Annotated in this window: 54 protein-coding genes and 7 tRNA genes (1 of these 61 running past the window's edge); 49 read left to right on the top strand and 12 right to left on the bottom strand. The window is 51.3% G+C overall.

The features are described 5' to 3' along the window. Positions 1 to 2: 2 nt before the first annotated feature. The 7 genes from OGY01_RS13775 (at position 3) to OGY01_RS13745 (ending at position 710) form a co-directional block, all read left to right on the top strand. Positions 3 to 79, top strand: a tRNA-Met gene (locus OGY01_RS13775). A gap of 8 nt (positions 80 to 87) precedes the next feature. Further along, a tRNA-Leu gene (locus tag OGY01_RS13770) sits at positions 88 to 172 on the top strand. Between the two features lie 23 nt (positions 173 to 195). Continuing rightward, positions 196 to 270: transfer RNA gene (locus OGY01_RS13765), tRNA-Gln, on the top strand. A gap of 37 nt (positions 271 to 307) precedes the next feature. Further along, positions 308 to 382 (top strand) — tRNA-Gln (locus OGY01_RS13760). 21 nt (positions 383 to 403) lie between these two features. Then, a tRNA-Met gene (locus tag OGY01_RS13755) sits at positions 404 to 480 on the top strand. Between the two features lie 44 nt (positions 481 to 524). Further along, positions 525 to 599: transfer RNA gene (locus OGY01_RS13750), tRNA-Gln, on the top strand. Positions 600 to 635: 36 nt separating this feature from the next. Then, positions 636 to 710, top strand: a tRNA-Gln gene (locus tag OGY01_RS13745). 107 nt (positions 711 to 817) lie between these two features. On the opposite strand, the gene ubiF is transcribed toward OGY01_RS13745, so the two are convergent. Continuing rightward, the gene (gene ubiF / locus OGY01_RS13740; RefSeq protein WP_286493246.1) at positions 818 to 1,993 is read right to left on the bottom strand and encodes a 3-demethoxyubiquinol 3-hydroxylase; all 1,176 of its coding nucleotides are present in this window, start codon (positions 1,991 to 1,993) and stop codon (positions 818 to 820) included. Between the two features lie 145 nt (positions 1,994 to 2,138). Here ubiF and miaB point away from each other — a divergent pair, with 145 nt between their 5' ends. From miaB to OGY01_RS13660, 16 genes are all read left to right on the top strand, one after another. Beyond that, the gene (gene miaB, locus OGY01_RS13735) at positions 2,139 to 3,569 is read left to right on the top strand and encodes a tRNA (N6-isopentenyl adenosine(37)-C2)-methylthiotransferase MiaB (RefSeq protein ID WP_045449497.1); all 1,431 of its coding nucleotides are present in this window, start codon (positions 2,139 to 2,141) and stop codon (positions 3,567 to 3,569) included. A 267-nt stretch (positions 3,570 to 3,836) separates the two neighbouring features. Beyond that, a complete protein-coding gene (locus OGY01_RS13730; RefSeq protein WP_019076268.1) occupies positions 3,837 to 4,883 on the top strand; it encodes a PhoH family protein in 1,047 nt (348 codons plus the stop codon). Continuing rightward, a complete protein-coding gene (gene ybeY, locus OGY01_RS13725) occupies positions 4,880 to 5,347 on the top strand; it encodes an rRNA maturation RNase YbeY (RefSeq protein ID WP_200010563.1) in 468 nt (155 codons plus the stop codon). Before OGY01_RS13730 ends, ybeY begins: the two co-directional genes overlap by 4 nt. Positions 5,348 to 5,445: 98 nt before the next feature. Next, on the top strand, positions 5,446 to 6,324 hold the full coding sequence (gene corC / locus OGY01_RS13720; RefSeq protein ID WP_045441054.1) for a CNNM family magnesium/cobalt transport protein CorC: 879 nt from the start codon (positions 5,446 to 5,448) through the stop codon (positions 6,322 to 6,324). Between the two features lie 24 nt (positions 6,325 to 6,348). Beyond that, a complete protein-coding gene (gene lnt, locus OGY01_RS13715) occupies positions 6,349 to 7,887 on the top strand; it encodes an apolipoprotein N-acyltransferase (protein WP_048221857.1) in 1,539 nt (512 codons plus the stop codon). A 404-nt stretch (positions 7,888 to 8,291) separates the two neighbouring features. After that, positions 8,292 to 9,200, top strand: coding sequence for a glutamate/aspartate ABC transporter substrate-binding protein GltI (gene gltI / locus OGY01_RS13710; RefSeq protein ID WP_045441052.1), 909 nt, complete (start codon positions 8,292 to 8,294; stop codon positions 9,198 to 9,200). A 162-nt stretch (positions 9,201 to 9,362) separates the two neighbouring features. After that, a complete protein-coding gene (gene gltJ / locus OGY01_RS13705; RefSeq protein WP_045441051.1) occupies positions 9,363 to 10,103 on the top strand; it encodes a glutamate/aspartate ABC transporter permease GltJ in 741 nt (246 codons plus the stop codon). Next, positions 10,103 to 10,777, top strand: a complete 675-nt coding sequence (gltK, locus tag OGY01_RS13700) for a glutamate/aspartate ABC transporter permease GltK (RefSeq protein ID WP_045441050.1) — start codon at positions 10,103 to 10,105, stop codon at positions 10,775 to 10,777. The genes gltJ and gltK overlap by 1 nt, the downstream gene beginning before the upstream one ends. Continuing rightward, a complete protein-coding gene (gene gltL, locus OGY01_RS13695; RefSeq protein WP_045441049.1) occupies positions 10,777 to 11,502 on the top strand; it encodes a glutamate/aspartate ABC transporter ATP-binding protein GltL in 726 nt (241 codons plus the stop codon). Before gltK ends, gltL begins: the two co-directional genes overlap by 1 nt. Positions 11,503 to 11,620: 118 nt before the next feature. Next, on the top strand, positions 11,621 to 12,556 hold the full coding sequence (gene rihA / locus OGY01_RS13690) for a pyrimidine-specific ribonucleoside hydrolase RihA (protein WP_045441048.1): 936 nt from the start codon (positions 11,621 to 11,623) through the stop codon (positions 12,554 to 12,556). Positions 12,557 to 13,081: 525 nt separating this feature from the next. After that, positions 13,082 to 13,648, top strand: coding sequence for a fimbrial protein (locus OGY01_RS13685; RefSeq protein ID WP_284097115.1), 567 nt, complete (start codon positions 13,082 to 13,084; stop codon positions 13,646 to 13,648). A 254-nt stretch (positions 13,649 to 13,902) separates the two neighbouring features. Next, positions 13,903 to 14,307 carry a fimbrial protein gene (locus tag OGY01_RS13680; protein WP_231593082.1) on the top strand — a complete coding sequence of 135 codons (405 nt, stop codon included), beginning with the start codon at positions 13,903 to 13,905 and terminating at the stop codon, positions 14,305 to 14,307. A 44-nt stretch (positions 14,308 to 14,351) separates the two neighbouring features. Continuing rightward, positions 14,352 to 15,032 carry a fimbrial biogenesis chaperone gene (locus tag OGY01_RS13675; protein WP_286493244.1) on the top strand — a complete coding sequence of 227 codons (681 nt, stop codon included), beginning with the start codon at positions 14,352 to 14,354 and terminating at the stop codon, positions 15,030 to 15,032. Positions 15,033 to 15,069: 37 nt separating this feature from the next. After that, positions 15,070 to 17,643, top strand: coding sequence for a fimbria/pilus outer membrane usher protein (locus OGY01_RS13670; protein ID WP_286493242.1), 2,574 nt, complete (start codon positions 15,070 to 15,072; stop codon positions 17,641 to 17,643). Further along, entirely contained in the window at positions 17,643 to 18,722 is a 1,080-nt protein-coding gene (locus OGY01_RS13665) for a hypothetical protein (protein ID WP_286493240.1), read from the top strand. Before OGY01_RS13670 ends, OGY01_RS13665 begins: the two co-directional genes overlap by 1 nt. 17 nt (positions 18,723 to 18,739) lie before the next feature. Further along, positions 18,740 to 19,345, top strand: coding sequence for a fimbrial protein (locus OGY01_RS13660; RefSeq protein WP_286493239.1), 606 nt, complete (start codon positions 18,740 to 18,742; stop codon positions 19,343 to 19,345). Between the two features lie 68 nt (positions 19,346 to 19,413). On the opposite strand, the gene OGY01_RS13655 is transcribed toward OGY01_RS13660, so the two are convergent. Beyond that, positions 19,414 to 19,896: a zinc ribbon-containing protein gene (locus OGY01_RS13655; RefSeq protein ID WP_284097110.1), complete on the bottom strand. Its 483-nt coding sequence runs from the start codon at positions 19,894 to 19,896 to the stop codon at positions 19,414 to 19,416. Positions 19,897 to 20,131: 235 nt separating this feature from the next. On the opposite strand from OGY01_RS13655, the gene leuS reads away from it, so the two are divergent. From leuS to nadD, 4 genes are read left to right on the top strand one after another with little or no spacing between them, the layout of a single operon-like run. Further along, positions 20,132 to 22,714 (top strand): leucine--tRNA ligase, encoded by a 2,583-nt coding sequence (leuS, locus tag OGY01_RS13650; RefSeq protein WP_144243054.1) that lies wholly within the window; start codon positions 20,132 to 20,134, stop codon positions 22,712 to 22,714. A 14-nt stretch (positions 22,715 to 22,728) separates the two neighbouring features. Continuing rightward, complete coding sequence (gene lptE / locus OGY01_RS13645) at positions 22,729 to 23,322, top strand: LPS assembly lipoprotein LptE (RefSeq protein ID WP_048221864.1); 594 nt, start codon at positions 22,729 to 22,731, stop codon at positions 23,320 to 23,322. Beyond that, entirely contained in the window at positions 23,322 to 24,353 is a 1,032-nt protein-coding gene (gene holA / locus OGY01_RS13640; RefSeq protein WP_045441039.1) for a DNA polymerase III subunit delta, read from the top strand. Before lptE ends, holA begins: the two co-directional genes overlap by 1 nt. A gap of 1 nt (position 24,354) precedes the next feature. Beyond that, the gene (nadD, locus tag OGY01_RS13635) at positions 24,355 to 24,996 is read left to right on the top strand and encodes a nicotinate-nucleotide adenylyltransferase (RefSeq protein ID WP_136345291.1); all 642 of its coding nucleotides are present in this window, start codon (positions 24,355 to 24,357) and stop codon (positions 24,994 to 24,996) included. On the opposite strand, the gene cobD is transcribed toward nadD, so the two are convergent. Continuing rightward, positions 24,971 to 26,065: a threonine-phosphate decarboxylase CobD gene (cobD, locus tag OGY01_RS13630; protein ID WP_284097109.1), complete on the bottom strand. Its 1,095-nt coding sequence runs from the start codon at positions 26,063 to 26,065 to the stop codon at positions 24,971 to 24,973. The two genes, nadD and cobD, sit on opposite strands and share 26 nt — an antisense overlap. Positions 26,066 to 26,161: 96 nt before the next feature. Here cobD and OGY01_RS13625 point away from each other — a divergent pair, with 96 nt between their 5' ends. The 10 genes from OGY01_RS13625 to lipA all read left to right on the top strand — a co-directional run bounded on the left by OGY01_RS13625 (position 26,162) and on the right by lipA (position 35,785). Beyond that, entirely contained in the window at positions 26,162 to 26,773 is a 612-nt protein-coding gene (locus OGY01_RS13625; RefSeq protein ID WP_200010550.1) for an adenosylcobalamin/alpha-ribazole phosphatase, read from the top strand. A 254-nt stretch (positions 26,774 to 27,027) separates the two neighbouring features. Further along, positions 27,028 to 27,345, top strand: coding sequence for a ribosome silencing factor (rsfS, locus tag OGY01_RS13620; protein WP_045441037.1), 318 nt, complete (start codon positions 27,028 to 27,030; stop codon positions 27,343 to 27,345). Between the two features lie 3 nt (positions 27,346 to 27,348). After that, positions 27,349 to 27,816: a 23S rRNA (pseudouridine(1915)-N(3))-methyltransferase RlmH gene (gene rlmH / locus OGY01_RS13615; protein ID WP_003022725.1), complete on the top strand. Its 468-nt coding sequence runs from the start codon at positions 27,349 to 27,351 to the stop codon at positions 27,814 to 27,816. Positions 27,817 to 27,846: 30 nt separating this feature from the next. Next, positions 27,847 to 29,748: a peptidoglycan DD-transpeptidase MrdA gene (gene mrdA, locus OGY01_RS13610; protein ID WP_045441036.1), complete on the top strand. Its 1,902-nt coding sequence runs from the start codon at positions 27,847 to 27,849 to the stop codon at positions 29,746 to 29,748. 2 nt (positions 29,749 to 29,750) lie between these two features. Further along, a complete protein-coding gene (gene mrdB / locus OGY01_RS13605) occupies positions 29,751 to 30,863 on the top strand; it encodes a peptidoglycan glycosyltransferase MrdB (protein WP_045441035.1) in 1,113 nt (370 codons plus the stop codon). A 10-nt stretch (positions 30,864 to 30,873) separates the two neighbouring features. Continuing rightward, positions 30,874 to 31,968, top strand: a complete 1,095-nt coding sequence (gene rlpA / locus OGY01_RS13600; protein WP_200010548.1) for an endolytic peptidoglycan transglycosylase RlpA — start codon at positions 30,874 to 30,876, stop codon at positions 31,966 to 31,968. A 142-nt stretch (positions 31,969 to 32,110) separates the two neighbouring features. Then, positions 32,111 to 33,322, top strand: coding sequence for a D-alanyl-D-alanine carboxypeptidase DacA (gene dacA, locus OGY01_RS13595; RefSeq protein ID WP_045441033.1), 1,212 nt, complete (start codon positions 32,111 to 32,113; stop codon positions 33,320 to 33,322). 106 nt (positions 33,323 to 33,428) lie between these two features. Next, a complete protein-coding gene (gene ybeD / locus OGY01_RS13590; RefSeq protein ID WP_003022706.1) occupies positions 33,429 to 33,692 on the top strand; it encodes a DUF493 family protein YbeD in 264 nt (87 codons plus the stop codon). Between the two features lie 224 nt (positions 33,693 to 33,916). Then, entirely contained in the window at positions 33,917 to 34,558 is a 642-nt protein-coding gene (lipB, locus tag OGY01_RS13585; protein ID WP_045441032.1) for a lipoyl(octanoyl) transferase LipB, read from the top strand. A gap of 261 nt (positions 34,559 to 34,819) precedes the next feature. Next, entirely contained in the window at positions 34,820 to 35,785 is a 966-nt protein-coding gene (gene lipA, locus OGY01_RS13580; RefSeq protein ID WP_045441031.1) for a lipoyl synthase, read from the top strand. Between the two features lie 85 nt (positions 35,786 to 35,870). Here lipA and tatE read toward each other — a convergent pair whose 3' ends face one another. Together tatE and OGY01_RS13570 are read right to left on the bottom strand one after the other, a co-directional pair. Next, positions 35,871 to 36,074 (bottom strand): twin-arginine translocase subunit TatE, encoded by a 204-nt coding sequence (gene tatE / locus OGY01_RS13575; RefSeq protein WP_045441030.1) that lies wholly within the window; start codon positions 36,072 to 36,074, stop codon positions 35,871 to 35,873. 127 nt (positions 36,075 to 36,201) lie between these two features. Further along, positions 36,202 to 36,990, bottom strand: a complete 789-nt coding sequence (locus tag OGY01_RS13570; protein ID WP_286493237.1) for a deaminated glutathione amidase — start codon at positions 36,988 to 36,990, stop codon at positions 36,202 to 36,204. Between the two features lie 205 nt (positions 36,991 to 37,195). Between OGY01_RS13570 and crcB the strand changes: the two genes are divergently transcribed. Then, entirely contained in the window at positions 37,196 to 37,579 is a 384-nt protein-coding gene (crcB, locus tag OGY01_RS13565) for a fluoride efflux transporter CrcB (protein WP_045441028.1), read from the top strand. Positions 37,580 to 37,631: 52 nt separating this feature from the next. Here crcB and cspE read toward each other — a convergent pair whose 3' ends face one another. Together cspE and pagP are read right to left on the bottom strand one after the other, a co-directional pair. Then, a complete protein-coding gene (cspE, locus tag OGY01_RS13560; RefSeq protein WP_000034826.1) occupies positions 37,632 to 37,841 on the bottom strand; it encodes a transcription antiterminator/RNA stability regulator CspE in 210 nt (69 codons plus the stop codon). Between the two features lie 188 nt (positions 37,842 to 38,029). Further along, the gene (gene pagP / locus OGY01_RS13555; protein ID WP_045441027.1) at positions 38,030 to 38,593 is read right to left on the bottom strand and encodes a lipid IV(A) palmitoyltransferase PagP; all 564 of its coding nucleotides are present in this window, start codon (positions 38,591 to 38,593) and stop codon (positions 38,030 to 38,032) included. A 459-nt stretch (positions 38,594 to 39,052) separates the two neighbouring features. Here pagP and dcuC point away from each other — a divergent pair, with 459 nt between their 5' ends. Continuing rightward, positions 39,053 to 40,435, top strand: coding sequence for an anaerobic C4-dicarboxylate transporter DcuC (gene dcuC, locus OGY01_RS13550; RefSeq protein ID WP_045441026.1), 1,383 nt, complete (start codon positions 39,053 to 39,055; stop codon positions 40,433 to 40,435). 148 nt (positions 40,436 to 40,583) lie between these two features. Here the strand turns inward: dcuC and dpiA are convergent, their stop codons facing one another. Together dpiA and dpiB are read right to left on the bottom strand one after the other, a co-directional pair. After that, a complete protein-coding gene (dpiA, locus tag OGY01_RS13545) occupies positions 40,584 to 41,264 on the bottom strand; it encodes a two-component response regulator DpiA (protein ID WP_045441025.1) in 681 nt (226 codons plus the stop codon). Further along, entirely contained in the window at positions 41,233 to 42,894 is a 1,662-nt protein-coding gene (dpiB, locus tag OGY01_RS13540) for a sensor histidine kinase DpiB (protein ID WP_045441024.1), read from the bottom strand. Before dpiB ends, dpiA begins: the two co-directional genes overlap by 32 nt. A 385-nt stretch (positions 42,895 to 43,279) precedes the next feature. Here dpiB and citC point away from each other — a divergent pair, with 385 nt between their 5' ends. From citC to uspG, 10 genes are all read left to right on the top strand, one after another. Beyond that, the gene (gene citC / locus OGY01_RS13535; RefSeq protein WP_045441023.1) at positions 43,280 to 44,356 is read left to right on the top strand and encodes a [citrate (pro-3S)-lyase] ligase; all 1,077 of its coding nucleotides are present in this window, start codon (positions 43,280 to 43,282) and stop codon (positions 44,354 to 44,356) included. Next, entirely contained in the window at positions 44,353 to 44,649 is a 297-nt protein-coding gene (gene citD / locus OGY01_RS13530; protein WP_045441022.1) for a citrate lyase acyl carrier protein, read from the top strand. The genes citC and citD overlap by 4 nt, the downstream gene beginning before the upstream one ends. Next, the gene (locus OGY01_RS13525; RefSeq protein WP_045441021.1) at positions 44,646 to 45,554 is read left to right on the top strand and encodes an aldolase/citrate lyase family protein; all 909 of its coding nucleotides are present in this window, start codon (positions 44,646 to 44,648) and stop codon (positions 45,552 to 45,554) included. The genes citD and OGY01_RS13525 overlap by 4 nt, the downstream gene beginning before the upstream one ends. A 9-nt stretch (positions 45,555 to 45,563) precedes the next feature. Continuing rightward, positions 45,564 to 47,096 (top strand): citrate lyase subunit alpha, encoded by a 1,533-nt coding sequence (gene citF, locus OGY01_RS13520; protein WP_048221871.1) that lies wholly within the window; start codon positions 45,564 to 45,566, stop codon positions 47,094 to 47,096. Between the two features lie 3 nt (positions 47,097 to 47,099). After that, a complete protein-coding gene (gene citX, locus OGY01_RS13515) occupies positions 47,100 to 47,651 on the top strand; it encodes a citrate lyase holo-[acyl-carrier protein] synthase (RefSeq protein WP_048221872.1) in 552 nt (183 codons plus the stop codon). After that, positions 47,623 to 48,528 (top strand): triphosphoribosyl-dephospho-CoA synthase CitG, encoded by a 906-nt coding sequence (gene citG / locus OGY01_RS13510; RefSeq protein ID WP_286493234.1) that lies wholly within the window; start codon positions 47,623 to 47,625, stop codon positions 48,526 to 48,528. The genes citX and citG overlap by 29 nt, the downstream gene beginning before the upstream one ends. 23 nt (positions 48,529 to 48,551) lie before the next feature. Beyond that, the gene (citT, locus tag OGY01_RS13505; protein WP_045441017.1) at positions 48,552 to 50,015 is read left to right on the top strand and encodes a citrate/succinate antiporter CitT; all 1,464 of its coding nucleotides are present in this window, start codon (positions 48,552 to 48,554) and stop codon (positions 50,013 to 50,015) included. Between the two features lie 110 nt (positions 50,016 to 50,125). Then, positions 50,126 to 50,932 carry a ribonuclease I gene (gene rna, locus OGY01_RS13500; protein ID WP_286493233.1) on the top strand — a complete coding sequence of 269 codons (807 nt, stop codon included), beginning with the start codon at positions 50,126 to 50,128 and terminating at the stop codon, positions 50,930 to 50,932. Between the two features lie 146 nt (positions 50,933 to 51,078). Beyond that, the gene (rnk, locus tag OGY01_RS13495; RefSeq protein WP_286493231.1) at positions 51,079 to 51,489 is read left to right on the top strand and encodes a nucleoside diphosphate kinase regulator; all 411 of its coding nucleotides are present in this window, start codon (positions 51,079 to 51,081) and stop codon (positions 51,487 to 51,489) included. A gap of 202 nt (positions 51,490 to 51,691) precedes the next feature. Beyond that, on the top strand, positions 51,692 to 52,120 hold the full coding sequence (gene uspG / locus OGY01_RS13490) for a universal stress protein UspG (RefSeq protein WP_005120854.1): 429 nt from the start codon (positions 51,692 to 51,694) through the stop codon (positions 52,118 to 52,120). Positions 52,121 to 52,189: 69 nt separating this feature from the next. On the opposite strand, the gene OGY01_RS13485 is transcribed toward uspG, so the two are convergent. The 3 genes in view from OGY01_RS13485 to OGY01_RS13475 are tightly spaced (each overlapping or abutting the next) and all read right to left on the bottom strand, a layout consistent with a single transcriptional unit that may run on beyond the window. After that, entirely contained in the window at positions 52,190 to 52,957 is a 768-nt protein-coding gene (locus tag OGY01_RS13485) for a dimethyl sulfoxide reductase anchor subunit family protein (RefSeq protein WP_200010524.1), read from the bottom strand. Then, complete coding sequence (locus OGY01_RS13480; protein WP_045441010.1) at positions 52,957 to 53,514, bottom strand: 4Fe-4S dicluster domain-containing protein; 558 nt, start codon at positions 53,512 to 53,514, stop codon at positions 52,957 to 52,959. Before OGY01_RS13480 ends, OGY01_RS13485 begins: the two co-directional genes overlap by 1 nt. Next, positions 53,511 to 55,372, bottom strand: the 3' portion of a protein-coding gene (locus OGY01_RS13475) for a molybdopterin-dependent oxidoreductase (protein ID WP_286493229.1). 415 nt of this gene lie beyond the right edge of the window; only the last 1,862 of its 2,277 coding nucleotides appear in the window; its start codon lies off the right edge, out of view; the stop codon is at positions 53,511 to 53,513. Before OGY01_RS13475 ends, OGY01_RS13480 begins: the two co-directional genes overlap by 4 nt.

Below are 55,372 nucleotides of genomic sequence, written 5' to 3'. Positions count from 1 at the left end.
ATGGCTACGTAGCTCAGCTGGTTAGAGCACATCACTCATAATGATGGGGTCACAGGTTCGAATCCCGTCGTAGCCACCATCTTTTTTGCGGGAGTGGCGAAATTGGTAGACGCACCAGATTTAGGTTCTGGCGCCGCAAGGTGTGCGAGTTCAAGTCTCGCCTCCCGCACCATTCACCCGTAAGCGTTGCACGGATGGGGTATCGCCAAGCGGTAAGGCACCGGTTTTTGATACCGGCATTCCCTGGTTCGAATCCAGGTACCCCAGCCATTTTTTCTTCGATATAGCGGTTCACCGCGACGGTCATTGGGGTATCGCCAAGCGGTAAGGCACCGGTTTTTGATACCGGCATTCCCTGGTTCGAATCCAGGTACCCCAGCCATCGAAGAATATGATAATATATGGCTACGTAGCTCAGCTGGTTAGAGCACATCACTCATAATGATGGGGTCACAGGTTCGAATCCCGTCGTAGCCACCATATTAAGGACGTATCGATTTAATTCGGTAAATCCAAAAAATTGTTGGGGTATCGCCAAGCGGTAAGGCTCTGGTTTCTGATACCAGCATTCCGAGGTTCGAATCCTCGTACCCCAGCCAATTTCAAAAAGTCGTCCACTTTGTGGGTGCACCCGTTGGGGTATCGCCAAGCGGTAAGGCTCTGGTTTCTGATACCAGCATTCCGAGGTTCGAATCCTCGTACCCCAGCCATATTAAAAAAGCTCGCTTCGGCGAGCTTTTTGCTTTTCTGCGCTCTCAATATCGTATGGCAAAAGGCTTATCGGGCCTACGGCGAATTGCGTAGGCCCGCATACGCACTACAACCCTAACGCATACTTCAGCGCCTGACGCTTCAACACACCGGCTCGTTCTGCCGCCATTAACCCGAGGTTACGCATAATACGCAGCGGCTGCAGATTGTTGCTAAACCCGGCGTAGAACAGATCCATCCCACTCTGCATAATGAAGTTATCGGTCATACGACGGTTTTGGTAGCGTTTCAGCACCTGTTGACTGGCCCAGGATTCCCCATAGCTACGGGCATTAACCAGCACATCAATCAGGGCATCAACGTCGCGGTATCCCAGATTAACCCCCTGCCCCGCCAGCGGATGAATGGTATGCGCGGCATCACCCACCAGCGCCAGACCTGGCTGCACATATTGCAACGCATGGCGACGAGTAAGCGGAAACGCGCCCGCTGCGACTGGTGTAGCGTGTCCGAGCCGTGCAGGAAAGTGCTTGGTGATCTCGGCCTGTAGCTGCGGCATGCTGAGACTCTGCAACTGGCGGATCCTTGCCGGAGAGTCATACCACACCAGCGAAGCCCAGTTATCGAACAGCGGTAAAAACGCGCGAGGACCGTCAGGGGTAAACTGCTGCCAGGTGCTGTCTCCTGGTGAGCTCTCGCATTTAACGGTTATCAACATACAGGATTGCGCATACTGCCAGGCATGAATGCCAATTCCGGCCATTTGGCGTACCTGAGAATTCGCTCCATCGGCACCGATCACCAGCTTCACAGTGATCTTTTCACCGCCTGCCAGCTCAAGCTCATGCCGGTCATTATGGCGATGCAGCGAGATCAGTGATGCCGGCACGCGCAAAGTCACCTTTGGATGGGCTTCCAGCGCCTGCCAGAGCGCCTGTTGCAGGACGTTGTTTTCCACCATATAGCCCAGCAATGGCAGTTTAAGCTCAGCGGCATCAAACACCACATGAGCGTTTTCCCACTCCCAGGTTTCCAGGCGACGATAAGGATGACTGCGCATACCCTGTACCGCATCCCAGACGCCCAGCCCTTTCAACAGCGACACAGATGCCGAGCTAATCGCCGAAATACGCACATCAGGTTGTCCGTCAGCCACGAACGGCGCAGGAACGGCATGTTCAATAACCGTTACCGAGAATCCATGCTGCGCCAGTCCAAGCGCCAGCGCGCCGCCGACCATCCCCCCGCCGACAATGGCAATTTCCGTTGGTTGATTTGTCATGGTCAATCATCCTGTTACATGTATTGTGTAAGTTTACAGGATTTTTTACCCCTTGAGGCTGACATCGGTCATACTGGTCACAACCGCGCCAAAGCAGTACACTATGCGCCCTGCATTTCAGCCACAATTTCGCAAGAGCAAGTCGATGACCAAAAAACTCCATATTAAAACCTGGGGCTGTCAGATGAACGAATACGATTCATCGAAGATGGCCGATCTGCTGGATGCCACTCACGGATATCAACTGACCGACGTGGCGGAAGAAGCGGATGTGTTGCTGTTGAATACCTGCTCAATCCGCGAGAAGGCTCAGGAAAAAGTTTTCCACCAGTTAGGTCGCTGGAAACTCTTAAAAGAGAAAAATCCCGATCTTATTATTGGTGTCGGTGGCTGTGTTGCCTCTCAGGAAGGTGATCACATTCGTCAACGTGCACACTATGTCGATATTATTTTTGGGCCACAAACGCTTCACCGTCTGCCGGAAATGATCAATAAAGTGCGCGGCAGCAACACCCGTAGCCCGGTGGTGGATATCAGCTTCCCGGAAATCGAAAAATTCGACCGCCTGCCTGAACCGCGTGCTGAAGGTCCAAGCGCGTTTGTATCCATCATGGAAGGCTGTAATAAATATTGTACTTACTGCGTGGTGCCGTACACCCGTGGTGAAGAAGTCAGCCGCCCGGCGGATGACATTCTGTTCGAAATCGCCCAGCTTGCAGCTCAGGGCGTACGTGAAGTGAACCTGCTGGGGCAAAACGTCAACGCCTGGCGTGGTGAGAACTACGACGGCACAATTGGTTCGTTTGCCGACCTGCTGCGTCTGGTTGCCGCTATCGACGGGATCGATCGCATTCGCTTTACCACCAGCCATCCGATCGAGTTCACCGATGATATCGTTGAAGTCTATCGTGACACCCCGGAGTTGGTGAGCTTCCTGCACCTGCCGGTACAGAGTGGTTCGGATCGCGTCCTGAACCTGATGGGCCGTACCCATACCGCGCTGGAATATAAAGCGATCATCCGTAAACTGCGCGCCGCGCGCCCGGACATCCAGATTAGCTCTGACTTCATTGTTGGCTTCCCTGGTGAAACCACGCAAGATTTCGAGCAGACCATGAAGCTGATTGCTGACGTCAATTTCGACATGAGCTACAGCTTTATCTTCTCTGCGCGTCCTGGCACACCAGCAGCCGATATGGTTGACGACGTTCCGGAAGAAGAGAAAAAACAGCGCCTGTATATTCTGCAGGAACGTATCAACCAGCAGGCGATGGCCTGGAGTCGCCGTATGCTCGGCACGACTCAGCGTATTCTGGTTGAAGGCACGTCGCGTAAAAGCATTATGGAACTGTCTGGACGTACCGAAAATAACCGTGTGGTGAACTTTGAAGGCACCCCGGAAATGATTGGTAAGTTCGTAGACGTTGAAATTACCGACGTCTGGACCAACTCTCTGCGCGGTAAAGTGGTACGCACTGAAGACGAAATGGGCCTGCGCATCGCAGAAAGTCCTGAGTCAGTCATTGCACGCACCCGCAAAGAAAACGATCTCGGCGTAGGTATTTATCAGCCTTAATCTTAAGGCATCACCTCCCCCTGAATAATTCGAGCTGCAGAAAGGCGGCAAGAGCGTGAATCCCCAGGAGCATAGATAACTATGTGACTGGGGTGAACAAGCGAAGCCAACGCATCTGCAGCCTGAAGTATGACAGGCGGCCTTGCAATTCCTTACCCAATCCCCATATTTATCGCAATGCTTGCGCCTTTTCTCTGTGGCGTGAATAATTTCCTTACATGCCGGTGAATGTTCAACGTCCGGCGATACATGCATAAGAGGAACGGTTTGAACATAGACACTCGAGAAATCACCCTTGAACCCGCAGACAACGCCCGTTTGTTGAGTCTTTGCGGTCCGTTTGATGACAACATCAAACAGCTGGAACGTCGCCTCGGCATCGAAATTAACCGCCGCGATAACCACTTTAAACTGACCGGTCGTCCGATTTGCGTCACCGCTGCGGCAGATATTTTACGCAGTCTCTACGTTGATACCGCCCCGATGCGCGGCCAGACGCAGGACATCGAGCCAGAACAAATTCACCTGGCGATCAAAGAAGCGCGTGTTCTTGAACAGAGCGCAGACAGCGTGCCTGAGTTTGGCAAAGCGGTGAACATCAAAACCAAACGCGGGGTGATTAAACCGCGTACGCCGAATCAGGCGCAGTATATCGCCAACATTCTTGACCACGACATCACCTTCGGCGTTGGCCCTGCAGGTACGGGTAAAACTTACCTTGCCGTTGCCGCGGCGGTAGATGCGCTTGAGCGTCAGGAAATCCGCCGTATTCTTCTGACCCGTCCGGCGGTTGAAGCCGGTGAAAAGCTGGGTTTCCTGCCAGGCGATCTGAGCCAGAAAGTCGACCCGTATTTACGCCCGCTGTATGACGCTCTGTTCGAAATGCTCGGTTTCGAGAAAGTAGAGAAGCTGATTGAGCGTAACGTCATTGAGGTCGCACCACTGGCTTATATGCGCGGTCGTACGCTGAACGATGCGTTCATCATTCTTGATGAGAGTCAGAACACCACCATCGAACAAATGAAAATGTTCCTGACTCGTATCGGCTTTAACTCCAAAGCCGTTATCACTGGCGACATTACCCAGATTGACCTACCGCGCAGCACCAAATCCGGCCTGCGTCATGCCATCGAAGTGCTGGCTGAAGTCGACGAGATTAGTTTTAATTTCTTCCATAGCGAAGACGTGGTGCGCCACCCGGTAGTTGCCCGTATCGTGACGGCGTATGAGGCCTGGGAAGAAGCAGAACAAAAACGAAAAGCCGAGCTGGCTGCGGAACGTAAACGCGAAGCTCAGGAACAGGAACAAAAATGAGTCAGGTTATCCTCGATTTACAGCTGGCATGTGAAAATGAATCCGGCTTACCGCAAGAGAGTCAGTTTCAGGCATGGCTGGATGCAGTGATCCCGCAGTTCCAGGAAGAATCAGAAGTGACTATTCGCCTGGTTGATGACGCCGAAAGTCACGAACTGAACCTGACCTATCGCGGAAAGGACAAGTCTACCAACGTGCTTTCCTTCCCGTTTGAAGCGCCTCCGGGGATTGAGCTGCCGCTGCTGGGTGACCTGATCATCTGCCGCCAGGTGGTTGAAAAAGAAGCGCTGGAGCAAGGCAAACCGCTGGAAGCCCACTGGGCGCATATGGTGGTGCATGGTAGCCTGCATTTGCTGGGTTACGACCATATCGAAGACGACGAAGCGGAAGAGATGGAATCCCTTGAAACAGAGATTATGCTTGCTCTGGGCTATGAGGATCCGTACATTGCCGAGAAAGAATAAGCTGCCGGGCTAACGCCCGGCGGTTGTTGTTGCCGTCTGACGCAGAGTATTTGCTCGACGTGCTTAATATTAACTAACATGAGAACCCATACGACGCCATGAGCGACGACAATTCACACAGTAGTGACACCTTAAACAGCAAAAAGGGATTTTTTTCCCTGTTACTGAGCCAACTTTTCCACGGTGAACCTAAAAACCGCGACGAACTGTTGGAGCTGATCCGTGATTCCGGGCAGAACGACCTTATCGATGAAGATACGCGCGATATGCTCGAAGGGGTGATGGACATTGCGGACCAACGCGTTCGCGACATCATGATCCCCCGCTCCCAGATGATTACCCTCAAACGCAACCAGACCCTGGATGAATGCCTCGATGTTATTATCGAGTCTGCTCACTCGCGTTTCCCGGTGATCAGCGAAGACAAAGATCACATTGAAGGGATTCTGATGGCCAAAGACTTGCTGCCGTTCATGCGCAGCGATTCCGAAGCCTTCAGCATGGAAAAAGTGTTACGCCAGGCAGTTGTCGTACCTGAGAGCAAGCGTGTTGACCGCATGCTGAAAGAGTTCCGTTCTCAGCGTTACCATATGGCTATCGTCATCGACGAATTCGGCGGAGTGTCTGGTCTGGTGACTATTGAAGACATCCTTGAACTGATCGTCGGTGAAATCGAAGATGAGTACGACGAAGAAGACGATATTGATTTCCGTCAGCTCAGTCGCCATACATGGACTATCCGAGCGCTCGCGCCAATTGAAGACTTCAACGAAGCCTTTGGCACCCACTTTAGCGACGAAGAAGTGGATACCATTGGCGGGCTGGTCATGCAGGCCTTTGGTCATCTGCCCGCTCGCGGTGAGACTATCGACATCGATGGTTACCAGTTCAAAGTAGCAATGGCCGACAGCCGTCGTATTATTCAGGTTCATGTCAGAATTCCGGACGACTCACCCCAGCCCAAACTGGACGAATAAACCCGATACTGGATCAAAGACTACATGGCATTTGCCCCATTAATTGAACGCCAGCGCATTCGCCTGCTGCTGGCGTTATTATTCGGTGCCTGCGGGACGCTGGCTTTCTCTCCGTATGACATCTGGCCTGCAGCGATTGTTTCGCTGATGGGCCTGCAGGCTCTCACCCTCAACCGCCGCCCACTCCAGTCTGCCGCTATTGGCTATTTCTGGGGAATGGGGCTTTTTGGCTCCGGCATCAACTGGGTCTACGTCAGCATCGCGCAATTTGGCGGTATGCCGGGACCGGTTAACGTTTTCCTCGTGGTACTGCTTGCCGCGTACCTCTCGCTCTACACCGGTCTGTTTGCCGGTATTTTGTCGCGATTGTGGCCGAAAACCACCTGGCTACGGGTGGCGATCGCCGCACCGGTTGTCTGGCAGATAACCGAATTTCTGCGCGGTTGGGTGCTGACCGGCTTCCCGTGGCTGCAGTTTGGCTACAGTCAGATTGATGGCCCGTTGAAAGGGCTGGCACCGGTAATGGGCGTTGAGGCGATTAACTTCCTGCTGATGATGGTCAGCGGTCTGCTGGTACTGGCGTTAGTCACGCGTAACTGGCGTCCGCTGGTGGCGGCCGTCGTGCTTTTCGCCCTGCCCTTCCCGCTACGCTACATTCAGTGGTATACCCTCGAACCGGAAAAAACCACCCAGGTTTCCATGGTACAGGGCGACATTCCGCAGTCACTGAAGTGGGATGAGGGCCAACTCCTCAACACGCTGAAGATTTATCTCGATGCTACCCAGCCCGAGATGGGTAAATCACAGCTGATTATCTGGCCGGAGTCCGCCATCCCGGATCTGGAAATCAATCAGCAGCGTTTCCTCAGCATGATGGATGACCTGTTAAAATCCAAAAACAGTACCTTAATCACCGGGATTGTTGACGCTCGCCTCAACAAACAGAATCGTTACGATACCTACAACACCATCATCACGTTGGGTAAAGACAGTCCGTACAGCTACGATTCCACAAATCGCTACAACAAGAACCATCTGGTACCGTTTGGTGAATTTGTTCCGCTGGAATCGATTCTGCGCCCGTTAGCGCCGTTCTTTGACCTGCCAATGTCCTCGTTTAGCCGTGGCCCGTATATCCAGCCACAGCTGCACGCACACGGTTTTAAACTGACTGCGGCAATCTGCTACGAAATTATCCTTGGCGAACAGGTACGCGATAACTTCCGTCCAGATACGGACTACTTGCTGACCATCTCCAATGATGCCTGGTTTGGTAAATCCATCGGCCCGTGGCAGCACTTCCAGATGGCACGTATGCGTTCCCTGGAGCTGGCGCGTCCGCTACTGCGTAGCACCAATAACGGGATTACCGCGGTGATTGGTCCGCAGGGTGACGTGCAGGCCATGATCCCGCAGTTTACCCGCCAGGTACTGACCACCAGCGTCACGCCGACAACGGGTCTCACACCTTATGCCCGTACCGGCAACTGGCCGCTGTGGCTTATCACCGCACTGCTTGGTTTTGGCGCAGTGTTGATGAGTCTGCGTCAACGTCGTAAGTAAAGCGACTGTACCGTCGGATGACGGTGCGATAACACTTTATCCGGCTTACAACCTCACTGTAGGCCGGATAAGCTAAATACTATGCTGCATCGAAACCCACCGAACTTCCCATTCTGGCACGTCAATTGCTTTGTTAAATAACACAATAGCAATTTGGATGAATGTGCAACCTGGTCGCACCAAAGCGGATCACTGGTAGCACCTAAAAAGTGCAACAAGATATTTTTGCCCCTAAACGGTGCGGCGCACTTCGCAAAAATAAACAATAACACAGCAAATTCTTTACATTCATCCAAACTAAATGTTAACAAACACACACAAGACTGCACATTTAAGTTGCAAACAATAACAACATCACAATGGGTATCAATGCGTCCCTGGCGCAGACGATAAAGGAGTTGGATATGCAATTACGTAAGCTCGCCACTGCCATGCTGGTTATGGGAATGTCCGCCGGTCTGGCGCATGCAGAAGACGCAGCGCCCGCAGCAGGCAGCACGCTGGACAAGATCGCAAAAAATGGCGTGATCGTCGTCGGGCACCGTGAATCATCGGTTCCGTTTTCTTACTACGATAATCAGCAAAAAGTGGTCGGTTATTCACAGGATTACTCCAACGCGATCGTTGAAGCCGTGAAGAAAAAGCTGAACAAGCCTGACCTGCAGGTAAAACTGATTCCGATTACCTCGCAAAACCGTATTCCCCTGCTGCAAAACGGGACCTTCGACTTTGAATGTGGCTCCACCACCAACAACGTTGAACGCCAGAAGCAAGCTGCTTTCTCTGACACCATTTTCGTTGTAGGCACGCGTCTGCTGGCGAAAAAAGGCGGCGATATTAAAGACTTCCCGGATCTGAAAGGCAAAGCCGTGGTCGTCACTTCCGGTACTACCTCTGAAGTGCTGCTGCACAAGCTGAACGAAGAACAAAAAATGGATATGCGCATCATCAGCGCGAAAGACCACGGTGACTCTTTCCGTACCCTGGAAAGCGGTCGCGCCGTTGCCTTTATGATGGATGACGCACTGCTGGCTGGCGAGCGCGCGAAAGCGAAGAAACCGGACAACTGGGAGATCGTCGGTAAGCCGCAATCTCAGGAAGCTTACGGCTGTATGCTGCGTAAAGACGACGTCGCATTCAAGAAGCTGATGGATGACACCATCGCTCAGGCTCAGACCTCCGGTGAAGCAGAAAAATGGTTTGATAAGTGGTTTAAAAACCCAATTCCACCGAAAAACCTGAACATGAATTTCGAGCTGTCAAACGAGATGAAAGCCCTGTTCAAAGAACCGAATGACAAAGCACTTAACTAACTAAAATAAATGGGGCGAGTTTACCTTGCCCTCTCGATTGTTTTTCAGCACGGACAGACTATAAGCCTGATGGTCGTTCCCCATCAGGCTCGAAAACCGAAAAACGCTGGATAACAATCTTCGAGGGTAGCGCTGCTACCCTTTTTTTTCTGGAGTAGATTTATGTCTATAGACTGGAACTGGGGCATTTTTTTACAACAAGCCCCGTTCGGCAACACCACCTATCTCGGCTGGCTCTGGAGTGGTTTCCAGGTTACGGTCGCGTTATCTATCACTGCCTGGATTATCGCTTTCCTGGTGGGTTCTCTCTTCGGTATTTTACGTACTGTTCCCAACCGCTTCCTTGCCGGGCTCGGCACGCTGTATGTTGAACTGTTTCGCAACGTTCCGCTGATTGTACAATTCTTCACCTGGTATCTGGTGGTCCCTGAATTGCTGCCGGAGAATCTCGGCATGTGGTTCAAGGCTGAACTGGATCCCAATATTCAGTTCTTCCTTTCATCGATGATCTGTCTGGGGCTGTTTACTGCCGCTCGCGTCTGTGAACAGGTTCGTGCTGCGATTCAGTCTCTGCCTCGCGGGCAGAAAAATGCAGCACTGGCGATGGGTCTGACTCTGCCACAGGCATACCGCTATGTTCTGCTGCCTAACGCCTACCGCGTGATCGTCCCGCCGATGACTTCAGAGATGATGAACCTGGTGAAAAACTCAGCCATCGCCTCGACCATCGGTCTGGTCGATATGGCGGCACAGGCAGGAAAACTGCTGGATTACTCAGCCCACGCATGGGAATCGTTTACGGCCATTACCCTGGCCTATGTACTGATTAACGCCTTTATTATGCTGGTGATGAATCTTGTCGAACGTAAAATCCGCCTGCCTGGCAACATAGGAGGCAAATAATGTACGATTTTGACTGGAGCTCGATTGTCCCTTCCCTGCCGTATCTGTTGGATGGGCTGCTCATCACGCTGAAAATTACCGTTACGGCGGTCATCATCGGTATCGTCTGGGGAACCATCCTGGCGGTCATGCGTCTGTCCAGCTTCGCGCCAATTGCCTGGTTTGCGAAAATATACGTTAACGTATTCCGTTCCATTCCGCTGGTGATGGTGCTGCTGTGGTTCTATCTGATCGTGCCTGGCTTCCTGCAAAACGTGCTGGGTCTGTCACCGAAAACCGATATTCGTCTGATCTCAGCAATGGTCGCGTTTTCGATGTTTGAAGCCGCCTACTACTCGGAGATTATCCGCGCAGGGATCCAGAGTATTTCCCGCGGGCAATCCAGCGCTGCGCTGGCACTGGGGATGACCCACTGGCAATCGATGAAGCTCATCATATTGCCACAGGCATTTCGCGCCATGGTTCCGCTGCTGCTTACCCAGGGCATCGTACTGTTCCAGGACACCTCCCTGGTCTACGTATTGAGTCTGGCAGACTTCTTCCGCACCGCCTCCACCATTGGCGAGCGTGACGGCACTCAGGTTGAGATGATCCTGTTTGCTGGCGCCGTCTATTTTGTATTCAGTCTGAGCGCATCGTTGTTGGTCAGCTATTTGAAGAAAAGGACAGTTTAATGATTACCCTGAAAAATGTTTCTAAATGGTATGGTCACTTTCAGGTGCTGACCGACTGCTCCACAGAAGTGAAAAAAGGTGAAGTGGTGGTGGTCTGCGGCCCGTCAGGTTCCGGTAAATCAACGCTAATTAAAACGGTAAACGGGCTGGAGCCTGTGCAGCAGGGTATCATCACCGTTGATGGTACCGTTGTGAATGATAAAAAAACCGATCTGGCAAAACTACGTTCCCGCGTCGGCATGGTGTTCCAGCACTTTGAACTGTTCCCCCATCTGTCGATCATTGAGAACCTGACTCTGGCCCAGGTAAAAGTGCTCAAACGCGATAAAGCGCCCGCTCGAGAAAAAGCGCAAAAGTTGCTCGAACGCGTAGGGTTATCAGCCCATGCCAATAAGTTTCCGGCGCAGCTCTCCGGTGGTCAGCAGCAGCGTGTTGCTATCGCCCGCGCGCTGTGTATGGACCCTATCGCCATGCTGTTTGACGAACCCACATCGGCACTTGATCCTGAAATGATCAACGAAGTACTGGACGTTATGGTTGAACTGGCCAATGAAGGCATGACCATGATGGTGGTGACTCATGAAATGGGCTTCGCGCGTAAAGTGGCTAACCGGGTTATCTTTATGGATGAAGGGAAAATTGTTGAAGACTCGGAAAAAGAGGCCTTCTTCGCCAACCCGAAATCAGACCGCGCCAAAGACTTCCTCGCTAAAATTCTGCATTAATTCTTCCTGCGCGCACTCGGTAGAGTGCGCGTTACATCACGCTTTAGCATTTCTATTCTCGTTCATTTCATTAGTCAGCTTTAACCTTGTTGCAAAATCACGCGAACAAGGAATTGCTATGGCACTGCCGATCATTCTTGATTGCGATCCCGGTCATGACGACGCGATCGCCATTGTTCTTGCACTCGCCTCTCCCGAACTTGAAGTGAAAGCCATTACCTCCTCTGCCGGTAACCAGACGCCGGAGAAAACCCTGCGTAACGTGCTAAGAATGCTGACGCTGCTGAAACGCCCTGATATCCCAGTGGCGGGCGGCGCGGTAAAACCGCTGATGCGTGAACTGATTATCGCCGACAACGTTCACGGCGAAAGCGGTCTTGACGGCCCGGCTCTGCCGGAACCCTCATTCGCACCGCTTAACTGTAACGCCGTCGAACTGATGGCAAAAACACTGCGCGAAAGCCACGAACCGGTGACGCTTGTATCAACCGGACCACAAACCAACGTCGCCCTGTTGCTTAATAGCCACCCGGAACTGCACGATAAAATCGCGCAAATTGTGATCATGGGCGGTGCAATGGCGCTCGGTAACTGGACACCTGCCGCCGAGTTCAACATCTACGTTGACCCGGAAGCCGCAGAAATCGTCTTCCAGTCTGGGATCCCTATTGTCATGGCCGGGCTGGACGTCACGCACAAAGCGCAGATTTATCATGAAGACACCGAGCGCTTCCGCGCTATCGGCAACCCGATTTCCACCATCGTGGCCGAATTACTGGATTTCTTCCTCGAATACCACAAAGACGAAAAATGGGGCTTTATCGGCGCGCCATTGCATGACCCGTGTACCATCGCCTGGCTTCTCCAACCCGAATTGTTCACCACCGTAGAACGATGGGTTGGCGTGGAAACGCAGGGGAAATACACGCAGGGCATGACGGTCGTAGATTACTACTTCCTGACGGGGAATAAACCGAACGCGAAGGTGATGGTCGATGTTGATCGCCAGGGGTTTGTCGATTTACTGGCGAAAAGATTGAAATTTTACGCGTAATGAATGTCTTGATTAAGACCATCGTAATAAAATGCGATGGCCTTGTTTCGTATTAGTCGAGAGAATACATAGCTTAATGAATCGTTTTTCCGGATCTTAGCCCGAAGAGAAAAGAAGGACAAAAAGTACGAAGCTATCCTACTTTTACCTGTAATCTCATTATCAAGAACAAAGACCTACAGGGCCAGAATCTAAATATATTCTTAAAAACAACTTTCTGATATGTTCTTAAAAGCGTTCATATTACATCGATTAATAAACATATCATCTACATAGCCTTGTTTTCTTGTGGTATCAACTCAGAAAAAAGCCAAATTCCTTTTCACGGTGAATATTATTTCTTTTTACCTAATTGCTGTGCGCGATATATTTGGTTAAACAATTTTATTGTATGAATCTCCATGGCTACAATCTTTTAGTTGCAGATTTACTATTTATTATCTGCATCAATATATTTACGAGAAAGATAAATATCTTTTTGCATCGTTAGTACCATGTTTTTGACATGAAAAAATGGAGTTTTAAATGAAAAAGGTACTTTTAGCAGCATCCGTAATGGCCGCACTGATTTCTGGTCATGTTATGGCAAGCGACACCATCACCATTAACGGTGAAATCATCGAAAAAGGTTGCACCATTGGTGAGAACGGTAATGCGAATATCGATCTGCGTACCGTGACCGTTGCACAGGTGAAAGAGACCGGTATAGGTAGCGAACTGGCAAACCAGGCTGACTATTTCATGATTAAAGATTGCCCGGCAGGCTACGAAGTTGAATTAAACTTCATTGCTGACATCCCGCCAGGGTATGATAACGGTATTGTGAACACTGAAGCACCATCAAATACAGTTGTTGCGCATTACCTGCGAGATGCGCGTCCTACTCATATATCAGACCACGTATATTTGACTAACCCATCCAGAAACCAGATATACCTTGATAACGATGAACGCACTAAAGCACAATCAAGTACGGGCTTTAGTTTCCCGATTGAATCAGGTTATCTGAAAACGGCTGAAGTTGATGGTGAAAATACGCCAGCCGGTCTCACCAAATCCGTGGTAACGCTGAACGTATATTATCGTCAGTAATTTGCACAAACGGGTGTAATCAATATATCCCCTCCTTGAGGGGATATATCCGCAACATTGTGTTTTCACACGCCTGTTTGAGGGAGATATCCAGGATGATACAAACCAGGAAAATTGTTCTCGCGACGATTATTCCCCTAATGCTGATAGGTAATTCACCAGCATGGGCTGAAGAAGAAGTAGATTCTATCAGGTTGGATGTATACGCCAGGTTGGTAGCATCAGCTTGCAAGATCATATTAGAGGGCGGGCCGGTGATTGATCTTGCCTCCGTCAGCAAGAAAGATGTCAATGAAGTGAGCTTAGGCGCGCCTGTCCCTGAAGGTCGCGAGACGATTAATGCATCCATCAGCCAGTGTGGGCAAAACGGTCAGTACACATTGACGTTTAGCGGAATGCCGGTCAGTAATTACCCGAATGCAATAGCCAGCAGCGGCGAAGCCGAGGGCGTAGCGCACTACCTGAAATATGTTGACTCCACCGGGGCTTTTTATCCGGACGGCACATTTCTTGGCGATGGTGAGCCATCGTCACTGCACTATATAGATACCACCAAAGACGTTAAGTTTCAGCTTGAGGCCGGATATATGCGCATTGGTGACACAGTTACCAGCGGGAAAACGGCCACTACCGTTACCGTTGAAATCAAGCAAAATTAACGAGCTTTGGTGTAATTATATTTTGGTTTTCGAGGAAATAAGCAATGAAGGGAATTCAAAAAATCATTATCGGTATGCTATTAGGCGCATTCACCTTATCCAGTGCCTATGCCAACGTGTCGTTAATGGGAACGCGGGTCATTTATAACGGCGCGAAAAAAGAGGCATCCATTAACCTGGAAAACCCTGACAGTTCTCCTTATTTAGTACAGTCATGGGTTGAGATGCCGGATGGTAATAAAGCGCAGAAAGCGCCATTTATCATTACACCGCCGTTGTTCCGCCTTGACCCTAAGCAAAAGAATGTACTGCGCATTATTCTCACCACCCCACTGCCAGAAAATAAAGAATCTTTATTCTGGCTGAATGTTAAAGGCATACCCAGCGAGTCAAAAGCGGACAACAGCATTCAGATCGCGATAAATACGGTAATTAAATTAATTTACCGTCCAAAGTCATTAGATAACTTCATTCCGGCTAACCAAAAAAATAAACTCACCTGGCAACGCATTGGAAATCAGATTCAGGTGAATAATGCTTCCGCCTACTATTTTAACTTCAGCAAAATAACCGTCGCTGGCAAAAAGGTGGAACACGTCACCTATGTGGCCCCAGGCGAAAGTGCCCGTTTTGATTTACCGAAAGGCGTAACCGGGGGAGATGTATCGTTCGCAATAATAAATGACCAGGGTGGTGTTGGCGAAGATTTCCATACACATATTTGACTGATGGATTAGTTATCCTTATTGATGGATGGTTGACATGAAAATAATAACCACATCTGCGCCGCTTCATAAAACCCAGCTGGCGCTGGGAATTATGCTGGCCTGTGGATTAAGCTGTACACCTATTTACGCGGCTGAAAACAACACGGATACGAAAAAGGCGATGTCCACGCCTTCGCGTTTCAACTCGGCATTTTTTAAGCACTCCGGCTCCGGCGAGGTGCCGGTAGATCTCTCGGTATTTGAAAAAGGCGGTCAGCCTCCTGGCAACTATCGCGTTGATATTTTGGTCAACAAGCGTCGGGTTGATACCCAGAATATAAACTTCTCCGTTGATAATGACGGCCAGCTAACCCCTTGCCTCAGCGTCGCGCAGCTAAAAAAATACGGCGTCAATGTTTCCGCCTACCCTGCGCTGACGCAGAAAGGCAATGACTGCGCGAATCTGCTGGCGATTGAAAGCCTCTCCACCCTCTTTGATTTTAATAAACAGCAATTACAGATAAGCGTTCCGCAGGCAGCGCTGGCCAACGACATCCGGGGATATATTCCACCGGAAGACTGGGATGAAGGAATCAACGCGCTGATCCTCAACTATGACTTCACCGGCGATGAAACCCGCCAGCGACACGGCGGCGACATATCTGATAGCCGGTACGCCAACCTGCGGCCGGGGATGAATATCGGTGCCTGGCGTATCCGCAACTACTCGACGTGGAACCATAATGACGACGGCAGCGAGGAATGGGATTCTGCGTACACGTATGCCCAGCGCAATATTCCGGCCTGGGGTAGCCAACTGACCCTTGGCGAGAGCATGACCAATTCCGATGTGTTTACCAGTGTGCCGTTTACCGGTGCGCAAATCGAAAGCGACGATAGCATGCGGCCCGACTCGCAGCGTGGCTACGCACCGGTAGTACAGGGGATTGCCCGTACTAACGCGCAGATTATCGTCCGGCAGAACAATTACGTTATTTATCAGAATTATGTCTCTGCGGGTGCGTTCTCCATCAAGGACTTGTACTCAACGGGCGGCTCCGGGGATTTATACGTTACGGTAAAAGAGCAGGATGGCTCAGAACAGAACTTTGTCGTGCCGTACGCATCGCTGGCCAACCTGCAGCGTGAAGGCACGCTGGATTATGCAATAACCACCGGGCGCTATCGCCCGGATGATTCAGGGGTGAATGAAACGTCGTTTACCCAGGCCTCGGCGAGCTACGGCCTGCCCTGGGGGCTAACCCTGTACGGCGGTGGGCAGTTCGCCAGCCATTACCAGTCGCTGGCCATTGGGCTGGGTAAAAATATGGGGGGCTGGGGGGCGCTGTCTGTGGATGTCACGCAATCCTGGGGTACGCCAGAAGAACCGATTGATGAAGAGGTAAAAGAGCGCGGGCAATCATCACGCATTCGCTACAGCAAATCTATCCAGGAAACGGGCACAACCCTCACCATGGCGGGATACCGCTACAACAGTGACGGTTACTATGAGATGGCGGACATCCTCGATACCTGGGGTAACAGCGGCCCTATCCTTCCTGACCGGCGTCGTAACCGGGGTGAAATCAGCCTGAGCCAACCGTTTGGCGGTAGCTTTGGTTCAATATCCGGCTCGCTGGTACGCGAGGATTACTGGAACACCGGGCAACAGATGAACTCCTGGCGGGTAAGCTGGAACAACCACTGGCGCGCGGTGAGCTACAGCCTGGGCTACAGCTACAACAAGAACACCCAATCCTATGACCGGCGCGAACGCTACAGCAAAGATGAAGTCTTCTCGCTGAGTATCTCCGTACCGCTGGAAAAACTGCTGCCGAAGTCATGGGCGACCTACAGCATGAACTCAACCAAAGGTGGCGACACGGTTCACTCTGCCACACTTAGCGGCTATGCCCTGGAAGGCGACGCGCTGAACTGGAGTGTGCAGCAAGGTTACGTCGACGTTGACGACGACGATAACACCTATAACGGCAGCCTGCGCGCAACCTACAACGGGACCTACGGTACAGTTCAGGGCGGCTACAGTTACGATGATTATAGCAAAAGGACCGACTACGGTATGTCGGGGTCGGTGATCGCTCACGCCAACGGGGTAACGCTGGCACAGGAGATGGGTGAAACCAACGCGCTGGTGAAAATTGCAGGAGCGTCCGGTGTGCGGGTAGCGAATAACGACGGGGTTCGTACCGACTTCCGGGGGTATACGGTGGTGAACACCATGACGCCATACCGTGAAAACGAAGTGAATCTGGATACCGAAACGCTGCCGGAAGATATCGATCTGACAGAAACCAGCCAGACGCTGGTGCCAACGCGAGGCGCGCTGGTGCGGGCAGAATACAAGGCAAATGTCGGTGAAAGAGCGCTGGTGACCTTGCTGCGCAGCAACGGCAGCGTAGTGCCGTTTGGTGCGATGGTGACGCAGGAAAGCGGCGCCGGGCAAAGCGCGATTGTCGGTAATGACGGCGAGGTGTACCTCGCAGGGCTGAGTGATAACACCACGCTGCTGGCGAAGTGGGGCAATAATCAATCCTGTCGCATGGTGTACCACAGTGCGGCGACACCGCCGGTCACCGGGGTAACGATGGCCAAAGGAGAATGTAAATAATGAAAGGGAAGCTGGTTTTACTCATGGTGGGCGCGCTGGCAGTAGGATGCTCCCAGAGCGCGTTGGCGAACTGTCAGGTGGATCATCCGGAATCAACTGAAGGCTTATATTATGGGGGGGTGTGGCTGAGTTATAACAAGTACGACGATCCGAGCCCGGGGATAACCTCATATAAAGTGGGTGACAGCTTTGCCGGTCGTGTCAAGTGTAATAAAGATGGCGGGTGGATAGAGCTGGAGATGGTGTCCCCCAACGGCCCTGCGGGGGTGTACGATGCGCAGCAAACGTCGATTTCCGGCATCGGGGTGAAGCTTACGGCGGAAATTGCAATGAATAACTTTTCCGGTATGGAAAAGGACGTGGTGTTAACCAACGGGTCATTTACCTCCAGGCGTTGGGAGATTCCTGCCTCAGAGGACACCCTACCTCGGTACTTCACTGTTGCCAAATCCCCGAAGTATGAGTTTTTGGCTATTGGCCCAAAGGACCCAAAAGGCGGGGTTTTTAGCGAGCAACCCATACTTAAAGTGCGCGCTGGGGGAGAGGAGGGTATCCCTTCTGAATCGGTTCTCTTTGGTATTAGCGGCGGCTCCCGTGCTGTTGCAACATGCAATGTACCATCGACATCGGAGCTTAGCTTTACTATGCAAACCGTCATGGCCAACCATTTGGCAGAGGACCCAGGCGAACACGATGGTCTTGGAAGGCTTAACTCAACGAGGGTACGTCAAGTGATAGGACCTTTTAGGTGCGACAGCGATCTGAATGTGCAATTCACAATCAGTGATACGGGCAATCTTCATCCGGGGACGGATAACGTTCTGGATTCAGTAAAAGGTGACGGTTACACAGAGGGGCTCGGCGCCACATTCCGGTACAAAATTAATGAGGATGGAGAAACGAGCGAAGAGAACAAAGTCGATGTGATATTCGGCCAACCGATGTATTTGCGGAATGGCGATATCGGCTCTGTCTCACCGAAGCTTTCGTTTTATCTCTTCGCCTACTACTACCGATTTGGCGACATAAAACCCGGCCAGTTTCAATCCACTGCGGTATTGAACATTAAAATTCAGTAATGCGCGAGGGACACGCTATGAACAATTATTTATTCAAATACTCTGGCGCTGCGCTTCTTCTGTGGGTCAGTTGTCTGCCGCCTTCTCTGGCAGTGTATGGGCCGCAATTGCAAAAGGGGGAGGATGTCGATATTCCCATCAGCGTCACTGGGGTGATTAAGGCCTCCTGTGACATTAAGGGCAATGTAGAAATTATGGATCTCGATATGGGCGAGGTGGCAATACAGCCAACCTTTAATTGGGTCTCATTTAACAACAGCACGCTCACCATAACCGGGGACTGTGTGAAAAACGGTCCGGATGGCAACGGGGCTATTATCCGTTTTGAAGGCGAAATGGTTGACGGCGATAATGGCACTGTTTTCGCCAATGAGCTGGATGATGCGTATGATGAGAATCCGGCGAAAGGCGTCGGGGTACAAATGAAGGTGATGGGCACGGGAGGGGATATTAGTGACGGTGCGATTCGCAATCTCGCTGCTTACACGCTACCGGCCGCGAGCGGAAGCGATGATTCTATCGTGTTAACCTTTGCCGGGAAATTAACCTATCTGACCGACCAGTCGGCGGCGGTACCGGGAAATGTCAGAACCAATATTTACATGACGCTGATTGTTCCCTGAACCCGGTTAGCGTCCCCTCGTATAAAACATATGGCCCGGAGAGTATCCGGGCCATTTTTTACGCCGCATTACGGCTCAAATGGCCGCCGCTGGAATTGGTCATGCCCACACTTCGGGCATAACGGCAGCACGTCCGGCGTGTACACCGCTAAATGGAAGTGGCATTTCTCGCACACCAGATTGCCCAGCCCCACCACTTCACCGCTGTGATACACGCCGTGATGACTCAGATCCTGGAATACCTCACGCCACTCCAGCTGCGTTTTATCGGTAATATCCGCCAGCTCCTGCCAGATGCTCTCTTTAATCACTCGCATAAAGACGCTGTCAGTCTCCTCGTCGAGACTCTCTTCATAACTCAGCGCAAACTCTTCCAGATCGCGCCTGACGGCCCGCGTCAGCTCATCGATTTCGGTTCGCGTTAACTCCCCGGTCTGCATAACGCGCTGGCGCGCCTGGTCTACCAGCGCATCAATGTCGCGTTCGCCATTGCGCAGACGTTCGCTAAGTGACGCCACCAGTTCACGGTAATATTGAGCAACCTTGTTCATCGCTTCGCCTCCTGGGTCGTTAACTGTCTATAATAATAGACGTTATTTACGAAACGCTTTGCAAGACTGTCCACAGAGTATGTAAATTCGTGCAAGATTTATCCTTGCGAGAATTCAATGCTGAATGCGCGAAAGGCTGTTTTGACGCGGGCGTTTGGGCTATGCTATGCGGATCTGAAACACCACATCTAAAGCTACGTTTGTAGCTGTATTGAAAACAGGACCACTGGCTGCCATGCAAGAGCAATACCGCCCGGAAGAGATAGAATCCAAAGTACAGCTTCACTGGGATGAGAAGCGCACATTTGAAGTTACCGAAGACGAGAGCAAAGAGAAGTATTACTGCCTGTCTATGCTTCCCTATCCTTCTGGTCGACTACACATGGGCCACGTACGTAACTACACCATCGGTGACGTGATCGCCCGTTACCAGCGTATGCTGGGCAAAAACGTCCTGCAGCCCATTGGTTGGGATGCGTTCGGCCTGCCAGCTGAAGGCGCGGCGGTTAAAAACAACACTGCCCCGGCACCATGGACGTACGACAACATCGCCTACATGAAAAACCAGCTCAAAATGCTGGGCTTCGGTTATGACTGGAGCCGCGAGCTGGCGACTTGCACCCCGGAATATTACCGCTGGGAACAGAAGTTTTTCACCGAGCTGTATAAAAAAGGCCTGGTGTACAAGAAAACCTCTGCGGTCAACTGGTGCCCGAACGACCAGACCGTACTGGCGAACGAGCAGGTTATCGACGGTTGCTGCTGGCGCTGCGATACCAAAGTTGAGCGTAAAGAGATCCCACAGTGGTTTATCAAAATCACCGCTTACGCTGACGAACTGTTGCGCGACCTGGATAACCTGGATCACTGGCCTGACACCGTGAAAACGATGCAGCGTAACTGGATCGGTCGTTCTGAAGGCGTGGAAATCACCTTCGATGTCACCGGTTATGACAACACGCTCACCGTTTACACCACCCGCCCGGACACCTTTATGGGTGCCACTTATCTGGCGGTTGCAGCGGGTCACCCGCTGGCGCAGAAAGCGGCGGCAAACAATCCGGAACTGGCGGCTTTCATCGACGAATGCCGCAACACCAAGGTTGCCGAAGCCGAAATGGCAACCATGGAGAAGAAAGGCGTCAACACTGGCTTTAAAGCGATTCACCCGCTGACTGGCGAAGAGATCCCGGTATGGGCGGCGAACTTCGTACTGATGGAATACGGCACGGGTGCTGTAATGGCCGTTCCTGGCCACGATCAGCGCGACTACGAATTTGCCACCAAATACGGTCTGAACATTAAGCCGGTCATTCTGGCTGCTGACGGTTCAGAACCGGATCTGTCCGAACAGGCTCTGACTGAAAAAGGCGTGCTGTTCAACTCAGGTAAATTTGACGGTCTGTCCTTTGAAGACGCGTTCAACGCCATTGCCGACGAACTGGTCGCTAAAGGGGTTGGTGAGCGCAAAGTCAACTACCGTCTGCGCGACTGGGGTGTTTCCCGTCAGCGTTACTGGGGCGCGCCGATCCCGATGGTTACTCTGGAAGATGGCACCGTACTGCCAACCCCGGAAGATCAACTGCCGGTTATTCTGCCGGAAGACGTGGTCATGGACGGTATCACCAGCCCGATCAAAGCCGATCCTGAGTGGGCGAAAACCACCGTTAACGGTATGCCTGCGCTGCGTGAAACTGACACCTTCGACACCTTTATGGAATCTTCATGGTACTACGCGCGCTATACCTGCCCGCAGTATCAGGAAGGCATGCTGGACTCTAAAGCCGCGAACTACTGGCTGCCGGTTGACATCTACATTGGCGGTATTGAACACGCCATCATGCACCTGCTCTACTTCCGCTTCTTCCACAAACTGATGCGTGACGCGGGCATGGTGAACTCTGACGAACCAGCGAAACAGTTGCTGTGTCAGGGCATGGTGCTGGCAGATGCCTTCTACTACGTTGGTGCAAACGGCGAACGTAACTGGGTTTCTCCGGTTGACGCGATCGTTGAGCGCGACGAAAAAGGCCGTATCGTTAAGGCGAAGGACGCGGAAGGTCATGACCTGGTGTATACCGGCATGAGCAAAATGTCCAAGTCTAAAAACAACGGTATCGACCCGCAGGTGATGGTTGAGCGTTACGGCGCGGACACCGTACGTCTGTTTATGATGTTTGCCTCTCCGGCTGATATGACCCTGGAATGGCAGGAATCTGGCGTTGAAGGGGCAAACCGCTTCCTGAAACGTGTCTGGAAACTGGTTTATGAGCACACCTCCAGGGGTGATGTTGCCAGCCTGAACGTTGAAAGCCTGAGCGAAGATCAGAAAGCTCTGCGCCGTGACGTTCACAAAACTATTGCTAAAGTTACCGATGATATCGGCCGTCGTCAGACCTTTAACACCGCGATTGCGGCAATTATGGAACTGATGAACAAGCTGGCGAAAGCACCGACCGAAGACGAACAGGACCGCGCCCTGATGCAGGAAGCGTTGCTGGCCGTTGTACGTATGCTGAACCCGTTCACCCCTCACGTTTGCTTCACCTTGTGGCAAGCGCTGAAAGGCGAAGGCGATATCGACAACGCGCCATGGCCTGTTGCTGACGAAAGCGCAATGGTCGAAGACTCTACGCTGGTTGTTGTCCAGGTTAACGGTAAAGTACGTGGCAAAATCACCGTTCCGGTAAACGCCACTGAAGAGCAGGTTCGTGAACGTGCTGGCCAGGAACACCTGGTGGCAAAATATCTTGATGGCGTTACCGTACGTAAAGTGATTTATGTACCAGGTAAACTCCTCAATCTGGTCGTTGGCTAAGCGCGGGAGGAAGCGTGCGACATCTGACAACATTGTTGTTATCCCTGGTGGTGCTGGTCACCGCCGGGTGTGGCTGGCATCTGCGTAGTACCACGCAGGTGCCCCCCACGATGAAAACTATGATTCTGAACTCAGGCGATCCGAACGGCCCCTTAAGCCGCGCGGTACGTAATCAGCTGCGTCTTAACGGCGTGGAGTTGCTTGAAGACGGTTCAATGCGTAAAGATGTCACGTCCTTACGTCTTGGTACGGTCAGCATCTCTCAGGATACGGCGTCTGTGTTCCAGAACGGTCAAACGGCTGAATACCAGATGGTGATGTCAGTCAATGCCTCGGTATTGATTCCTGGACATGATATTTATCCGATCAGCGCTAAAGTCTATCGTTCGTTCTTTGACAACCCACAAGCGGCACTGGCGAAGGATAACGAGCAGGATATGATCATCAAAGAGATGTATGACAAAGCAGCCGAACAGTTGATTCGTAAGCTGCCAAGCGTACATATCGCCGATGCTCAGTCATCCAGTGATGATGTACAGCCTGCGGTGACGAAAACAGCAGCGCCAGCATCTTCTCCGGCGCGTGTTTCCACCACGCTGGGTAACTGATGCTCAAGTTGTACCCTGAACAACTCCGCGCACAGCTCAAAGAAGGGCTGCGCGCGGCGTATTTACTACTGGGCAACGATCCCCTCCTGTTACAGGAAAGCCAGGACGCGATTCGTCTGGCTGCTGCTACGCAAGGGTTCGAAGAACACCACGCTTTCACCATCGACACCAGCACCGACTGGGGCGCTATTTTTTCACTGTGCCAGGCAATGAGCCTGTTTGCCAGCCGTCAGACTTTGCTCCTGCAGTTGCCCGAAAATGGTCCAAATGCAGCGATTAACGAACAGCTTGCCACGCTCGTCACCCTGCTCCATGACGATCTGCTGCTGATTGTTCGCGGCAATAAGCTGACCAAAGCGCAGGAAAATGCCGCATGGTATAGCGGACTGGCAAGCAATGCGGTCCAGATCAGTTGCCAGACACCAGAGCAGGCACAGCTTCCGCGCTGGGTTGCTGCAAGGGCGAAGCAAAATAACCTGCAACTGGATGACGCCGCCAACCAGCTATTGTGCTATTGCTATGAAGGCAATCTGTTAGCGCTGGCACAGGCGCTGGATCGATTATCATTACTCTGGCCCGATGGCAAACTCACGCTTCCCCGCGTGGAGCAAGCCGTTAACGATGCCGCGCACTTTACCCCCTTCCACTGGGTGGATGCGCTGCTGATGGGCAAAAGCAAACGCGCGTTGCACATTTTGCAGCAGTTGCGCCTTGAAGGTAGTGAACCGGTCATTCTGCTGCGAACTCTGCAGCGTGAACTATTGCTGCTGGTAAATCTTAAACGCCAGTCTACCCATACGCCGTTACGCACGTTGTTTGATAAACATCGGGTGTGGCAAAATCGTCGTGGCATGATGGGAGATGCGCTAAATCGGCTGTCTCCAGAGCAGCTACGTCAGGCAGTGACGCTGCTAACACGTACGGAAATAACGCTTAAACAAGACTACGGTCAGTCAGTATGGGCTGAGCTTGAGGGACTTTCCCTTTTGCTGTGCCATAAACCACTGGCCGATGTATTTATTGATGGTTGATATGAAATCATTGCAGGCTCTGTTCGGTGGCACCTTTGATCCGGTGCATTATGGTCATCTTAAACCCGTTGAAATTCTGGCTAATCTGATTGGCCTTTCCCGGGTCATCATCATGCCTAATAATGTGCCGCCCCATCGTGCACAACCTGAGGCCTCCAGTGCACAGCGTAAGCATATGGTTGAACTGGCAATCGCCGATAAACCATTGTTTATCCTGGATGAACGTGAATTGAAACGTGATACCGCCTCCTATACCGCACAGACGCTAAAAGAGTGGCGCGCGGAGCAAGGTCCGGAGGTTCCGCTGGCCTTTATTATTGGTCAGGACTCGCTGCTCACCTTCCCTTCCTGGCACGACTCCGACACCATCCTGGACAATACCCACCTCATCGTATGTCGACGTCCGGGGTATCCGCTGGAAATGGTTCAGGAACGGCATCAACAATGGCTGGAACGTCATCTGACCCACACGCCAGATGACTTACACAACCTTCCCTCAGGAAAGATTTATCTGGCAGAAACGCCGTGGTTCAATATTTCCGCCACGCTTATTCGCGAGCGTATCGAAAAGGGCGAGCCATGCGACGACTTATTGCCCGGTTCCGTTCTGGACTATATCAATCAGCAAGGGCTGTACCGTTAAGCGTGAGGCTTAATGCCGCCAGCAGACGGTTATTCTCCTCCTCTCCACGAACAGCTACCCGGTAATAACGCGCATCCAGCCCCGGGTAGTTAGCGCAACTGCGGATCAAAATATGCTGCTCGAGTAGCGATCTTTGCAGATCAATACCAGCCCGATCGCAACGCAACAGGCGATAATTTGCCAGACCAGGATAAACCGTTAAACCGGGCTGATTTTTCAACTGCTGATCAAAACGCTTCCCTTCTTGCTCCAGCCATTTCCATGTTGCCTGTTGATAGGCGCTATCCCGCAGGATCATCTCTCCCGCCAGGGCGGCAAATGCATTGATTGACCAGGGCATTTGCCGACTGCGCATGTGCGCGACGGCCTGCTCATTGCTGTTGATCAGATACCCCAAACGCAGTCCAGGGATCGCATAAAACTTGGTTAGTGAGCGCAGTACCCAAATATGTGGATTCGCTTGCAACAGCGGGATGAATCCCTGCTCACCAGCAATAAAATCAATAAACGCTTCATCAAGGATCAGGGCAATTCCGAGGGTTTCACATCGTTTTGCGATCTCTTGTAGCAGGTGATTATCAGGCAACAGCCCGGTAGGGTTGTTGGGCGTACAGAGAAAAAGGCAGTCCAGTTGCGGCGTTAACGCATCGAGAATGGCATTAGTAAGCTGCCAGCCGTCTTCTTCACGCAACGCAAATTCATGTATTGCGCATTCACCCCATTGCAGCGCCCGGCGGTATTCAGCAAATCCTGGGATAACGATCATCGCATGGCGCGGCTTCAGGCTATTAACCAGCGTAAAGATTGACTCTGTTTCACCGTTTCCGGCGAGGATCCACGAGGACGGAATGTGGTGATGCTCCGCCAGTGCAGCGTGCAGATGGGCGTATTCGACATCCGGGTAACGTTCAGCGCAATCCAAATTGTCGATCAGCGCGCGTTTTAAACTTGCTGGCATACCCAGCGGATTAATATTCGCGCTAAAATCCAGCAATTGCTCAGGCGGGATGCCCAACAATGCTGCGGCTTCTCGTGTGTTCCCGCCATGCGCGCTCTTCAATAAAGACATCGTGCCGCTCCACTTAAAAAAGAGTATTTTATTGAAAAATCTCTGCGCAATCAGGGCAAACATCATATTTTGTGCGAATAGCCTCACGAGGAAACAATGAGACTTTGGTTAGTACGCCACGGAGAAACCGAAGCCAATGTGGCCGGATTATACAGCGGCCATGCGCCTACGTCGTTGACTGAGCGGGGAATTGCTCAGGCCAAAACGTTATCGACGCTGTTACGCAACGTTCCTGTTGAACACGTGCTGTGCAGTGAACTTGAGCGAGCTCGCCATACGACACAGTTGATCCTGGCGGATCGCGACGTTCCGCTACGTATTATGCCTGAGCTAAACGAGATGTTCTTTGGCGACTGGGAAATGCGTCATCATCGCGACCTTGCGCGTGAGGACGCAGAGAATTACGCCATATGGTGTAACGACTGGCAAAATGCAACGCCGACCAATGGCGAAGGATTTCAGGCGTTTTCACAACGCGTTGAACGGTTTATTGCACAACTGGCTGATTATAAAGAAAGCGAGAACCTGCTTGTGGTCAGCCATCAGGGTGTTTTGAGCGTGTTGATCGCCCGTCTTCTGTCAATGCCTGCGGCGTCAATGTGGCATTTTCGCGTCGAACAAGGTTGCTGGAGCGCGATTGATTTCTGTGACAGTTTTGCCGTGCTGAAAGTCCTGAACAGCCGGGCAGTTTGGCACGAAGGTGAGTGAAAGCTCTGTTTTTTCTGCTCAGGAGCCTTTCGCCCATTGACACCCCATGACAGGCTGCTATTCTCCGCAGCCTGACTTTTCCCGCCCTTCAGAGCTTTGCAGAAATTGTTTTACAAAAATGGCGATGCATTCTGTTGCGTGGGGTGGGATGATAGCGCACTTCAAAAGCGCTTTCGGAGACATTTGTCCCGATATCGCCTCTGGTTCAGGTATACTAACAGACGTTTTTAACTCTTTTCACCCAGGGGGAACACTTGCAGGGTAAAGCACTCCAGGATTTTGTAATCGACAAAATTGATGACCTGAAAGGTCAAGACATCATCGCCTTAGACGTTCAGGGCAAATCCAGTATCACTGACTGCATGATTATCTGCACTGGCACGTCCAGCCGCCATGTCATGTCTATCGCTGACCACGTTGTTCAGGAATCCCGCGCAGCTGGCCTGTTGCCGCTTGGCGTAGAAGGCGAGAACGTAGCTGACTGGATCGTTGTTGACCTCGGCGATGTGATTGTCCACGTTATGCAGGAAGAGAGCCGTCGCCTGTACGAACTGGAAAAACTCTGGAGTTAATGCGTGAAGCTGCAACTTGTCGCTGTGGGTACAAAAATGCCTGACTGGGTGCAAACCGGGTTTACGGAGTATCTCCGCCGGTTTCCAAAAGACATGCCCTTTGAGCTTATCGAAATCCCGGCAGGAAAACGCGGCAAGAACGCGGATATAAAACGCATTCTCGACAAAGAGGGTGAACAGATGCTGGCTGCCGCAGGCAAAAATCGCATCGTCACCCTCGATATTCCCGGGAAACCCTGGGATACGCCACAGCTGGCAACCGAGCTGGAACGCTGGAAACTGGATGGTCGTGATGTCAGTCTCCTGATTGGCGGACCGGAAGGGCTGTCCCCAGCCTGTAAAGCCGCAGCGGAACAAAGCTGGTCACTCTCTGCATTAACCCTTCCTCACCCGCTTGTTCGGGTACTGGTAGCAGAGAGTCTGTACAGGGCGTGGAGCATTACCACCAACCATCCATATCACCGTGAGTGATCATTGAGTCTTGAGTAGATTAAGCAGCGGATGAAACTACAGAATTCTTTTCGCGACTATACGGCTGAGTCCGCGCTGTTTGTGCGTCGGGCGCTGGTTGCTTTTTTGGGGATTTTGCTGCTCACCGGTGTGCTGATCGCCAACCTTTATAATCTGCAAATCGTTCGTTTCACTGATTATCAGACCCGCTCAAACGAAAACCGTATCAAACTGGTGCCTATCGCGCCCAGCCGCGGCATCATTTATGACCGCAACGGCATTCCCCTCGCCCTAAACCGCACCATCTATCAAATAGAAATGATGCCGGAGAAGGTCGATAACGTTCAGCAAACACTGGACGCGCTACGGAGCGTGGTTGATCTGAATGACGACGATATTGCCGCCTTTAAGAAAGAGCGTTCACGTTCCCATCGCTTCACTTCAATCCCAGTGAAAACAAACCTGACGGAAGTGCAGGTGGCGCGATTCGCCGTTAATCAGTACCGTTTTCCTGGCGTCGAAGTAAAAGGCTACAAACGCCGTTACTATCCCTACGGCTCAGCGCTGACTCACGTTATTGGCTACGTATCAAAGATCAACGATAAAGACGTTGAACGCCTGGATAAAGACGGCAAGCTGGCCAACTATGCTGCCACCCACGATATTGGCAAACTGGGTATCGAGCGCTATTACGAAGATGTACTTCACGGCCAGACCGGTTATGAAGAAGTTGAAGTAAACAACCGTGGTCGCGTCATTCGCCAGTTAAAAGAGGTCGCACCGCAGGCCGGGCATGATATTTATCTCACGCTTGATTTGAAGCTTCAGCAGTATATCGAAACGCTGCTGGCGGGTAGCCGCGCCGCCGTTGTCGTAACAGACCCGCGCACCGGTGGTGTACTGGCGCTGGTTTCAATGCCCAGCTACGATCCTAACCTGTTTGTAGATGGTATCTCCAGCAAAGATTATTCAGGGTTACTTAACGATCCCAATACCCCGTTGGTTAACCGCGCGACGCAAGGTGTTTACCCCCCTGCTTCAACGGTTAAACCTTACGTGGCGGTTTCCGCGTTAAGCGCGGGCGTGATTACCCGTAATACCGGCCTGTTCGATCCAGGCTGGTGGCAGTTGCCCGGCTCTGAAAAACGCTACCGTGACTGGAAAAAGTGGGGCCATGGTCATCTGAATATCACCCGCTCTCTGGAAGAGTCGGCAGATACGTTTTTCTATCAAATCGCCTATGATATGGGGATAGATCGACTTTCGGAGTGGATGAGTAAATTTGGCTACGGCCATTACACTGGCATCGATCTCGCCGAAGAGCGCGCAGGTAACATGCCTACCCGCGAATGGAAGCAAAAACGGTTTAAAAAGCCGTGGTACCAGGGTGATACAATTCCGGTCGGTATCGGTCAGGGCTACTGGACAGCAACCCCTATCCAGATGAGTAAGGCGCTGATGATCCTTATCAATGACGGCATGGTCAAAGTCCCACATCTGCTGATGAGCACAGCGGAAAACGGCAAGCAAGTGCCGTGGGTACAGCCGCATGAACCTCCCGTCGGTGACATTCACTCCGGTTACTGGGAAATCGCCAAAGACGGTATGTACGGCGTAGCGAACCGCCCCAACGGTACCGCACACAAATATTTTGCTGGCGCACCGTACAAAATTGCCGCGAAATCCGGTACTGCGCAGGTCTTTGGTCTGAAAGCCAACGAAACCTATAATGCGCATAAAATCGCCGAACGTTTACGCGACCATAAGCTGATGACGGCATTCGCGCCCTACGATAAACCAGAGGTCGCCGTCGCGATGATCCTCGAAAACGGTGGCGCCGGTCCGGCTGTAGGTACACTCATGCGCCAGATCCTTGACCACATTATGTTGGGCGACAACAACACCAATCTGCCTGCGGAAAACCCAGCGGTTGCAGCAGCTGAGGACCAATAATCGTGACGGATAATCCGAACAAAAAGACATTCTGGGATAAAATTCATATCGATCCCACTATGTTACTCATTTTGCTGGCGCTGCTGGTTTACAGCTCGCTGGTTATCTGGAGCGCCAGCGGCCAGGATATTGGCATGATGGAGCGCAAGGTAGGCCAGATCGCGATGGGTCTGGTGATCATGGTGGTAATGGCGCAAATCCCCCCCAGGGTTTATGAAGGCTGGGCGCCCTATCTCTATATCATCTGTATCATCCTGCTGGTCGCGGTGGATGCATTCGGCGCGATTTCCAAAGGCGCGCAGCGTTGGCTCGATTTGGGCATCGTGCGTTTTCAACCCTCTGAAATTGCCAAGATTGCCGTTCCACTGATGGTGGCTCGCTTTATTAACCGTGATGTTTGTCCGCCATCGCTGAAGAATACCGCCATTGCGCTGGTATTGATTTTCATGCCTACCTTGCTGGTTGCCGCGCAACCTGACCTGGGAACCTCTATCCTGGTTGCCCTTTCCGGTTTGTTCGTTCTGTTCCTGTCAGGCTTAAGCTGGCGTTTAATCGGCGTCGCCGTTGTACTGGTCGCAGCGTTTATCCCGATACTCTGGTTCTTCCTGATGCATGATTACCAGCGCCAGCGTGTAATGATGCTTCTCGATCCAGAAACCGATCCGCTGGGTGCGGGTTATCACATTATTCAGTCTAAAATTGCTATTGGTTCCGGCGGTCTGCGCGGTAAAGGCTGGCTACACGGAACGCAGTCACAGCTGGAGTTTTTACCCGAGCGTCATACGGACTTTATCTTTGCCGTTTTAGCCGAAGAGCTTGGCCTGGTCGGGATATTAATACTGCTGACGCTGTACATTCTGCTGATTATGCGCGGATTATGGATCGCTGCCCGAGCGCAAACGACCTTTGGTCGCGTCATGGCTGGCGGTTTAATGTTGATATTATTCGTTTATGTCTTCGTAAATATTGGTATGGTGAGCGGTATTCTGCCCGTTGTAGGGGTTCCACTCCCACTGGTCAGTTACGGAGGCTCTGCACTGATAGTGCTGATGGCCGGGTTCGGGATTGTCATGTCGATCCACACCCATAGAAAAATGTTGTCGAAAAGCGTGTAAGGGGTACGCAATGCGTAAGCAGTGGCTTGGAATCTGCATCGCAGCAGGAATGCTCGCGGCATGTTCGAATGATGATGGTCAGCAACAGGTTGCTGTCGCGCCGCAGCCTGCGGTGTGTAATGGTCCGATTGTTGAAATCAGCGGGGCCGATCCGCGCTTTGAACCCCTGAACCCGACGGCGAATCAGGATTATCAGCGTGACGGTAAGAGTTACAAGATAGTCCAGGATCCCTCTCGCTTCAGTCAGGCCGGTCTGGCTGCTATTTACGATGCGGAACCTGGTAGCAATTTAACCGCTTCAGGGGAAGCGTTCGATCCGATGCAGTTGACTGCGGCGCATCCGACACTACCGATCCCAAGCTATGCCCGGGTAACTAACCTGGCCAATGGCAGGATGATCGTGGTGCGCATTAACGATCGCGGCCCTTATGGTAACGATCGCATCATCTCTCTTTCGCGTGCATCCGCCGATCGCCTGAACACCTCGAACAACACCAAAGTGCGCGTAGATCCTATTATCGTCGCGCCGGATGGTTCTTTGTCAGGCCCCGGTATGGCCTGTACGACTGTTGCGAAACAAACATACGCCCTGCCCTCACGTCCAGATTTGAGCGGTGGTGGCAGTATGCCTTCCGCGCCGGATGCAGGTCAGCCGCAAACGGATATCCGCCCTATCAGTAATTCAACGCTGAAAAGCGATGACCCAACCGGCGCGCCGGTTAATAGCGGTGGTTTCCTCGGTGCACCAACGACGCTCGCCGCTGGTGTGCTGGAAGGCAGCGAACCAACGCCTGCTCCACAGCCCACTGTCGCTACGCCAGTCACCTCAACCGCTCCGGTATCCGCTCCCGCTGCCGCCGTCACTCCTGCGGCAACAGCCAACGGGCGTTATGTAGTTCAGGTTGGTGCCGTCAGTGAGCAGAGCCGCGCGCAGCAGTATCAGAAACGTTTAAGCCAGCAGTTTGGCGTTCCGGGCCGTGTGGTACAAAACGGTGCCGTTTGGCGTATTCAGATGGGGCCGTTCGCCAGCAAAGCTGAAGCCTCTACGTTGCAGCAACGTCTTCAATCCGAAGCACAATTACAGTCCTTCATCACCGGCGTGTAGTAACGTAAACCAGGTATCCGAGTTGTCAATTTCTGTAAATGACATTAACAAAGTCACGCGGAAAGTCGGATGCCTGTAAGTTACGCATTTGCTATAGTAGGGCACTTTTTTTAATTTCATCACGGACGTCGTAGTTCAGACCATGAAGACCACTTTTTCCGCTCGTTTCGTGCAGCGCATGGCGCTCACCGCGGCTCTCTGCGCAGCCTCTCTCTCTGCTGCCCATGCCGATGACCTGAATATCAAAACCATGATCCCGGGCGTTCCGCAGATCGATGCGGAGTCGTATATCCTGATCGATTACAATTCAGGCAAAGTTCTGGCAGAACAAAATGCTGACACACGCCGCGATCCCGCCAGCCTGACCAAAATGATGACCAGCTACGTCATCGGCCAGGCAATGAAAGCAGGCAAGTTCAAAGAAACCGATCTGGTCACCGTCGGCAATGACGCGTGGGCTACAGGAAACCCGGTATTTAAAGGTTCATCCCTGATGTTCCTCAAGCCGGGTATGCAGGTTCCCGTTTCACAGCTGATCCGTGGGATTAACCTGCAATCAGGTAACGATGCCTGTGTAGCAATGGCCGATTTCTCTGCCGGTAGCCAGGATGCTTTCGTCGGTCTGATGAACAGCTATGTGAATGCGCTGGGGCTGAAAAACACCCACTTCCAGACCGTTCATGGCCTGGATGCTGAAGGTCAGTACAGCTCTGCACGCGATATGGCGTTGATTGGTCAGGCACTGATCCGCGACGTGCCTAATGAATACTCTATCTATAAAGAAAAAGAGTTCACTTTTAACGGCATCCGTCAGCTAAACCGTAACGGTCTGCTGTGGGATAACAGCCTGAATGTTGACGGGATTAAAACCGGTCACACCGATAAGGCTGGTTATAACCTCGTGGCATCGGCAACCGAAGGTCAGATGCGTCTGATCTCCGCAGTCATGGGTGGTCGCACCTATAAAGGCCGTGAAACCGAAAGCAAAAAACTGCTAACCTGGGGCTTCCGTTTCTTTGAAACCGTAAATCCGCTGAAAGTCGGCAAAGAGTTCGCTTCTGAACCAGCCTGGTTTGGTAATACAGATCGTGCATCGTTAGGCGTTGATAAAGATGTCTACCTGACTATTCCGCGCGGCCGTATGAAAGACCTGAAAGCGAGCTATGTTCTGAATACAACTGAACTGCATGCTCCGCTGCAGAAAAACCAGGTTGTCGGCACTATTAACTTCCAGCTGGATGGGAAAACCATTGAACAACGTCCACTGGTTGTACTGCAGGAAATCCCGGAAGGTAACTTCTTTGGTAAAATCATTGATTACATTAAATTAATGTTCCATCACTGGTTTGGCTAAAAATTGAACACTTGAAAGTGTGATTTACGTCCCCATATACTAGGTATCCAGATAACTCCCACTCAGCGTGGGAGTTATTATTTTTTGATGTAACGCCGGAGCTGACATGAAAACCAAACTTAACGAACTGCTTGAATTCCCTACTCCATTTACTTACAAAGTAATGGGGCAGGCGTTGCCTGAGCTGGTTGATCAGGTGGTTGAAGTGGTACAGCGCCATGCGCCAGGTGATTACTCCCCAACGGTAAAACCGAGCAGCAAAGGCAACTACCACTCGGTCTCTATTACGATCACTGCTACGCACATTGAGCAGGTTGAAACACTGTACGAAGAATTAGGCAATATCGACATCGTTCGTATGGTGCTGTAAAAGCCTGTCGGTTACCCGGAGCACTCCGCTCGGGTAACCTCTCTCCCCCACCCCTGTGATATACTTTTCCCCTCTTTTACATTCTCTACTCTGAATTTCGAGTTGCAGCAAGACGGTAAGACAGCGAATCCCCGGGAGCTTATTCAAGTAAGTGACTGGTGTGAGTTAGCGCCAACACCCTACCTGCCACTTGAAAGACGACGAGTATCTACGGAGATGCCGTTTTGTATCAGGATAAAATTCTTGTCCGCCAGCTTGGTCTTCAGCCTTACGAGCCAGTCTCTCTGGCCATGCACGAATTCACCGATACCCGCGATGAAAACAGCCATGACGAAATCTGGCTTGTAGAGCATTATCCTGTCTTTACTCAGGGTCAGGCAGGTAAAGCAGAGCACGTACTGATGCCGGGGGATATTCCGGTTATCCAGAGCGACCGTGGCGGTCAGGTGACATACCACGGACCAGGCCAGCAGGTTATGTATGTTCTGTTGAACCTGAAGCGACGTAAGCTGGGTGTACGCGAACTGGTCACGCTGCTGGAAAACACTGTTGTTAACACCCTTGCTGAAATGGGCATCGACGCTCACCCGCGAGCCGACGCGCCAGGCGTTTATGTTGGTGAAAAGAAAATCTGCTCGTTAGGGTTACGTATCCGTAAAGGATGTTCATTTCACGGTTTAGCGTTAAATGTGGATATGGATTTGTCACCTTTCCAGCGCATCAATCCTTGCGGCTATGCCGGGATGGAGATGGCGAAGGTATCGCAGTGGGATAGTAATGCAACAACAGAGAGCGTCCGCCCTCGCTTGTTAGCAAACATCTTAGCGCTGCTGGGCAACCCGCCTCATGAATATATATCGGACTAAACGTGCGCATTGAAGGACCTGGATATGACAGGTCATACGATCAAAGTGACGTCTGAAAAGCGGGGCATACTTTGCCACAGCAAATGTTGGGCAAATGGCACAAAACAACAACTATTTTACATTTTGCCAGCCTGTCAGGCTGCTTTATGGCCCGTTTCAATGATATACTGCGTATCACTAATTCAAAAATAGTTGATAAATACAACATTCCCTTGAATTGAAACGCTTTCCTTCGTTATTCGCAACTGGAACACGCACGCTATGAGTAAACCCATTGTGATGGAACGCGGTGTTAAATACCGCGATGCCGATAAGATGGCTCTTATCCCGGTAAAAAATGTGGCAACAGAGCGCGAAGCCCTGCTGCGTAAACCGGAATGGATGAAAATAAAACTTCCAGCGGACTCCACTCGCATCCAGGGCATCAAAGCAGCAATGCGCAAAAATGGCCTGCACTCTGTGTGCGAAGAAGCTTCCTGCCCTAACCTGGCTGAATGTTTCAATCACGGAACCGCAACCTTTATGATCCTCGGCGCAATTTGTACCCGCCGGTGTCCGTTCTGTGACGTTGCCCATGGACGTCCGGTTGCCCCTGATGCCAACGAACCATTAAAACTGGCTCAGACAATTGCAGACATGGCGCTACGCTATGTCGTCATCACCTCAGTCGACCGTGACGATCTGCGTGATGGTGGCGCTCAGCACTTTGCTGACTGCATCACTGCTATCCGTGAGAAAAGCCCTACGATTAAAATCGAAACGCTGGTACCGGACTTCCGTGGTCGTATGGATCGCGCGCTGGATATCCTTACGGCAACCCCGCCAGATGTATTCAACCACAACCTCGAGAACGTGCCGCGTATTTACCGCAACGTTCGTCCGGGTGCTGATTACAACTGGTCGCTGAAACTTCTGGAACGTTTCAAAGAAGCGCATCCGGAGATCCCAACCAAATCAGGTCTGATGGTGGGTCTGGGTGAAACCAATGCCGAAATCATTGAAGTTATGCGCGATCTGCGCCGTCATGGCGTAACGATGTTGACGCTGGGGCAGTATTTGCAGCCAAGCCGTCACCATTTGCCGGTTCAGCGCTATGTTAGCCCGGATGAGTTTGATGAAATGAAAGCCGAAGCAATGGCGATGGGCTTTACCCATGCCGCCTGCGGTCCGTTTGTTCGCTCTTCTTACCATGCAGATATGCAGGCAAAAGGGCTGGAAGTTAAGTAATCGCGTAATACTCGCTTACATTTCAGCAATAAAAAACCGGCAAATTGCCGGTTTTTTTTCATCCAGAGCAATGGTCTTCCAGACATTACTCTTTATGAGAAAGCTTCTCAGCCTGAACGCTACCGTCAGCATCTTTCTTCGCATCGGCATTTTCATCGTTCATCGCTTTTTTGAAGCCTTTAATTGCCGTTCCCAGGTCTCCACCCAGTGTACGTAACTTCTTGGTACCAAACAGCAGAACGACCAGTGCGGCAACCACCAGCAGTTTGGTAATACTAATCTCACCCATAGATACCTTCTTGACTTAAACCAGGCTGCATAAGCGCCATATTAACCTGAGAATATTAACGGCCTTTCGACGCGCGCACACAATAGCAATCTGTAACAAGGTGAATCAAGCCTTGTTTAAAAAAACGTCATAATAATTGCGGTGGCGCAAAGCGCCGGTTACGTAACACCGGAAGTTGCGCCCTGACTTGCCTCACCCGCTCAGCCGAAACCTCTGTCATAATCAGCGCGGGTGTCTCTGCAGCGGCAGTAATGGTCACGCCAAAGGGATCGATCACCCGGCTTTGACCGATATTCTTATTACCGCACTCTCCTGCCGCAATCAAGTAGCAGGTGGCATCCAGCGCTCTTGCCGCCAGCAGCGTAGCCCAATGATGTTCTTTCATAGATCCCCTAACCCATGCCGCAGGTAAGACGAGGATTTCTGCCCCCTGCAAAGCGAGGGCTAACGCCAGCTCAGGAAAGCGTAAGTCATAGCAGGTCATTAACCCTACCTTTAACCCGTCTACGTCCAACAGCGGCGCTATGGCGTCGCCTGCATCCACATTACGCGACTCCTGAATCGAAAAGGCATCGTAGAGATGCAATTTCGCATAATGGGCAACAACCTTTCCTCTTCGTAGAGCAACTAACATGTTAAACGCCCGGGCAGGCAATGAAGGTACATGAATGGTCAGAATCGTTGTCATATCGTTTTGTGCGCTTTCACGTAACAACCGCGTCAGAAATCCCCCCTCTAATAGTTGAGCAGACTTCACGGACAGATCCGGGTCAAGATCGTCACGAGCCAGCAGTGCTTCAGGCAGTACCAGCAACGATACGCCCTCTCTGGCAGCCTGTGACATCAATAAGGCGCACGTTTCTGCATTTTTCTCCCATGAGGGACCGACGGCAAATTGCCCTGCTGCAACGAACATATTCCCTCCAGAAAAATTTGTTAAGCTCATCAACAATAATGACTCAGCGTTACATTCGCCCTGTATACTCTACATACTTCAGGTTGCGGCAAGCGCACGAGTCCCCTGGCGCATTGATAACTATGTGACTGGGATGAAAGTGCGCAGTCAACGCATCAACAACCTGAAGTATGATGAGTATAAAATCAAATAGCAGGATTATGCCGTGTTACAACTTCTATTAGCTGTTTTTATAGGTGGTGGTACAGGTAGCGTTGCAAGATGGATGTTGAGTATGCGGTTTAACCCGCTTCATCAAGCCATTCCCTTAGGTACGCTGGCTGCAAACCTTATTGGCGCGTTTATCATTGGCATGGGGCTGGCGTGGTTCAATCGCATGACCCACATTGACCCAATGTGGAAAGTGCTAATTACCACGGGCTTTTGTGGAGGGCTGACAACATTCTCTACATTCTCCGCAGAAGTGGTGTTTTTACTGCAGGATGGACGCTTTGGCTGGGCGATGGTGAATGTGCTGATTAATCTGCTGGGGTCGTTTGCGATGACGGCACTGGCATTCTGGTTGGTTTCCGCCTCCACCGCACATTGAAGACAAAAAAAACCCGCAATTAAGCGGGTTTTGAATTCTTGCTGTCGTATGCTTACAGAGCGGTTACGTTTGCAGCAGAAGGGCCTTTGGCACCGTTAGTGATTTCGAACTCTACACGCTGACCTTCAGCCAGAGTTTTAAAACCATTGGTCTGGATTGCAGAGAAGTGTACGAACACGTCTTTGCTGCCATCTTCCGGAGTAATGAAACCGAATCCTTTGGACTCATTAAACCACTTAACGTTACCTTTAATCTTAGACATCAAAATTACCTTTACATGAAAAATAGACACAAATGCTGTGTCGGGTATCAGTACAACAATTGTGGTGCTGTTTGTCCAGTCAAACCTTGCCAAAAAGTGATAAATGTCGCGTTATTTTTCAGGTAAAGTTCATATCATTTTGTTATTAAAGGGATTTTAATATTCCAACTGACAATACAGGTAGCCCCTTAAAACTGGAAACGTAGCCAGGCAAAGTAGACATTTCCGTTGTTATACGTTCCTGGAATGTAGGTCATCTGAAACGTTGCCGGGCCATAACCGATTGATGCCAGCGGCAGCAACACGGGCACCGGGATGTAGTTCCAGTTATCACGAGCAGTCATGCCCGCCGTAAAACCCAATCCCATATGGAAGTTATCATCAACCAGTGGTCGCCAGGTTTTTTCCCAGCCATAGCCGCCAATCGGCTCCCACTTATTGTAGGAGTCCTTAAAGGCCATAATATAAAGTCCGTGCCAGTTGCCTTTATCGTCCCAACGCGACTGACCAAATCCAGCCCCCCAGGGACGTTCATTGTAGCGATCTGTTTTATCTTTATCGTAGGCAAAGCGCGCATGCCAGGTAATAGCGGGCACATACAGCTCATAATGTTCCGGCTGCTGCCAGGTTTCACTGACATTATCTTTAAAAGTATCAAACCAGCCTTTATCTTCCGCATAGGCCTGAGGAATAATAGTTAACTGAATAAAAAGAAATGAAAAAATGAATAAATATCGTTTAGCGACAATCACAACTTAATTACCGTCCAGAAATTTAAGATTAATTGTAGCAAACTCAACCTTAATGACAGCTTAACAAAAAATACTATTTTAAAAAATCAGATTATTCTATAGCGTATAATTTAATGGTTATTATCCATATATTTACTAAGCCTTTTCGCATGTAACTCGTAACTTTTATTAACCTGGATTGCTTGTTTTACGAGTACCCTCCAAATAATTCTACAATTTATTAACACAATAATATCAATAGCGCATCAAATAGCGTACAACAACTGCACCTCACTCTTTTTTTATTGCGATATTCCCTTTTCATCGGCTATGTTTGAAAAATGCCTTGGCCATCGGTTTAATCCGTATCTTTATTGATTTTAATCAGCAAGCGATGACCGTTTATTAGGCACATTCTGACTCCACTTTATGCTCTTTTTTATTTTTTACTTTCTGGGCGTTTACGCGACAGGGGAAACAATGTTGACATTTATTGAACTCCTTATTGGGGTTGTGGTTATTGTGGGTGTAGCACGCTACATCATTAAAGGTTATTCGGCGACCGGTGTACTGTTTGTCGGTGGTCTGGTTTTACTGATTGTCAGCGCCCTGATGGGACACAAAGTTCTGCCTTCCAGCGCGGCAACGACTGGCTATACAGCGACAGACATTGTTGAATATATTAAAATTTTGCTGATGAGCCGTGGTGGCGATCTCGGCATGATGATTATGATGCTATGCGGTTTTGCCGCCTATATGACGCATATTGGCGCGAACGATATGGTCGTTAAGCTGGCCTCGAAACCTCTGCAATATATCAACTCGCCTTATATTCTGATGATTGCCGCTTATTTTGTTGCCTGCCTGATGTCACTGGCAGTCTCCTCCGCGACAGGGCTGGGTGTATTATTGATGGCGACGCTATTTCCGGTCATGGTTAACGTTGGAATCAGCCGCGGTGCTGCAGCAGCCATTTGTGCATCTCCTGCCGCCATCATTCTTTCTCCAACCTCAGGGGATGTGGTTCTGGCAGCAAAAGCAGCAGAAATGCCGCTGATCGACTTCGCGTTTAAAACAACATTGCCAATTTCCATCGCCGCCATTATCGGTATGGCTATTGCGCACTTTTTCTGGCAGCGCTATCTGGATAAAAAAGAGAACATCTCACACGAAATGTTAGACGTGGCCGAGATCACCACAACTGCTCCGTCTTTTTATGCCATTTTGCCGTTTACCCCTATCGTTGGCGTACTGATTTTTGATGGCAAATGGGGTCCACAATTGCACATCATCACTATTCTGGTCCTCTGCATGCTCATCGCTGCGGTTCTGGAGTTTGTGCGTGGATTCAATACCCAGAAGGTGTTCTCAGGTCTGGAAGTCGCCTATCGCGGAATGGCGGATGCCTTTGCTAACGTGGTTATGCTGTTAGTCGCGGCCGGTGTTTTTGCCCAGGGTCTCAGCACTATCGGCTTTATCCAGAGTCTGATTTCTATCGCTACATCGTTTGGTTCAGCAAGTATTATTCTGATGCTGGTACTGGTTATTCTGACCATGTTGGCAGCAATGACCACCGGCTCCGGTAACGCGCCATTCTATGCCTTCGTTGAGATGATCCCTAAACTGGCACACTCTTCCGGTATTAACCCGGCATACCTCTCCATCCCGATGCTGCAAGCATCAAACCTTGGACGCACAATTTCCCCGGTATCTGGCGTGGTTGTGGCTGTCGCGGGCATGGCGAAGATTTCACCGTTTGAAGTGGTAAAACGGACTTCTGTTCCGGTCATGGTCGGGTTGTTGATTGTGATTATCGCAACTGAAGTGATGGTGCCTGCAACGTCCGCTGTAATTGGTGGTTAACGCGATCAGTTAATATCCGACCTTGATACGCAAAATCATTTAAGCTGCATTGAGGCAGCAAGTGAGGACATCCCCAGTCACATAGATAACGATGTGACTGAGGTTTCTAAAGGCAGCCAGCAAAGAGGCAGCTTAAAGGATGACGGTATCAGCCACCGTGGTAAATACGCTGCGGCCTTCCTACCTTACCGTGAATAATCTCCGCAATAATCAAATGGCGGCCGGCACAATATTCCAGGTAACGTCTTGAGGTTGTGCGACTGATGGTTAACGCCTGTGCTACCGTTTCCGCTGTATGATGTACCGTTGGGTCGGTAAATAATTTCAACACCGCATTCAGCGTTAAGGCATCAATACCCGTGGGCAGATCTCCTTTCGGCTCTCCGCGCGCGTAGGCATTAAACATTTCATCAATCTGTCGCTGACTGGCGCTGTCGTTACCTGCCAGCATGCGTCTGCGCTGCTGATAGCGCGTAAGCGTCTGTCCCAGGCGCTCATAAGCAATCGGTTTAACCAGGTAATCAAAAGCCCCGCTACGCACGGCTTCTGAAACTGTGTCCATATCGCTGGCAGCCGTCGTAAACACCACACCGCCAGGATAACGCGCCTGGGTCAGCTCATGTAGTAAGGTGATGCCCTTGCCGTCCGGTAAATAGTTGTCCAGAAGAATCAACCCCGGCTTGAAACGCTCAATCATCATCCTCGCCTGCTCAAGATTACCCGCCAGCCATATCTGGCTGAAGCCAGGTATATGGCGAATATATTCAGCATGCATTTCCGCCAGTAGCGTTTCATCCTCAACGATCAATAGCGTTAATGGTTCCGTCATCGTTTTTTTTCACTTTCGGAAGAAATAGAGAAAATAAAGTACCGCAGGGATCATTATCTTCGAGTGTAATAACCCCGTCACAGCGCCTCACATAACTTGCAATCAGATACAAACCGATGCCATGTTCACCTGGTTCATCGGTACGGGTACTCACACCCTGTTCAAATATTTTTTCACGCAATGCTTCCGGCACACCGCAGCCCTGATCGGCCACTTCTATGATCACCTCATCCCCTTCATCGCTCAAAAAGAGTTCGATGACCTTATTCCCTTGCTGGGTACGTAAGCTGGCCTCGAATGCATTATCAAGCAGATTACCAACAATTGCTGCAAACTCTGTGCTATCCAGCCCCTCAGGGAGTTGATGTAGTTGACTACCGGGAACAATGATCATTTTTAACCCTAATTCCCGCGCACGCTGCACTTTACCAAACAGCAAACCAGCAACCTGACGATCGGCAAATGAGCCGCGTAAACTATCGATGAGCTGCTGCTGAGCCTGAGATTCTCCCTGAACCATCTCCAGCACCCGATCGTACTCTTTCATCTGCAGCAGGCCGTTGAGCGTAGACATCCAGTTCAGGTGTTCATGGCGTAGCGTTCTCAGGCTCTCAACGTATTGTTTAATTTGCGTTAATTGCGCATTGAGGGTAGCAATTTCATCTTTGCTGCGAAAACTGATAATCGCCCCAAGTAATTCGTCACCAGAGCGGATAGCTTCACGGTTGGCAATAACGCTCAACCCATTAAAATTCACCATCGCATCCTGACGTTTCTCCGCAATCTGCTGAGTAAAGAAGTCCGCGGGCTGAACAACCTCATCAATCGGTTTTCCCAGCCATTGCCGTCCTGGCGATGACAGCCCCAGCATTTTTCTCGCACTGCGATTAATTGCCGTGATGAATCCTTCAGGATCAACGGCAATCAAACCTTCATACACTGAGCTAAACAGCGCTTCCTGCTGACGGACCACGCGAGCAATTTGCTTGGGTTCCATACCGAGCATCTGACGGCGGATGTGTGCAGCAAAAAACCAGGAGAGCAGCATGAGTAACAGTAGCAGCAGAATAAACACCCCGGCCATCGGCAATAAGAAATCCGAACGCCAGCTATCAATTTTGCTAATCAGGTATCCTATTGAGACAACACCAATAATCTTGCCATCATCATCAAAGATGGGGGTTTTCGCTCGCATCGCCATCCCGATAGATCCTTTACCGGTAATGAAATAACTTTCCCCTTTTTCTAAAGCTCCCGGCTTGGTGAACTGCATCGGGTAGCCAATCTTTTCCGGGTTCGGATGGTAAAGACGAATCGAGTGATTGTCTCCGATTACGACATAGTCAAAATCCGTTCCACTTTGCAGTTTGTCGGCAATGGTCGCAAGACGCTGATAATCGCGGTGTTTGACTGCGGCGATAACGCTGTCATTGGAAGCGATGATCTTCGCCTGGTTCATCGCCATGTCGCGGACATGCGTCGCCAGATAATCTTCAAAGCTGGCGGTGAAGTATTTTGCCAGTGCCGCAATGATAAGAATGGAAACTACCAGGATAAGCAGAAAAATACGTAATGGAAACGCCAGCCTGCGAAAAAAAGAAAACCGTGTTTTATTTTTCTGGATTACCATAAACTTTCCTTGCCGACGTTAACCAACAACTTATTTTGTATTTGTAATAAAAATGTTCTATTCACAAGTTGAAGAATAAAGCAGGATCGTTACAGATTCCCCACCTTAAATCAATTAAACAAATAAAAACCACACCGCGAATGGTGATTAAATTAATTAAAAAACTTAAAACCATAAAACACATTAAAACCTTCTAACTTATTGTGAAATAAATCAAAATTTGCCTCCAAAATACTCCTTACGATGTATACAGCAGGGAAAAAAAGAAATACTCCGTAATAAAAAACAATTCCCTTCAATTGCAAAAAAAACGTTATCAGGTTGCTAAACAGAGCAACAAAAACAGAAACCCAGTAACAAATATAGCATCGGGGCTCTTTTTACTATGTTAGGTAATAATATATTCACGCAAGTTAAACGCTCAGAAAATAAAAAGATGGCGGTTATCGCTCAATTTCTGAAAGAGAATGATTTGAGCGTTGACACTACCGTTGAAGTATTTATCACCGTCACCCGTGAAGACCGCCTCATTGCCTGTGGTGGCATCGCTGGAAATATCATTAAATGCGTCGCGATCTGTGAATCCGTACGCGGTGAAGGCTTAGCGCTGACGCTGGCTACTGAGCTAATCAATCTCGCCTATGAGCGGCACTGCACTCACCTCTTCATCTATACCAAAACCGAGTATGAGTCGCTGTTTAAACAGTGTGGTTTTTCTACGCTCACCAGCGTACCAGGCATTATGGTGCTGATGGAAAACAGTACCACTCGCCTGAAACGTTACGCCGAATCGCTGGCCAAACAGCGCCATGAAGGGCAAAAAATTGGCTGCATCGTCATGAACGCCAACCCGTTCACCAACGGCCACCGTTTTCTGATCCAGCAGGCAGCCGCGCAGTGCGACTGGCTGCATCTGTTTTTAGTAAAAGAAGACACCTCACGCTTTCCCTATGAAGATCGGCTGGACCTGGTACTCAAAGGAACCAAAGATATTCCGCGTTTAACCGTGCATCGCGGATCGGAATACATCATTTCCCGTGCCACTTTCCCATGCTACTTCATCAAAGAGCAGAGTGTTATTAACCACTGCTACACCGAAATAGACCTGAAAATCTTCCGCCAATACCTGGCCCCGGCACTTGGCGTCACGCACCGCTTCGTCGGTACTGAACCGTATTGCACCGTCACCTCCCAGTACAACAACGATATGCGTTACTGGCTGGAGACCCCAACGCTCCCCGCCCCACCGATTGAACTGGTGGAAATTGAGCGGCTGTGCTTCCAGGAGATGCCGATTTCCGCCTCCTGGGTGCGCAAGCTGCTGGTTAAAAAAGATCTCACGGCTATCGCCTCCCTGGTACCAGAAGCCACTCTGCACTATCTGCAAAGCATGGTTGAACGGGCCTCATCGGGCGCGGTAGTCCGCCAAAATACCCCCGCATTAGCAACAGGTGAAAAATGAAAATAAAGCAGGCAGCCGTCGCAGGCACTCTTGAGTCTGGTGATGTGATGATACGCATCGCCCCTCTCGATACGCAGGATATTGACCTGCAGGTCAACAGTAGCGTTGAAAAACAGTTTGGCGATGCCATCCGCACCACCATTCTGGACGTACTGTCCCGCTATAACGTAAGCGGCGTGCAATTAAATGTTGATGATAAAGGCGCACTGGACTGCATTTTACGTGCGCGACTGGAAGCTTTACTGGCCCGCGCCAGCGGTATTCCGGCACTGCCATGGGAGGATTGCCAGTGATTTCCGCTTCTTTGCAACAACGTAAATCCCGCACACGCCGCAGTATGCTGTTCGTGCCGGGCGCCAATGCCGCAATGGTCAGCAACTCGTTTATCTATCCAGCCGATGCGCTGATGTTCGACCTTGAAGATTCCGTCGCGTTACGTGAGAAAGATACCGCGCGTCGTCTGGTGTATCACGCTTTGCAACATCCGTTGTATCACGACGTTGAAACTATCGTACGTGTTAACGCCCTTGACTCCGAATGGGGCATTAACGACCTGGAAGCGGTCGTTCGCGGCGGCGCTGACATTGTTCGTCTGCCGAAAACCGATACCGCCCAGGATGTTATCGATATCGAAAGCGAAATCCTGCGCATTGAAAAAGCCTGCGGTCGCGAGCCAGGCAGCACCGGTCTGCTGGCCGCTATCGAATCGCCTTTAGGTATTACCCGCGCAGTGGAAATTGCACATGCTTCCGAACGCCTGATCGGTATTGCTCTCGGTGCGGAAGACTACGTGCGTAACCTGCGAACTGAACGCTCACCGGAAGGTACCGAACTGCTGTTTGCCCGTTGCTCAATTTTGCAAGCCGCGCGCTCTGCAGGCATTCAGGCTTTCGATACCGTCTATTCCGACGCTAACAACGAAGCCGGTTTTCTGCACGAGGCCTCGCACATTAAACAGTTGGGTTTTGACGGTAAGTCGCTCATCAACCCACGTCAGATTGAACTCCTGCACAACCTGTATGCGCCAACGCGCAAAGAACTGGCTCATGCACGCCTGGTTGTAGAAGCCGCTGAAGCTGCTGCCCGCGAAGGCCGTGGCGTTGTTTCCCTGAACGGCAAGATGGTCGACAGCCCGGTAATCGAGCGCGCCCTTCTGGTTATCTCCCGTGCAGAACTTTCCGGCATTCGCGAAGAATAAGGCAAAAAAATGACGCAGAAAATCGAACAATCTCAACGACAGGATCGCGTGGCGACCTGGAGTCGTCATGCAGAAAGCGAACTTTCCGCTTATCAGAGCACCGCAAAACGGGATTTGCAGGCGCAAAAACCGCGTGACAAAAAGCTGTGCGCTAACCTGGAAGACGCCATTCGTCGTTCCGGTTTACAGGATGGGATGACCATCTCTTTCCACCACGCATTCCGCGGTGGCGATCTGACGATCAACCTGGTGATGGATACCATCGCCGCGATGGGCTTTAAAAATCTGACACTGGCTTCCAGTTCCCTGAGCGACTGCCACGCTCCGCTGGTTGAACATATTCGCCAGGGTGTAGTTACCCGCATTTATACTTCCGGTCTGCGCGGACCGCTGGCTGAAGAGATCTCCCGCGGTCTGCTGGCTGAACCCGTACAGGTCCACTCTCACGGCGGTCGTGTACATCTGGTACAGAGCGGCGAGTTAAGCATTGATGTGGCATTCCTTGGCGTACCGTCCTGCGATCAATTTGGTAACGCTAACGGCTACACCGGTAAAGCGTGCTGCGGTTCACTGGGCTACGCCCGTGTTGATGCTGAAAACGCCAAACAGGTTGTCCTGCTGACCGAACAACTGCTGACCTATCCGCACAATCCGGCCAGCATCGCACAGGATCAGGTCGATCTGATCGTACAGATCGAAAGAGTCGGCGATGCTGACAAAATCGGCGCCGATGCAACTCGCATGACCACCAACCCGCGTGAACTGCTGATTGCCCGTAGCGCGGCGGACGTCATTGCCAACTCCGGTTACTTCAACGAAGGCTTTTCCTTGCAGACGGGAACCGGCGGGGCTTCACTGGCCGTTACCCGCTTCCTGGAAGACAAAATGCGCAGCCGCGACATCCGTGCTGACTTTGCCCTGGGCGGCATCACTGCCACCATCGTTGACCTGCATGAAAAAGGCTTAATCCGCAAACTGCTTGACGTACAGAGCTTCGACCGTAACGCCGCAGAATCCCTGGCGCGTAATCCGAACCACATCGAAATCAGTGCCAACCAGTATGCCAACTGGGGTTCGAAGGGTGCATCGGTTGACCGTCTGGACGTTGTGGTACTGAGCGCCCTGGAAGTAGACACCAACTTCAACGTTAACGTGCTGACCGGCTCTGATGGCGTACTGCGCGGCGCATCCGGGGGTCACTGCGATACCGCCGTTGCTGCAGCGCTTTCAATCATCGTCGCGCCGCTGGTGCGTGGTCGTATCCCGACGCTGGTTGATAACGTACTGACCTGCGTAACGCCCGGTTCCAGCGTTGACATTCTGGTCACTGACCACGGTATTGCCGTTAACCCTGCTCGTCCGGAACTGGCTGAACGTCTGAAAGAAGCCGGTATGAAAGTGGTATCTATCGAATGGCTGCGCGAACGCGCGCTGCAGCTCACCGGTCAACCTCGTGCCATCGAATTCACCGACCGCGTGATTGCCGTTGTGCGTTATCGCGATGGCTCGGTGATTGACGTTGTGCATCAGGTGAAGGAATAAGCCATGCACCTGCTCCCTGAACTGGCCACCCGCCATGCTGTTTCTATTCCCGAGCTGCTCACCAGCCGTGATGAGAGACAAGCCCGGCAGCATGCCTGGCTGGCGCGCCATCGTGCGCCGCTGGTCTCATTTACTGTGGTAGCGCCAGGTCCGATTAAAGATAGCGAATTAACCCGCCAGATCTTTAACCACGGTATGACCGCCCTGCTCACGCTGGCGGAGAAATCAGCCTGGACAGTCAGGGAGCAAACCGCACTGGTCTCAGCCAGTGGGCCGGAAGGCTTATTGTCCATTGCAGCACCGGCCAACAACCTCAAGCTCGCCACTATCGAGCTTGAGCATTCGCACCCGCTGGGACGGTTATGGGATATCGATGTCCTGACCCCTGAGGGGGAAATACTGTCTCGTCGTCACTTCGCGCTCCCTGCCCGCCGCTGTCTGCTGTGCGGACAAAGCGCTGCCGAATGCGCGCGGGGTAAAACCCACGCGCTTTCTGACTTACTTATTCGCATGGAGGAACTGCTACATGATGCCGATTCCCGCAACATCGACTGATACCGCAGTCCTTCCTGTAGATTTACCCGACGCCTACGCCACGCTGGCGTGGCGCGCCATGCTGACTGAAGTCAACTTATCGCCAAAACCCGGTCTGGTGGATCGCATTAATAACGGCGCACATAAAGACATGGCGCTGGAGGATTTTCACCGTAGCGCACAGGCCATTCAGGCCTGGCTGCCGCGTTTCGTTGAATACGGGGCATTTAGTGCTCAGTCGGCGTCTGAAGATGTGCTGAAAGGACTGCGTCCATTAGGCATGGCTTGCGAAGCCGATATGTTTCGCGCCACCGCAGGGGTGAACACCCATAAAGGCAGTATTTTTTCACTGGGATTGCTGTGCGCCGCCATCGGCCGCCTGCACCAGCGGAGTGAGGCTGTTACAGCAGAAACCATTTGCTCTACGGCGGCAACTTTTTGCCGCGGCCTGACCGAGCGCGAACTGCGCCAGAACAATCAACAACTCACGGCTGGCCAACGTCTTTATCAGCAACTGGGATTAACCGGCGCACGGGGTGAAGCCGAAGCGGGATATCCGCTCGTCATTGAGCATGCCCTGCCGCATTACCGCGCACTGCTGGCTCAGGGTCGCGATCCTGAACTGGCGTTACTCGACACATTATTGCTGCTGATGTCTATCAATGGCGACACCAATGTCGCTTCACGTGGTGGCGCTGAAGGTCTGCGCTGGCTACAGCAGTACGCCGCCAAATTATTGCAGCGAGGGGGAATTCGTACCTCCGCCGATCTCTATTACCTGCACCAGTTCGACCAACAGTGCATCGAACGCAATCTCAGTCCTGGAGGCTGCGCCGATCTGCTGATCGTCACCTGGTTCTTAGCCCAGATTTCGCAAGTTCATCATTATCACAATTAAAGATCCTTTCCGGAGAATCATTCATGTCTTTATCAAAAGATAGTATATGGAAGTTATTCGCTCCATTGATTGTAATGGGCGTCATGTTTCTTATCCCCGTCCCAGATGGAATGCCTCCACAGGCCTGGCACTACTTTGCCGTGTTTGTGGCGATGATTGTCGGTATGATCCTCGAGCCAATCCCGGCAACGGCGATTAGCTTCATTGCCGTCACAATTTGCGTTATCGGCAGTAATTACCTGCTTTTTGATGCCAAAGAGCTGGCTAACCCGGACTTCAACGCCGGTAAACAGGCTCTGAAATGGGGGCTGGCAGGCTTCTCCAGCACCACTGTGTGGCTGGTATTTGGTGCTTTCATTTTCGCACTGGGTTATGAAGTCACCGGCCTGGGCCGTCGTATCGCGCTGTTCCTGGTGAAATTCATGGGTAAACGTACCCTGACGCTGGGCTATGCGATTGTTATTATCGACATTCTGCTGGCACCGTTTACACCGTCCAACACCGCGCGTACCGGTGGTACCGTATTCCCGGTTATCAAAAACCTGCCGCCGCTGTTTAAATCATTCCCGAACGATCCTTCCGCTCGCCGTATCGGCGGATATCTGATGTGGATGATGGTTATCAGTACCAGCCTTAGCTCCTCTATGTTCGTTACCGGCGCTGCGCCGAACGTGTTGGGCCTGGAGTTCGTTAACAAAATCGCGGGCATTCAAATCAGCTGGCTGCAGTGGTTCCTGAGCTTCCTGCCGGTCGGGATTATTTTACTGATCGTAGCCCCGTGGCTGTCCTACGTTCTGTACAAACCGGAAGTAACGCATAGTGCCGAAGTTGCCGCATGGGCCGGTGACGAACTCAAAACTATGGGTAAACTGACCCGTAAAGAGATGACCCTGATCGGTCTGGTTCTGCTCAGCTTAGGGTTGTGGGTCTTCGGTGGTGAACTGATTGATGCGACTGCAGTAGGTCTGCTGGCAGTCTCCCTGATGCTGGCTCTGCACGTTGTTCCGTGGAAAGACATCACCCGCTATAACAGTGCATGGAACACGCTGGTTAACCTCGCTACACTGGTGGTGATGGCAAACGGTTTAACCCGTTCTGGCTTTATCGACTGGTTCGCCAATACCATGAGCACCCACCTGGAAGGCTTCTCGCCTAATGCGACTGTCATCGTACTGGTGCTGGTGTTCTACTTTGCTCACTACCTGTTTGCCAGCCTTTCTGCGCATACCGCGACCATGCTGCCGGTTATTCTGGCCGTCGGTAAAGGTATTCCGGGCGTGCCGATGGAACATCTGTGTATTCTGCTGGTTCTGTCCATCGGTATCATGGGTTGTCTGACTCCGTATGCAACCGGCCCTGGCGTAATTATCTACGGCTGCGGTTACGTGAAGTCAAAAGACTACTGGCGTCTTGGCGCGATCTTCGGCGTAATTTATATCTCTATGCTCCTGCTGGTCGGTTGGCCGATTCTGGCAATGTGGAGCTAATCTCCCCGCTCAACGCATAGCTAAAATGATGCCAGTCAGCTAAACCTGACTGGCATTTTTTATGGTTAAATAGATGACATTCAGAAATCATATAAGTATCCGAATTCATCATGACATCAAGATGGCGTTATTGTTCTTTACTGGCTACGCTTGTGCTCCCGGTTTCAGTGGCTCAGGCCGACGAGCTTCAGGCAAAACAGTACAGCGATTTTAGCAGCTACGTGCTGGCACTCTCCTGGCAGACTGGGTTTTGTCAGAGTCAACATGAACGTAACCGTCAGGAACCCGACGAATGCCGCCTGCAAAAAGAGACCGCAAACAAAGCGGATTTCCTGACCGTTCACGGCTTGTGGCCAGGTCTGCCTAAATCAATCGCCGCGCGCGGTGTGGATAATCGTCGGTGGATGCGATTTGGCTGCGCAACTCGCCCTATTCCCAACCTGCCGGAAGCACGTGCCAGTCGTAAATGTGCCGCACCACAAACCGGTCTGTCACCGGAAAGTGCGGCAAAACTAAGCACTGTGATGCCCGGTGCCGGCGGTAAATCCTGCCTGGAGCGTTACGAATACGCCAAACACGGGGCCTGCTTTGGTTTTGACCCTGACGCATACTTCGGTACGATGGTGCGTCTGAATAGTGAAGTAAAGAACAGCGCATTGGGTGTCTTTCTTGCGGACAACTATGGAAAAACGGTCAGTCGCGATGATTTTGACGCAGCAATTGCCAAAACATGGGGCAAAGAGAGCGTGAAAGCGGTGAAATTAAGCTGCCACGGTAACCCGGCTTATCTGACGGAAATTCAATTTACGCTTAAGGCCGCTATGATTAACGCCCCGCTTTCTGCGACATCGTTCCTGTCACAACCGCATCCTGGTAACTGCGGTAAACGATTCGTACTTGATAAAGTCGGTTATTGATCGCCTGAATGTGAACTAAATCACTTCAAACCTGGGGTAAGTCTCAGTATCATCGGTGAAGTTAAACCCTTGCCGCCTGACGGTGAGGGTTTTCTTTTGGGATTATTTACCTGCGCACCCGCAGTATCGACGACATGGAGTAATAAATGTCCAGACCAACTATCATCATTAACGACCTCGATGCCGAACGCATTGACCGCCTGTTGGAGCAACCTGCGTTTGCTGGTTTACCGATTGCCGACGCTTTAAACGCCGAGCTGGATCGTGCCCAAATGTGTTCTCCAGAAACCATGCCGCACGATGTGGTGACCATGAACAGTCGTGTGAAGTTCCACAACCTGAGTGATGGCGAAATCCGTGTGCGTACTCTGGTGTATCCGGCCAATATGACTGACAGCAATACTCAGCTTTCGGTAATGGCGCCCGTTGGTGCCGCCCTGCTGGGTCTGCGCGTTGGCGACACTATCCACTGGGAGCTACCAGGCGGTACATCAACTCACCTTGAAGTCATTGCGCTTGAGTACCAGCCTGAAGCAGCGGGCGACTACCTGCGCTAACTCTGTCTTATCAAAGCACCCGCTTTATCTTACAGGGGATGCATCCGCATCCTCTTTCCGGTTTCATTCCTCCCACCGTTGCATTAGCTTTATTGCTGTTTCCCGCACTTCTGTTGGCAAAACATAAATCTGTGTCGTGACTGACAGAATCATATTTAATAGTATGCTGTTATGTATTCATGTAATGACAAGGAGAATGCTTATGTACAACACAATCATAATGCCTGTTGATGTATTTGAAATGGAACTGAGCGACAAGGCTGTTCGCCATGCAGAATTTCTGGCGCAAGATAAAGGTGTGATCCACCTGCTGCATGTGCTTCCGGGTTCAGCCAGCTTAAGCCTGCACCGTTTTGCCGCTGACGTTCGCCGTTTTGAAGAGCATCTGCAACACGAAGCAGAAACTCGTCTGCAAACTATGGTCGGCCACTTCAGCATCGATCCTTCGCGGATCAAGCAGCATGTCCGCTTTGGCAGCGTGCGTGACGTCGTCAATGAGTTGGGTGAAGAACTGAATGCGGATGTAGTGGTCATTGGCTCACGCAATCCGTCAATTAGCACGCACCTCCTCGGTTCTAACGCCTCCAGCGTGGTTCGCCATGCAACTCTACCGGTACTGGTTGTGCGTTAATTCGAACTAAGATAAGACAGAAAACCCCAGCCAGGATTTTACCTGGCTGGGGTTTATATTTTATGGCCCTCAGTACAAATGACCAATATTCACGATGGTGCTGACGGTATCACCAAAGAAGGTCAAACGACTCAAAAACACGCCAATGAACAGCAGTACAAAGAGTGTTTTCGCTCTACGTTCACCATTGCGGCTCAGCACGAACGCCACCGCCAGGCACACCAGACTTGCCAGGTAAAGCGGGGATGTAAGCCAAGCATGAGCCGTCATCTGCATGATTGTTCCACCACTTAGCCAGATAATCGGCGCGGCAATCAGTACCGCCATGCAGACCAGGATCCCCTGACGCAATGCAGTAACTGCCGGCGTGAGATTCAACAGTGGGATCGCCGCACAACCCATTACCCATACAGTGATAAAGAACAGCAGCATCGTCAGACCATTGGCGATAGCGACCATCGCTGGCGCGGCATAGGTCATGCCCTGCACCGCCACCAGCGCCATACCGAGAAGGGATGCCAGTACAGCCGGGATCTTATGCCCTTTAGCCAAAAACGTTACGCCGACCGCCGCGCCGTATAACGTTGCGCCGAGAATTTCGCGGCTCAGCCAGGCGTGCTGTAAGTTAATCAGGGCATTGTAGGCACGATCCGGATGCGCGAGGTGTAATACCGCCGCAACGGATGCCGCCGCCAGTAACAGTCCGCTGACCAGCCAATAAAGACGTTTACTTTCCAGTTCTCCACGCAGCGTACGCAACGTCAGGATTAACGTCATCCCCACCGACATCTGGCTGAGTACGGTAAAGACCACCAGAGGAAGTTCGTATTTTTCCATTACTTGCCCTCCGGTTGCTTCGGTTGACGTGCCAGTATGAAACGCGTCCCGGGGTTAAGCTGCGGCATACGCGGGAATCCCGGCGGGTACTGCACCGCATTATTTGGTATGGGGTCGGCATCCAGGTCGATAAGCGTTAGCGCCCCCACCGGACAGGCATTCACACACGCCGGATTCATACCGATATCAAGACGCTCGTAACACATACTGCATTTTTCCGCTTTTTTCGTTTCCTCATTAAAGCGCGGAGCGCCGTAAGGACAATTGCGGATACAGTTTTTACACCCGATGCAGCGCTCCGGGTTATGCACAACCACGCCGTCTTCACGTTTGGTGTATGCCTCTACCGGGCAGGCTGCAAGACAGGCCGGGTTTTCACAATGGTTGCAGGCCAGCGAGTAAAATGCCCGCTCCTCATGCGGATAAATTTCTTTATCCAGCGGATAGACATAACGCCAGTACCGCTCCGGCTCCAGTTGGTTAAAACTTTTACACGCCATCGCGCAGCCACGGCAGCCGATGCACTTATCGCTATTGACTAAAAACGCGCGTCTCATGCTGCGGCTCCTTTACTTCCCAACAGAGTAATATCAACAAATTGACTGTGAATGGCCGCACCTGGCGCACCGGTCGCCATTTTGCCCATATCGGCCGGAGTGTCCTTAACCACGTTCTGGACGTTGTAACTAAGCTTATTGAACCAGGATTCATACATCACAAGGAAATCTTCCGGGACGTTGGTAGTGATTTTGGCGCGCAGCTCAACGTGACCCGCCTCGTTGAAAACTTTGACGAGATCGCCTTCAGCAATACCCTTTTTCTGTGCGGCAAACGGATGGATATAAACGAACGGTTCAGGCCAGAAAACCTGCATCCAGTCCAGATTTACGAACTGTGAATGCAATCCGTACTGGAGGTGAGGTGTAAACAGGTGGAACGGCAGCGTTCCCATAGCACCAGCTTTATATTCAGGCAAGGCAGTGTGGCCATTTTCCGCACAGCGCTCAGATTTAAATTCGTACTTGCCAGATGGCGTTTTGAATTTGCGATCATACCAGGCCGCAGAGCTGACCATTTTCGCTTTGCGAGGCCCTTCAAGCAGGTCGTCCCAGCCAGCAATCCCAAATTGTTTACCCATCGACTCATTGAATTCCTGATCCAGCCAGCTTTTAGCATCAAACTCTTGCGGGAAGGTACACGAACCAGGTTCCAGGTTATTGATGGTTTTAGATAACAGTGCGGCTATTTCCGGGTCGCTTTTGCACTCATACAACGGTTTAATCGCCGGTTGGTTGACGGATAACCAATAGTGCCAATAAGACGAAGATACATCCCATTGCTCAAAGGTTGTGGTGACGGGTAATACAATATCCGCATGCTGAACAGTCTCGTTAAAGAACTGATCGACGCAAACCACCATTTCCAGTTTGTCGAACGCTTTAACCATCTTGTTGCGATCGAAATCCTGGGCAAACGGGTTTTTAGAGGCCACCCATAACATTCGTACCGGTGGTTCGCTGGCGTCGAGAATGCCCTGTGCCGTCTGGTTGATATTCAACGCACGATCAGAGTATTCGCTTTTTTCACCGCTATCGCTGACAAACTCACCCACCGGGCCACCAGCACCTTTCATCCCCACAGAACCCTCTGGCGGTTTCTGCATCATGCCGTGGTAACTGTAGCCCCAGGTTTGCAAATGTCCATAGCGAGCGCCGCCACCTTCAATACCGATATTGCCAGTCATCGCCACAAAGGCATCGATCGCTCGCACGTTTGCACCGCCATTGACGTGCCGCTGCATACCGTAGCCAATCCACACGGTGGCAGGATTAACAGCGGTAAACTCCTCCGCCAGCTCGCGGATAACTTCTGCTGACAGACCACAAATTTCTGACGCCCACTCAACGGTGACGTTATTACGCAGATAGTCTTCAAATTCCGCGTAGCCATGGGAATAGTTGTTCACAAAATCCTGATCAACCAGCCCCTTATCCACCAGATGCCGTGCCATGCCGAGGGCCAGCGCGCCATCTGAACCAGGGCGAACACGCAGGTACAGGTCGGCTTTTGCTGCCGTTTGCGTCAGCAGCGGATCAATAACGACAATCTTCGCGCCTTTTTCCCGAGCCTGGTAGATGTACTTCATTGTGTGCATGGAGCACCACGCCGGGTTTGCCCCCCAGATGATAATGTATTTTGCTTTCACAAAATCTTCCGGATCGTTACACCACATATCCCCCATATCGTAATTCTGAGCATCAATACCCGCAGGCCAGCACGGTGTACCGGCGAAGCGCGTGGTGTACCCCAGAGAAGACATCATCCCTTCAACGGCATACCCCATCACTCCGAGGTTGCCGGAATATTTAGACAGAGCCAGCCCCAGCATTGAGCCGTCTTTCTTTTTGATTTCCA

Source organism: Citrobacter sp. Cm038 (assembly GCF_030333105.1).
GTDB classification, from domain to species: Bacteria; Pseudomonadota; Gammaproteobacteria; order Enterobacterales; family Enterobacteriaceae; genus Citrobacter; species Citrobacter murliniae.
This window is presented reverse-complemented; position numbering and strand designations above follow the sequence as displayed.

Excerpts from the sequence above, each read along its gene's own strand:
- citX (WP_048221872.1), top strand. The coding sequence starts at position 47,100 with ATGCACCTGCTCCCTGAACTGGCCACCCGCCATGCTGTTTCTATTCCC.
- leuS (WP_144243054.1), top strand. The coding sequence starts at position 20,132 with ATGCAAGAGCAATACCGCCCGGAAGAGATAGAATCCAAAGTACAGCTT.
- tatE (WP_045441030.1), bottom strand. The coding sequence starts at position 36,074 with ATGGGTGAGATTAGTATTACCAAACTGCTGGTGGTTGCCGCACTGGTC.
- rlpA (WP_200010548.1), top strand. The coding sequence starts at position 30,874 with ATGCGTAAGCAGTGGCTTGGAATCTGCATCGCAGCAGGAATGCTCGCG.
- citF (WP_048221871.1), top strand. The coding sequence starts at position 45,564 with ATGACGCAGAAAATCGAACAATCTCAACGACAGGATCGCGTGGCGACC.
- mrdA (WP_045441036.1), top strand. The coding sequence starts at position 27,847 with ATGAAACTACAGAATTCTTTTCGCGACTATACGGCTGAGTCCGCGCTG.
- gltJ (WP_045441051.1), top strand. The coding sequence starts at position 9,363 with ATGTCTATAGACTGGAACTGGGGCATTTTTTTACAACAAGCCCCGTTC.
- uspG (WP_005120854.1), top strand. The coding sequence starts at position 51,692 with ATGTACAACACAATCATAATGCCTGTTGATGTATTTGAAATGGAACTG.
- citC (WP_045441023.1), top strand. The coding sequence starts at position 43,280 with ATGTTAGGTAATAATATATTCACGCAAGTTAAACGCTCAGAAAATAAA.
- OGY01_RS13660 (WP_286493239.1), top strand. The coding sequence starts at position 18,740 with ATGAACAATTATTTATTCAAATACTCTGGCGCTGCGCTTCTTCTGTGG.
- lipA (WP_045441031.1), top strand. The coding sequence starts at position 34,820 with ATGAGTAAACCCATTGTGATGGAACGCGGTGTTAAATACCGCGATGCC.
- dacA (WP_045441033.1), top strand. The coding sequence starts at position 32,111 with ATGAAGACCACTTTTTCCGCTCGTTTCGTGCAGCGCATGGCGCTCACC.
- citT (WP_045441017.1), top strand. The coding sequence starts at position 48,552 with ATGTCTTTATCAAAAGATAGTATATGGAAGTTATTCGCTCCATTGATT.
- OGY01_RS13480 (WP_045441010.1), bottom strand. The coding sequence starts at position 53,514 with ATGAGACGCGCGTTTTTAGTCAATAGCGATAAGTGCATCGGCTGCCGT.
- miaB (WP_045449497.1), top strand. The coding sequence starts at position 2,139 with ATGACCAAAAAACTCCATATTAAAACCTGGGGCTGTCAGATGAACGAA.
- lnt (WP_048221857.1), top strand. The coding sequence starts at position 6,349 with ATGGCATTTGCCCCATTAATTGAACGCCAGCGCATTCGCCTGCTGCTG.
- gltI (WP_045441052.1), top strand. The coding sequence starts at position 8,292 with ATGCAATTACGTAAGCTCGCCACTGCCATGCTGGTTATGGGAATGTCC.
- gltK (WP_045441050.1), top strand. The coding sequence starts at position 10,103 with ATGTACGATTTTGACTGGAGCTCGATTGTCCCTTCCCTGCCGTATCTG.
- dpiB (WP_045441024.1), bottom strand. The coding sequence starts at position 42,894 with ATGGTAATCCAGAAAAATAAAACACGGTTTTCTTTTTTTCGCAGGCTG.
- ybeD (WP_003022706.1), top strand. The coding sequence starts at position 33,429 with ATGAAAACCAAACTTAACGAACTGCTTGAATTCCCTACTCCATTTACT.
- gltL (WP_045441049.1), top strand. The coding sequence starts at position 10,777 with ATGATTACCCTGAAAAATGTTTCTAAATGGTATGGTCACTTTCAGGTG.
- nadD (WP_136345291.1), top strand. The coding sequence starts at position 24,355 with ATGAAATCATTGCAGGCTCTGTTCGGTGGCACCTTTGATCCGGTGCAT.
- dpiA (WP_045441025.1), bottom strand. The coding sequence starts at position 41,264 with ATGACGGAACCATTAACGCTATTGATCGTTGAGGATGAAACGCTACTG.
- ybeY (WP_200010563.1), top strand. The coding sequence starts at position 4,880 with ATGAGTCAGGTTATCCTCGATTTACAGCTGGCATGTGAAAATGAATCC.
- cspE (WP_000034826.1), bottom strand. The coding sequence starts at position 37,841 with ATGTCTAAGATTAAAGGTAACGTTAAGTGGTTTAATGAGTCCAAAGGA.
- OGY01_RS13625 (WP_200010550.1), top strand. The coding sequence starts at position 26,162 with ATGAGACTTTGGTTAGTACGCCACGGAGAAACCGAAGCCAATGTGGCC.
- rna (WP_286493233.1), top strand. The coding sequence starts at position 50,126 with ATGACATCAAGATGGCGTTATTGTTCTTTACTGGCTACGCTTGTGCTC.
- corC (WP_045441054.1), top strand. The coding sequence starts at position 5,446 with ATGAGCGACGACAATTCACACAGTAGTGACACCTTAAACAGCAAAAAG.
- OGY01_RS13570 (WP_286493237.1), bottom strand. The coding sequence starts at position 36,990 with ATGTTCGTTGCAGCAGGGCAATTTGCCGTCGGTCCCTCATGGGAGAAA.
- dcuC (WP_045441026.1), top strand. The coding sequence starts at position 39,053 with ATGTTGACATTTATTGAACTCCTTATTGGGGTTGTGGTTATTGTGGGT.
- OGY01_RS13485 (WP_200010524.1), bottom strand. The coding sequence starts at position 52,957 with ATGGAAAAATACGAACTTCCTCTGGTGGTCTTTACCGTACTCAGCCAG.
- OGY01_RS13655 (WP_284097110.1), bottom strand. The coding sequence starts at position 19,896 with ATGAACAAGGTTGCTCAATATTACCGTGAACTGGTGGCGTCACTTAGC.
- OGY01_RS13665 (WP_286493240.1), top strand. The coding sequence starts at position 17,643 with ATGAAAGGGAAGCTGGTTTTACTCATGGTGGGCGCGCTGGCAGTAGGA.
- OGY01_RS13670 (WP_286493242.1), top strand. The coding sequence starts at position 15,070 with ATGAAAATAATAACCACATCTGCGCCGCTTCATAAAACCCAGCTGGCG.
- ubiF (WP_286493246.1), bottom strand. The coding sequence starts at position 1,993 with ATGACAAATCAACCAACGGAAATTGCCATTGTCGGCGGGGGGATGGTC.
- holA (WP_045441039.1), top strand. The coding sequence starts at position 23,322 with ATGCTCAAGTTGTACCCTGAACAACTCCGCGCACAGCTCAAAGAAGGG.
- OGY01_RS13675 (WP_286493244.1), top strand. The coding sequence starts at position 14,352 with ATGAAGGGAATTCAAAAAATCATTATCGGTATGCTATTAGGCGCATTC.
- rnk (WP_286493231.1), top strand. The coding sequence starts at position 51,079 with ATGTCCAGACCAACTATCATCATTAACGACCTCGATGCCGAACGCATT.
- OGY01_RS13685 (WP_284097115.1), top strand. The coding sequence starts at position 13,082 with ATGAAAAAGGTACTTTTAGCAGCATCCGTAATGGCCGCACTGATTTCT.
- citG (WP_286493234.1), top strand. The coding sequence starts at position 47,623 with ATGATGCCGATTCCCGCAACATCGACTGATACCGCAGTCCTTCCTGTA.
- rihA (WP_045441048.1), top strand. The coding sequence starts at position 11,621 with ATGGCACTGCCGATCATTCTTGATTGCGATCCCGGTCATGACGACGCG.
- cobD (WP_284097109.1), bottom strand. The coding sequence starts at position 26,065 with ATGTCTTTATTGAAGAGCGCGCATGGCGGGAACACACGAGAAGCCGCA.
- citD (WP_045441022.1), top strand. The coding sequence starts at position 44,353 with ATGAAAATAAAGCAGGCAGCCGTCGCAGGCACTCTTGAGTCTGGTGAT.